This is a genomic window from Lactobacillus melliventris (genome assembly GCF_013346935.1).
GTDB lineage: Bacteria > Bacillota > Bacilli > Lactobacillales > Lactobacillaceae > Lactobacillus.
In genome coordinates, this window is record NZ_JAAEEB010000009.1 from 1 (window position 1) to 57,671 (window position 57,671).

A 57,671-nucleotide genomic window follows, 5' to 3' on the forward strand; every position below is an offset into this window, starting at 1 on the left:
TTACGTTTACTGGTTCAATCATATTAGAAGATCAAACAAACTAAAATACACGACCCCGATCAAATATCGAAATCGTGCATTGAGTCTTGCGTAATATTAAAATGTCTAACTTTTTAGTTGCACTTCAAATCTAGAGGGTTAACTTCACGGTTACCGCTTCTTTTGTGGAAGGCTAACTGTTCTGGTCTTTTTGTTTTTATAAGCCTTAGCTAAAATAACTCTGTCAAACTAGTTATTTTTCTTCAACTTTATTAATTACTACATCAAATTTGCCACCAGGTGTTGAAATAGTTACTGTTTCACCTTTTTTCTTACCCAAAATTGCTTGTGCAATCGGTGAATCATTAGAAATCTTACCATTCATTGGATCTGATTCGTCACTACCAACAATTGTATATGTCTCCGGTTCATCTTCACCAACTTCAGTATAGGTAACAGTTTTACCTACAGCAACTTCATCAGGATCACTGGCATTAGCATCTACAACATGAGCGTACTTAAGCATGTCTTCAACAACGCTAATGCGGTCTTCAAGATGGCTTTGCTCATCTTTGGCTGCATCATATTCCGAGTTTTCGGATAAATCGCCATAAGAACGGGCAACCTTGATTCTTTCAATTACTTCTGGCCGCTTTACAACTTTTAAATTTTTTAATTCTGCTTCAAGTTTTTCTTTACCTTCAGCAGTCATCGGATATGATTTTTCAGGCATAAAACTTTCTACTCCTTAAAGTTAAAATTCTTTTTGCATTGGTCTATGATATTCACTTAAACGTTTAATGTCAATAATTAACGTATTTCTACTTTAAGTTGTTTTTCAAGACTAGCATCAATAGAATTCATTGCTTTATTAACGATTTCATCAGTTAATGTGTCATTTTCATTGAGAAATGTTAAACGATAAGCAAAGCTCTTTTTATCTTCAGCAATGTGAGAACCGCGATAGACATCAATAATACGGAGGTTATAAAGATATTTTCCACCATTTGCTTTAATAACATCCTCAACAGCTTGATTAGTTACATCATTATCTACTAAGATTGACAGATCGCGTTCAACTGCAGGAAACTTAGGAGCGCTTTGAGCTGTAGTCTGCGGATTAAGAATTAACGGAATAATGTCATCAAGATTTAATTCGTAGCCGTAAATTTCGCTATCTTTCATTGCCTTATTAGATTGGGTCACTGGACGATCCAGCATACCAATCATGCCCACATATTTGTTTTTAATGTAAATGCCGGCTGTTCTAGTAGGATGCATGTACATGATTACTTCAGCCCGGTATTCAACATCATTCAAATTAATTCCCAGAGCTAAGAACAGATTAGTCAATTGACCTTTAACATAAAAGAAATCAATTTTTTCATTATCATTCTGCCAGTTTTCAAAATAAACGTTACCGCTATACAGTGCAGCTAAATGTTCATGCTCATTATATTTGTTATTTTCAAAATCATAGACACGTCCTTGTTCAAAAATTGCTAACTGATTTTGCTTACGTGCCATATTGTAGCTCGCGGCATCGACCAAACCCGTCATTAAGTTTTGTCTTAAAGTTGAACGATTGGAATTCAACGGCATTTGGACTGCAACGGGCTTTTTAGGTTCCTTGGAAAAGCCAATTGCTTTTTCAAGCGAGGTTAATGAATAGGAAATAGCTTCAATTAAGCCTTGACCTTGAACTACATTTTTAATACGTCTAATAGTTTCTTCTTTTTTAGAATAGCCGCCATGTGTTTCTGCTAGGACCGGCTGGGTAGACTTAATATTATCATAGCCGTATAAACGTCCTACTTCCTCAACCAGATCAGCAGGAATAGCAATATCCCAGCGCCTTGCGGGTACATCGACAATTAAATTGTCACCGTTAATTTCAATTTTAAAATTCAAGCGGGCAAAAATGGCAGCAATTTCTGAGGAAGAAATGTCAGTACCTAATACTCTATTGATATAAGAGATTGTTGTGGTAATTTTGGTAGGTTTGCGTTTTTCAGAACTGCCTGTAATGACGCCTTCATTAATGGTGCCAGAGGCATCATTGCGTAAAAGAAGCGCAGCCATATCTAACGCCCTGGTAGTAGCATCCCAGTTAACGCCTTTTTCATAACGACTAGAGGCTTCTGTTCTATTGGCATGGCGCAGAGCGGCTTTCCTAATTAAAGTAGGATCAAAAATAGCAGATTCTAACAATACATCTGTAGTGTCTGGTTCAATTTCTGAATTAAGACCTCCCATTACACCTGCCATCATTACCACATCTTCACCATTGGTGATGACAATGTCGTTAGGATCAAGATCAACTTCTTTGTTATTTAACAAAGTTAGTTTTTCATCTTTGTTAGCTTTTCTAACTACTAGTTTGTTGGTCTTAAAAGCGCGCGCATCATAACTATGCATCGGTTGACCGGTTAAAAGCATAATATAGTTGGTCACATCAACCACATTGTTAATAGGTCTTATTCCCGCATTCCAAAGTCGTCTTTGGAGCCATAGAGGGCTGTCAGCAATTTTGACATTACTAATTTTACGCAAGTAAAATTTAGGTGCAAGCTGGGAATCAACATCGACAGTAAAATCGTTGGCCCAATTTGGGCCATCTTCTTTAACAACTACGTCTTCAACTTTAACCGGTACATCAGTGATGGCGCCAACTTCATACGCCGAGCCTTCCATTGACAATGTGTCCGCACGATTAGGAGTAATGTCAAAGTCAAAAATATAGTCATCCATTCCCAGTAGTTCAAAAGCTGAATCTCCGGGTTTTATTTCCGCATCCTGTGGCAAAACATAGATACCATCCGTGTACTTTTCTGGTACCAAATTATCTGGAAAACCTATTTCTTGTAAGCCACAAATCATACCGTTTGATTCATTGCCCCGCAATTTAGTTTTCTTGATTTTAACATTATCGGCAATTCTAGCACCCGGTAAAGCTACCACAACGTCTTCTCCGGCAGCCACATTAGGAGCTCCGCAAACAATTTGGTATGGTTCTGCTTCTCCTACATCAACGTGAGTTAAATTTAAGTGCGTACCAGAAATTGGTTTGCAGTCAATAATATGACCCACTACCAACTTCTTCATACCATCTTCAGGGTGTTTAACTTCTGCTACTTCAACACCTGTCCGAGTTATTTTTTCAGCCAAATCATTAGGATCCTGGTCCAACTTAATAAAATCCTTTAGCCAATTGTATGAAACTAGCATTATCTTTCCTCCCTACTGAACTGTTCCAAGAAGCGGACATCATTTGTGTAAAAATCACGAATGTCATCAATACCATATTTAAGAATAGCGAAACGATCCAATCCTACACCAAAGGCAAAACCTCCATATACATTGGAATCAATTCCAGCATTTTCTATCACGTTAGGGTGAACCATTCCGGCACCTAAAACTTCAATCCAACCTGTATATTTACAAATTGAACAGCCTTTGCCATTGCAATTGAAGCAGGAAACGTCCATTTCTACAGAAGGTTCAGTAAAAGGAAAGTAACTAGGACGAAGGCGGGTTTCGCGATCTTGACCAAAAACATGTTTGGCCATTAGTTCTAGAGTTCCCTTTAAGTCCCCCATCGTAATGTTCTTATCAACTACTAAGCCTTCCATCTGCATAAACTGATGGGAGTGAGTGGCATCATCATCATCGCGACGATACACTTTACCGGGTCCCACCATTTTTAAAGGACCTTTAGCAAAATCATGTTTTTCCAGAACTCGTGCCTGATCACCTGAAGTTTGTGAACGCAATAAGTTATCAGAATCAATGTAGAAAGTTTCCTGCATGTCCCTTGCCGGATGGTCTTTAGGCAAGTTCATCATTTCAAAGCAGTAGTGGTCAGTTTCAATTTCTGGTCCCTGCACAACTTCATAACCCATACCAATAAAGTACTTTTCCAGGTCATCCAAAATAATATTAATTGGGTGCTTAGCACCAAGGTGCATTTCCCGTCCGGGTAAGGTAACGTCTATTTTTTCTTTGTTTAACTGCTCTTCAACTAATGCCTCTACTATCTCTGTTTTGGCGTCATCCAGCTTGCTGTTAAAAAGATCACGTAATTTATTAACACGTTGTCCTACTTCACGTCTATCACTGGGATCAATATCTTTCATTGAATGGAGGATTTCAGTTAATTCACTTTTGCGACCAGTTAATTTAACGCGAACATCATTTAACATTTCCTCGTTCTTAGCCTTATCGATCTCTACCAGACCTTTTTCACGCAGCTCTTTTAACCTGTCAAACAAGTCCATAAAAATTTTCCTTTCAAATCAAACAAAAAAGCTTCATCCCAAAAGGGACGAAGCTTCGCGGTACCACCCTAGTTTGGACAACAAAAATGTCCACACTTTCAATTTCGCTAACGGTGAATACCGGAATGGATTAGATTCTACTAGTAAGATGAAATTCACAGTTCCGTTTAAACTTTTCTTTCAGCTCAATAAAAAAGTTTCTCTGACTAAATGATTGCTGCTACTAGTCTTACTCTTTGTAATTAGTTAATAGAATATAACTTTTTGGAAAAACATGCAAGCGAATATGCAAAATTAAACCCATTTATCAGCCCAACCATGGATCTGATCGAAAACGGGTTTTAACTCTGCCCCTTTTTTGGTTAGACTATAAGAGATAATCTTTGTTTTGCTATCAACGGAGCGATTAACAATATTTTCCTTTTCCAGCTCCTTCAGTCTTTCAACCAAAACACGATCAGAGCAAGGCAATACACATTGAGCCAAGTCTTTAAAGCGCATATAATCACCAGCACATAAAGAACTAATGATTAGTCCATTCCACTTTTTGCCAATAATTTTGAATGCGTTAATAAAATGTTCGCAGTATTCGTAATTAGGAGCACCACAATCCGCACAGCGTTTGTCCTTAATACCTTGAGTCATGATATCGTCCTCCCACAAGAAAGCTTAACTTTGTCTTTTATTATATTAAATATACTTACTAAAAACAAGTGTTAGCAGTTAAGCAAAATAATAGATTATAATACCCGCAGCTACGGCTGCATTTAAAGATTCAGCTTTGCCCTTAATAGGAATATATAACTTTTCATCACTCATTTCTGCTATTTCTGAAGTAACACCATGAGCTTCGTTGCCAATAACCAAACCTAATTGGGGCACCTTATTAAACTGAGACAATTGCTTAGCATTTTTATCCAGCATACTAGAATATACAGGTATCGAATTATCTTGCATTTCTTTAATAACCTCTGTTAGATCCTGCATAATTAATTTAACATGAAACTGACTGCCTTGCATTGCCCTTTGAGTTTTAGGATTATAGATATCAACACTTGCAGGAGAAAAAACAACACCATCAAAGCCAGCAGCATCTGCCGTCCTGATAATGGTACCTACATTACCAGGATCAGCCAAATGGTCTAAAAGAACCCACTTGCCAAAATTAACCTGATAGTCATGAGGTTGGGCAATTTTTAAGACCATAAAAATATCCTGCGAATTTTTGGTACTAGAAAGGTGATAAGCAATAGCCGAATTTATGATAAAAGTTTTCTTACTGGTTATTACTTCAGGAAAATTTTCTTTAATTTTAGTGATTGCCGCAGCACTTCCTAGCAGATAAAGGTATTTTTCTCCTGCTTTGAGTGCTTCTTCAATTAGGTGAAAACCTTCAATTAAGTATAAATTGTTTTTCTGGCGATACTTTTTTTGTTTTAATTTAGATAAATCTTTTATTAAATTATTGTTTACCGAACTTATTTGTTCTAGCATCTTGAAATCTTCTTTCGTTTTTATCAATATATTTTTTAATTTGAAGCTGCTAAAATGTTAAAATCAAGGAAGCAGTATAGGAAGGATTATTATGGGATTTTTTAACAAACATAAAATTAAAAGAGAAAGCAATCCGACCAATGAAACAAGAGAAACCTGGCAATTAACTATCTCAGGTATCGTTCAAGGAGTTGGCTTTCGCTGGAGCGTTTTAAACCTTGCTAAAAAGATGGGATTAGATGGAAACGTGCGCAATAACAGTGATGAAACAGTCACAATTACTTTACAAGCTGAACTGGACAGAGTCAATCAGTTTTGCTCTGAATTACCCAAAAATATTTCGCAATTTGCCCGAATTTCAACTATCAAGAAAGAAAAACTGATAAAAGTAGGCAAAATAACTGGTTTTCATGTATTATATTAGTTATTGGCAAAAAAATAATAATTGGGTGAGTTGAATGAAAAAATTTCGTAAATATATCGGATTAATTGCTATTTGTTTGGCAGTCATGCTAATTGTCACTGCTTGTGCACAGAGTGGCGGAGCTAATAAGCCACCGACGGGCTTTATATATGGGTCAATTTATAAGTTTATCGGCAAGCCTATGCAAAATATCATGCTCTACTTTTCCAATATCATAGGTGGAGCAAATGGAGCTGGCTGGGCTATTATCTTAATGACCCTTGTAGTTAGAATGATTCTTTTGCCTCTAATGCTTAATCAACAAAAGAAATCAACTACACAACAAGAGAAAATGTCTCGTTTACAACCGCAGATGAAATTAATTCAGGATACTATGAAACGTAAGGATCTGAATCAGGATCAACAAATGACCTTGGCAGGTTGGCAGCGAGAACTCTACTCTAAAAACCATTTATCTCTGACCGGTGGGATGGGTTGTTTGCCACTGATTATCCAGTTCCCTATTATGATTGGTATTTATGATGCTGTAATGTATTCCAAGAGCTTGGCTAGTTCATCATTTTTCGGTATCTCCTTAAGTAGCAGATCAATTTCAGTCACGATTTTTGCTACAATTTTTGCTTTTGCACAAGGATATCTTTCATTGGTGGGAATTCCCCAAGAACAAAAGAAGCAGATGCAGTCAATGATGCTCATGAACCCTATTATGACACTCTTTATCTGTCTTTCCGTTTCAGGTTCCGTTGCCCTGTATTGGGCTGCCGGCAACTTTTTCTCTATTATTCAGCAATTGCTGGTAACATATATCATCACGCCAAAAGTTAAGAAAGAAGTAGATGAAGAATTAAAGCGGGAACCTATTACTGAAGTAGTGACTAAAGAGAAAGTTAATGAATTGCTTAATTCACAAGTAAGTTCTCCAGTGCAAACTGAAGAAACCAAAGAATTGCATGAATCCTTACGTAATCGTAACAAAGGTAAGCAACAAAAACGGCCTTAACTGATAAAAGGTATTAAAAAAGACCTGTAGATGTCATAGCATGTTTGTAACTCGCCAAGCATACTAACTGACATACAGGCCTTTTTTATTTATTTTATTTTTTGCTTTTTTCAGCTTCTTCACGCTTGCGCAGCCTTTCAGCCTGAGATTTCGAAAGAGCCGGGAAGTCCATCATAAACTGACTACCTTGTCCCTCAACAGAATCGACGCTAATTTTACCGTGATAACTAGTAACTAATTTTTGAGCAATTGATAAACCTAAACCATTACCGCCTTTTTCTCTGGTTCTAGCTTTATCCACTCTATAAAAGCGGTTAAAGATTTTACTTTGTTCTTTTTTGGAAATTCCTTCACCATAGTCTTGCACTATAATGTGAACTTCATCCTGTGACAAGCCAGCTGACACATTCATTTCTTTACGATCCGTAGAGTATTTAACACCGTTGTCAATTAATATGACAAGGAGTTGTTCCAAGTGCCCTTGGTAAATCTGAATTTCTGTATCTTGAGGCAGATCATCCATATCTAACCTGATAGTAAAATCCTTGTGTACCAATGACATATCACCAACAACTCGTTTTAACACCTCTGAGACCTTGGTAACTGCATTAGGATATTGAACATTAATTTGCTCGGCACGAGTTAAGTCCAACATTTCCTGAATAAGATGCTGCATTCTTTTGGCTTCCTGCAGAGAAGCGTCGATAGATTCTGCTAAAATTTGGGGATCATCTTTACCCCAACGCTTGAGCATATTTAAATGTCCTTCAATAACAGCAACCGGTGTGCGTAATTCGTGAGAAACATCTCCCACAAACTCCTTTTGCTGATCAATATAGCGTTGCATACGATCAAGCATTTGGTTGAATGAAACCGCCAGTTCCTGCAATTCATCATGACGGTGAAAATCCCTGATCCTAGCAGTACTATTAGGATCATCATTTACTTCCAAAGCAACATGGGACATTTCCTTAACAGGTTTGACAATATCGCGCACTATTATGTAGGCAACTAATGTGAACAATACAACGGCTATCAATGAAATCCGTACCATCCACTTTAACAAATCCTTCATTAGGCCGTTATAGTATGACATTTTATTTTCAACAATAATATAGCCTGTGATTTTACCGGATTTAGCTGATCTCACTGTTTGGTAAGTTAGTAGCTCCTGTTTGCGTCTTCTAGTGACACGTGACATTTTATAATCATCCCGAAACTTTTTAAAAGCAGGGATTTTACCGCCATTATCAAAAACATCTTCTCCGTGTAAATTATAAACTACTACATTTAAATCAGGATTAGTTAATGAAGATAATAGGTCATCATTGAAAGCTCTATTGCCCTGTTGGTCAGATCTAATTGGAGGATTACCTCTCATTACTTCTCTAGCTGACGGTGTGAGAGCAAAAGAAACATTAGCTATCTGCAGTTCAGTTGGAATCCGTGTCAAAGTACTATTAAGTTTAGATATCATTTCATTTGAAGTCTGCTTTTGTTGCACCATGGATTGCTGGCCCACAAATGAGTATATTATTACAGAAAACACAACAAAAGAGACCATAATTGTCAAAGCCACGACAGTTACCCATCTCACGACCAGAGATGAGTGTTTGGTCTCCTTTTTCTTTTGGTTTTTATTCCTTTTCATCGTCCTCATCTCTTACCATGTATCCAGTCCCCCGAACTGTTTTGATATATGATTGCTTACCGGGAACGTCAATTTTATTGCGCAGATAACGCACATAAACTTCTACCACATTAGTTTCAATATTTGAACCGGGGCCCCAAATCTTAGCGAGCAATTGGTCACGGCTGACAACATTATTCTTATTCTTAATTAAAGTCATTAATAAGTTATATTCACGCTTAGTTAGGTCCACTGCTTTGCCATCACCACGGCGAACAATTCTATTTGCGGTTTCAATAGTAAGATCTTTAAACTTTACAACCTTTTTCTCTATCGAATCATCCGAAGCATCTTTTTCAATTTTTACTCGGCGTAAAACTGCACGCAGACGAGCTAAAAGCTCTTCAATTGCAAATGGCTTAACAATATAATCATCAGCTCCATGATCAAGACCCGAAACGCGATCAATGACGGAATCACGGGCGGTCATCATTATGATAGGAGTACTCTTTACCTGACGCACTCTGCGAGCTATTTCCAAGCCATTCAGGTCAGGCAGCATCAAGTCTAACAAAATCGCATCAAAGTCTTCTTTTAACGCTAAGTCCAAAGCTTTGCGTCCGTTGCCTTCAACAACTGTGTCATACTTTTCGTGTTTTAGTTCCAGCTCAACGAAACGTGCCAAATTCTTTTCATCTTCAACAATTAAGATTCTTGCCATTTTTATTCATCCTTTTTAAAATTTAATTTTGATTAATTTAATTTATATTGTTATTAACAAGTAAAGCATACTTTAAAAGTGCTTTTAAAACAAGATTAAAAACCAGCATTTTGCTAATACTGATTTTTTAACTAATTTAATTATCATTATTTCCGTTATGAATCTTTTCATTATTTTCATTAAAAAGATCTTTTAATTTAGCAAAAGCAGGATTGATTTGATCATCTTTCTTTTTATTAAAATCTTTTTCCGAAATGACTCTCCAACCTTTTCCTTCAGGATAAATGCCCTGTTCTTGCTCTTTGGTAGTTAAAATTGTTGTTGGGATATTTAGTAAAATGTTATCCTCAATTGCTTTTTGCAGATCAATAACTTCGTGCTCGACTTTGACAATCGGAATATCACTCTCATCAATCTCTTCTTTAGCTATCTCAACATCTGTATAATTTTCACTAAAATGAAAATCTTCTTTAAACTTAACAGGATCTAAGCTGCGACTGGATGGTACCAGAATATCTGCCTGTACCTGAAAATTGCCAGTGACAAATGGTTGATTATAAAATAAATCTCCAGTCAGTAGAACACTATCAACTCGATAGACTAAACCATGACTTCGCTTAATAAAATCATCTGCTACCTGCAAATCGCATTCAATATGAGTTACAGGTTCCTTACTATATTTGATCTGCGAATAATTCAGTTTTAACATTTAGACCTCCAATGGACGACGGCCAAAGTTTTGATCCACTTGCAGCAGTTGCTCAAAGAAGCGATCAACCCGAAGTTGCATCCTCATTGAGCCACTTTGAGTATTTTTCTGATCAACTTTAGAAATGATATCTGCAGGTGTTTCTTTTCTAATCCGTTTAAGATATTTCCTACCTACTTTACTGTATCCCAATAGCAAAAGTGATTCATGATTAAAACTGTCAATCATATCCTCTTGGGTCACATTCATCAAAGTATATAAACTTAGTCGTCGCAAGCGTGAATACGTATACCGTTTCGATTTTACTCTACGTAAAAACTCAGTAAACGTTTGTGCAGTATGTATTTCCTGCTTCATTTTATATTCCAGGCCTTCACTCATCTGATATATATTCTGCAATTCTGAAATTGAAGAGGATTCTAACCTGTATTTTAAAAATGGAAACAGCAGATTCCAATTGGGATAATTTTTTTGTTTAAAAAGTAATTTTACTTCTTTTTTAGGCATCCATTCTTCTAATGTAGAACTAACTTCATTATGCAAAATCATATTGCGAATTGCACTTGCACTTTGAACTACCTTATTACTTTGTAAAACATCGTCATGACCTGCTCCGATGCGGTTAATTGGATGTAAAACTAGAGGAGTACCTAAATTATGGTTGGCTACTGCATAAGCTAAAGCCAAAATCGCATTAGGTTCACTAACTTCATGACCAACTTCACGTGCTACCATCTGATTATATTGAGTTGAATAAGTCTGACTGTAATCATTAAAGTCCATGTGACTTTGAGGAATTTCCGCAATTTTACTACCCAAATAAGCATAATTTTGAGTAGCATCTTCAACTCCAAAAATTAAATCAGTAACGCCCACTTTTACCAATTGGTCGATGCTGCCGAGTGCAAATAAATCTGCAGGCTCAACTGAAGTGGAAAATGGCAGTTCAAATACCAAGTCAGCGCCACTAGCAAGTGCTGTCTGGGCGCGAGTCCACTTATCCATTATTGCCATTTCGCCGCGTTGAACGTAATTTCCAGACATGACGACAATGATCGGGTCTTTGCTTCCAGCTATATAACGAGCCTGATTCATTAAGAATTCATGCCCACTGTGAAAGGGATTATATTCTGCAATGATCCCAACTACACTCATGGTTAGCTAATCTTCCTTTAATTCTAATTTTTTACCATTGACCCATAATTTTTCAACATTATAAAAATCACGAGCATCTTCAGTAAAAACATTTACGACAACATCGCCCAAGTCAAGTAAAAGCCAGTTGGATTCACTCGTACCTTCAACACGGTAATCATAATAATTATGTTTGTGAGCTTCGTCAATAATTGCATTGGCTATTGCGTGCAACTGTCTGTTTGAGCCCGCACTAGTAACTACGTAATAATCTGCTAAAATACTATGTCCTTGCATATCGTAAGCTACTGTATCTTCTCCATGACGGTCGCCAATTGCTTTTAACGTAAAAGCCAATAATTCTTTGCTAGTCATTTTTCTCCTTATTCATTAATACCCCAAACGTTATATGCGTCTAAAGTACGGGGATAGATTTTATTCCTTTTATCAATTAAAAATTTAAGAGTGTGTGCTAACTGGTAGCCAACTCCCTGGTTAATATTAGCATAAGTTATTTTACGCGCTTCTTCAACACCTGGAAATGATCTGCCTGGTTCAATATAATCAGCCATGAACACAATTTTATCTAAAGTTGTCATTTCAACGTCAGCAGTAGTATGTTTGCGGACTGCAGTTAGTATTTCCGGATCATTAATCTTTAAATCTCTTTGGATAAAATAGGTACCAACAATACCGTGCCAAATGCTCCGATTCCAATTTAACAGGTCCTGATCGAAGCCTTGTGTTTTAATCACTTCACGATATTCATCAACTGCAACTTGTTTAGCATAATCATGAATAAACCCGGCTAAAGCTGCCTTATCTACATCATAGTGGTTAAGCTCGGCCAATTTACGTGCAGTTTTACTGACTCCTATACAGTGTTCAAAGCGGTCAGCAGTCATATTGCTCTTTTCCTTAGCAATAATTTCAGAACTTGATAAAGAAGAATATGTTTTCTTAAATACTAAATCAGTCATGATATAAACCCTTTTTATGAATATAATTTCTAACTGTATCAGGTACCAGATATCTGATTGAACCTCCAATTGCAATCGTTTGTCTAATCAAAGTCGAACTAATATCTATAGCTGGAGAATCAACCCAAATCATCGGCAATTTTGCTTTCTGAGGATAACCAGCCCTTTGAACACCCACTAAGGTTGCTAATTGAGCCAACTTTGTCGGTTCCTTCCATTCACCTAAATTATTGACTTGGTCACTACCCATGATCAAGTAATAATGGTTTTCAGGCTGAGTTTCACGTAAATATCTTAATGTGTCTACAGTATAAGATACTCCTCCACGATATAATTCAAACAGTTTTACCTGAAAACGGGGATTGTCTTGAGTACCTAACTCCAACATATTTGCCCTATCTTGAGCAGAAACACTGGGTTCATTTTTTAGCGGGGGCACATTAGTAGGAATAAACCAAATTTCATCTAAGTGTAATTTAGTCAATACCTGTTCAGCCACTATCAAATGACCGATATGAATAGGATTAAAAGTGCCACCAAAAATTCCGATCTGGCGACCCTTTTTAGGTGTCAATTTTTCTTCCGCTACAGCCACAGTAGGTGTTTTTTGATAATTTTTTGCAATAGCAATCATTATATCCTCTAAATTAAAGCTCGTCTAATACCCAGTCCGATTTTACCAGGTGTATAAATTTTAACTAAACAATCTGCAGGAACTGTAATAAAACCAATTCCTCCAAAAAGCAAGTCGCTTTTACTACCAGTATGATATTCCTGACCCTTTAAAAGAGGCAGCTTATCACTTTTTGCAGGTGGACTAAGTAATTCACCAATATGCTTTTCGTAAAAGCTGTCTGCGTTTTCGGTTTTAGTTCTGTGAATATACAATCCGCGTGCTGCATAAACTGTAAAACTTGCTTTTTTTCCTTTTAAATAGTCAACTCTGCCCAGACCAGCCAAAAATAAACTGTTTCCTGGACTAAGCTGAAAAGTAACCGGCTTAAGCTGTTTTTGAGGCGATATTAACTCCAGTTCCTGGGTGTTTAAGTGCGTAGCCAACTGATTCTTAGTCAAAATACCTGGTGTATCAACTAAAAAGTAACCATTCGTTAGCGGAATTTCAATCTTATCAAGCGTGGTCCCGGGAAAACGTGAAGTAGTAATCAAATTTTGAATATCACCCATTTGCTCAATAATAGCATTAAGAAGAGTTGACTTTCCAACATTAGTCGTTCCGACAAAGTAGACATCTTGATCTCGGGAATTATGATCTAGGTAACTTATTAATTCCGGCAAGTTCTTTTTATTTTTAGCACTGACCAAAAAGATTTTTTTAGGGTATAATCCCATCCTATTAGCCTCTTGCCTCATCCAATCTTTAATTTTGCTTTGACGAGAATTCTGGGGAAAGAGATCAAATTTATTGCCCACTAAAATAAAATCATTATTACCTATAAAACGCTTGAGAGCCGAAAGCAAAGAGTTAGTAAAATCAAACAGATCTACCACATTAACGACCAAAGCTTTTTTTTCTGCTAACGAATTCAATAACTTTAAAAAGTCATCATTGTCCGCTTTGACTGGCATAATCTCATTATAATGACGCAAACGAAAGCAACGTTGACAATAAACGTCATTATCCTCATCTTTGCTTTCTCTTGCCTGCTTTAAACGTGCAGCCGGAAGATAACCGGCTTCTTCTACATTATCAGATTGAAGAACAGCACCACAACCAATACATATAATTTGGTCATCCATTTTTGATAGTCTCCTTAAATTTAACGGGATGTGATAAGCCCAAAAGGAAAAAAATAATTTTTTCAAAAAAACGATTAATACGGGTATTCCATTTATCTGTTTCAATAAGAGGTTTTACTAACACCGATTCTACCCCAGCTAGATTTCCTGCCTGAATATCAGTAATTAGCTGATCACCTACCATCATGACTTGTTCTTTTCTTAAACCCATACTTTTCCTTTTGCGGGTGATCGCAAAAGGCAGTGGCTTTTTGGATTTAGCAACAAAGTCTATATGATAAGGATTCAATACTTTACCCACTCTTTCAGCATTGTTATTAGAAATCACAACAAGCTTAATTTTAGCATGCTCTAACTTCTTATTGAAACTATTCATTTTTTCTGCAGTTTCAAACTCGTTCCAAGCCAAAAGAGTATTATCTAAATCTGAAAAAACAGCTTTGATGCCCATTTTATGCAGCTCAGCAGTATTTAAATGATAAATTGTATCAATCGTATAGCGAGGTCTGAATAACATGCAAAATTCCCTTCATCATATCCATTGCACTAGTTTAATATACCAAATTATCAGCTGCAAGTGCTAAATTTTGACATAAAAAAACAGCGCCATAAGCGCTATTTTGGTTAATTTAAAGCCTTCTTAGCAGTTTCTGCTAATTTTGCAAAGGTCTTTGAATCGTTATAAGCAATATCAGCTAACATCTTACGGTTAATATCAACACCAGCTAATTTCAAGCCGTGCATTAACTTAGAATATGAAATATCATTTTGTCTTGCTGCAGCATTGATTCTGGCAATCCATAACTTTCTGAAGTCGCTCTTACGTCTTCTTCTGTCACGAAATGCATATCTGTAAGATACAAATAACTGTGTACTTGCAGCCTTAAATTGCATATGCTTTGCGCCACGGTAACCCTTGGCAAGCTTCATAATCTTTTTACGACGTTTACGTGTAACTGTTCCACCCTTAACTCTTGGCATCTAAAATTCCTCCTAAATATCGTTTGATTGATGTAATTAACGCATTTGAGAGAGCATCTGTTTGATGCGCTTCAAGTCGCTGCGTGAAACCATTGCAGCCTTTCTCAAATGACGACGTTGTTTCTTAGTCTTGCCGTGGAAACGGTGGCCGGTAAAAGCGTGATGACGCTTTAATTGACCAGAAGCAGTTCTCTTAAAACGCTTAGCAGAAGCGCGGTGGGTTTTCATTTTTGGCATTTTCTAATTCCTCCAAATTAACTAATTATTTTTGTCACTCTTCGGAGCGAGCATTAAGAACATTGAACGGCCTTCCATCTTAGGTTTGCTAACTACAGTAGCAATATCGGATGTAGCTTCAGCCATTTTTTCCAATACTTCACGACCTAGTTCCTTATGAGTGATTGCTCGACCTCTGAACCTGATCGAAACGCGTACTTTAGCACCTTCTTTAGTGATAAATTTACGCGCATGTTTTAACTTAGTGTTAAAATCGTTACCCTCAATCGTTGGACTTAAACGGATTTCTTTGACACTGACCGTTTTAGACTTTTTACGGGACTCTTTAACCTTCTTTTGTTGCTGGAAACGGTACTTACCATAGTCCATGATACGAGCAACAGGTGGCTTGGCATTAGGCGAAATTAGAACTAAATCTAAATTTGCAACACTTGCTTGGCGTAAAGCCTCAGTTTTAGTAACAACACCAACTTGTTCACCATCTTCATTAATTAAACGAACTTCGCGAGCGCGAATTTGATCGTTCAATATCAAATTCCTTGGAATAATTCTTCACCTCCGTGTTAATCTGAGGACAAGAAAAAGACGGGTAAACTTTACCCGCCCTTAATCAACAGAAAATATCGATCAGCCTAGAGGTCAACTTAACTTAGGCGAGAAGCGGGAAGCTTCTTCTTGTTCTCAACTAAAATGATTATACTCGTCTTCAGTATACGTGTCAATAAGATAAATCTCAAAATAAAGTTTTTGCTTTATCTATACTAAACGCTTATTAAGTTTATTACCAACTACAGATAATGTAAAGCAGATGATAAAATATAAAAACGTTAAAGCCGCAAACATTGGCACAATATAATTAGCATTTTGACCATAGATGACTTGCGCATGTTGCATAAGTTCAGGGACAACAATAATAGTTGCTAAAGAAGTATCCTTAATTAAAGAAACAAACTGTCCAATAATAGTAGGTATCATGTGCCGATAGGCCTGTGGCAAAACAACATGCCATAATGACTGCACAAATGTCATCCCGGTTGATCTGGCTCCTTCAATTTGGCCAATTGCTACTGATTGAATACCAGAGCGGACAATTTCTGCAATCATGCTGGACTCAAAGATTGTCATAGCAATAATTGCTGATAAAATTGCCCCTGGTCTGAGGCCAATATTTGGTAACCCAAAATAAGTAAAAAAGATAATTAATAATAGAGGTAGATTTCTAACTAAATCAATAATAAAGCCTACAATTGCCGAAACAAATTTAATCTTAGCATAGCGAATTATTCCTAGGACTGAACCTAAAATGAAACTCAATACAATTGCAAAAATCGAAATAAATAATGTAACAGCCAGACCTTTTAACAAAAAGCCAAAGTTTAACCATGATAGGGCATTAATCCATGTTTGCATTATAAGCCGCCTCCCTACGCCATTCTCTTTTCTAAGTGCCGCATGTAATAACTTAGTGGCATAGTAATTACCAGATATAATATGCCAATTACAAAGTAACTGTTAAATGTATCAAAAGTTACAGATGCAATTGCATTGGCTTGATACATCAAATCAAAACCTGCAACAAAAGCCAGTATTGAAGAATCTTTAATTAAATTAACAAACTGATTACCAAGCGGTGGAATAACAATCTTAAGTGCTTGAGGTAAGATTACATAACGCATAGCCTGACTATAAGTCATACCGGTTGACCTGGCACCTTCCATTTGACCTTGAGATACCGACTGAATACCTGAACGAATAATTTCCGCAATAAAAGCTGAGGTATATAGGAACAGACCAATAGTTCCAGCGGTGAAACCGTCAATTTGAACAAAATATTTAGGTACTATTAGATAAAAGAACATTACGATAATCAATAATGGAATATTACGAAAGATTTCAACGTAAATCCTGCCAATCCAATTAGCTATTTTATTCGGAATAACTTCTAATAGAGCTAATAAAACACCAAAAATCAGACTAAATACTAGTGTTAACAAGCTTGATAAAATAGTCCAGCCGAACCCAGCGAATAGTTGACTACTAAAATCATTGAAGATACGAATCATTTAATATACATCTCCTTATAGTTAAAACCAGGAACTTGACCGAACCACTTTTTGATTAAGCGATTGTATTCTCCACTTTTCTGAATCTTGTCAATGGCTCGATTTATTGCTCTATGAAAAGGTTCTTGATTTTTATTTACTGCAATACCATAAGGTTCTTTAGTATAAGTTCCTCCAGTTACTTCAAGGCTATCAGGACTTTGTGCTGCTAGACCATATAAAATACCATTATCACTGGTCAAAGCGTCGCCTTGATGAGATTTCAAAGCTGATACTGCTTGACCATAATCTTGCATAGCGACAACTTTTGCTCTGGGGGCAACTTTCTTTACAGCCTCAACTGAGTTATCGCCAACGATCCCGATTACAGTTTTGCCATTAAGATCACTGGGCTTTTTAATATCTGATCCTTTAGGAACAAGAAAAGATTTACCGGCCTGAAAATATGATTTAGAAAAACTGATTACTTGGGCTCTTTCTGGAGTAATTGTTAGAGTGGCAATTACCGCATCAACATTGCCGTTTTTCAGCAAAGGTATTCTTGATTGTGAAGTGGCAAGAGTAAAGCGAGCTTGACCTTTTGGACCTAAAATTTCTTTGGTAATAGCTTTAGCCATATCAATATCAAAACCTTTTTCTTTATCATCTCTGATATCAATTAAACTAAATAGCTTTTTATCACCCTCAACAGCCCAAGTAATAGTATTGGCTGAACGAACATTTTTTAAAGCTGATTGATCGGCAACTTTATTACCGCAACCAGATAAAAAGAACATTCCTATTAATAGTGAGATTGAGCAAATTATTTTTTTCATGATAATGCCCTCCATCTTAATGCGCTATTATTTTGCTTAAGAATTGTTGAGCACGATCTGTTTTAGGCTCCTTAAAAAAGGATGTACTGTCATCATCTTCCACAATCTGACCCTGATCCATAAAGATAACGCGATTAGCTACTTCTTTAGCAAAACCCATTTCGTGAGTCACAATCAAGGAAGTCATATCGCTGGCTGATGTTACCTTTTTAATTACTTGTAGCACCTCATCAATCATTTCCGGATCAAGTGCTGATGTTGGTTCATCAAATAGTAATAATTTGGGATGCATTGCTAAAGACCGAGCAATAGCGACACGTTGCTTTTGTCCACCGGATATTTGCGCCGGCATATTTTGAGCCTTATCTGCCATGCCAACCATATCAAGCAGATGCATTGCTTGCTTTTTATTTTCGTCTTCCGGTAAATGACTTACAATTCTGGGCGCCAACATGACGTTTTCCAAAACATTTTTATTTTTATAGAGATTAAAATGTTGAAAAACCATTCCCACATCTTGGCGCAACCTGTTTGAATCAGTCTTGGGATTGGATAAATCCTGATTGTTGACTATCAGTTTGCCTCCCTGAATTGATTCTAACCGATTTATTGTTCTAATAAGTGTACTTTTACCAGAACCAGAAGGTCCAATCAAAACAACAGTTTCACCTTTATCGATTTGTAAATTGATATTATGCAACGCGTGAAATTTGCCATAAAATTTCTGCACGTCATGAAATTCTACCATTGACATAATTAATGCTCCTTTTAGCAGTTTTAATTTAACTATCCAACCTATTTCTTATCAATTGATTAATTAATCAAAAGTGCATCCCGTCAACACTACATTTTGTTACTCGACGTGCAAATTTTAGCGGTTTTATATTATGGTTTAAGTTTTCAAATTATTTCTGCCATCTTTATAAATTGTTTTTATTAGCTTTTACTCTTTTATTCATTGCGTGAATAGGATTTAACATCTTGTTCAATTTCACGAATAAATTCGTCAAAACTCTTTGCTACTTCTTCTTCAGTACCATAGCGGCGAACGTTAACACTGTTGTCCTTGAGTTCTTTGTCACCTAAAACAAGAGTATACGGTACTTTTTGTGTTTGTGATTCACGAATCTTGTAGCCTAATTTTTCATTACGTAAGTCGGCTTCAGCTCTAAAGCCTCTCTTATTGAGCTCATCACGGACTTTCTTAGCGTAATCTGAATGAGCATCCAGGTTAACAGGGATTACTTCAACTTGAACTGGAGCTAACCAGGTTGGGAAAGCACCCTTGTATATTTCAATCAAGTAAGCAATGAAACGCTCCATAGTTCCAACAATACCACGGTGAATCATAACTGGACGATGCTCTTCACCATCTTGACCAACATAAGTTAAGTTAAAGCGTTCAGGGAGCATGAAGTCCAGTTGGATAGTGGACATGGTCTCATCAGCACCTAAAGCAGTCTTAGTCTGAATATCAAGTTTTGGACCGTAGAATGCAGCCTCACCTTCAGCTTCGACATAATCAAGGCCCATATCATCCATTGCCTTTTTCAGCATTGACTGACTTCTCTCCCACATTTCATCATTGGCAAAATACTTCTTAGTATTCTTCGGATCACGATAAGAAAGTCTGAAGTAGTAATCGGTAATGTCAAAGTCTTTGTATACATCCAGAATTAAAGTTAAAATCTTAGAGAATTCACTTTGAACCTGGTCTAAGGTTACAAATGTATGACCATCATTTAAAGTCATTTCCCTTACGCGTTGCAAACCTGACAAAGCACCAGATTTTTCATATCTGTGCATCATACCCAGTTCTGCAATGCGAATTGGCAACTCACGGTATGAACGAATATGATGCTTATAGATTTGAATGTGTGACGGACAATTCATTGGACGCAACTCAAGCATTTCCCCGTCACCCATGTCCATCGGTGGGAACATGTCATCACGATAGTGTGCCCAGTGGCCTGATGTTTTATAAGCGTCAACGTTCATAAGCACTGGGGTATAAACGTGTTGGTAACCGTCAGCGACCTCTTTATCAATGATGTAACGTTCAACTACTCGGCGAATCGTGGCACCTTTTGGCATCCAGTAAGGTAAACCAGCTCCAACTTTGGGATCTACAAAGAATAAATCAAGATCTCGACCAATTGTTCTGTGATCGCGTTCTTTAATTTCTTCACGACGCTTAATATCGGCATCTAAGTCAGCTTTTTTAAAGAAGGCTGTACCGAAAATTCTTTGAAGCATTGGGTTAGAAGATTGGCCCTTCCAATAAGCACCAGCAACAGATAATAATTTAAACTGCTTAATCTTTCCTGTATTAGGCAGTAACGCGTCGAAGCCAAAGTCGATGAAGTCTCCCAGCTTGTATACATGAATTTGGTCATCTTTTTCTGCTTTTAGCAATTCACTCTTATATGGATCATCTTTAAAAATTTCAGATAATTCCGCTTTTGACATGGAAGAAGATGCAATTTTATTTCCAGCCTTGATAACCTTTTTAATTGCTTTCTCTAATTCCGGAAGTTCGTTAACTTTAATCTGATTTTCCTTGTCAGTATCAACCAAAAATCCATCTTCATTCGCCGCATGCTCACCAAAATGAATCTCAGGATAAGCTTTTTTAGCAACTGCTTCAAATACAAAAGCTACCGTAGCCCGTAAAATATTTAAGCCTGCTTCATCCCTGTCTGTAATAATTGCAACTTCGGCATCTTTATTTAATTTGTAATCCAAAGAAACAACTTGACCGTTTACTTTTGCTCCAATAGCAGCCTTACCTAAGGATGTACCTATGTCATGTGCTAAAGCAGAAACTGATACTGCATCTTCATATTCCTTTTTAGAACCATCCGGCAAAGTAATTGCAAAACTCATTTTTTCCTCCAAAATCAAATAAATAAAAAAATCCCAGTGCAATTAAGCACTGGGACGTTAATTAACGTGGTTCCACCCAAAATTTAGTCTGGACTCCAGACTATCTCGTTCAAGATTATAACGGATCTAACCCATTTTTTAATTTCAGGTACGAATGAGTGGGTTGTAACACTAATGGAAGCTTCCAGAATAATGCTTCTCTCTCTGAATCGTATTACAACATGTTCATTCATTGCAGTTAATTATAACCCAATAATTTTTTAATGCAAGTATATTTTCATTAAATTTGAAAAGTAAAAATTTATGTTCGCCTATTAGGCCCAGAAATAATTACCTCTTTAGCTAAAGCCCGAATTCGTTCCATCAAGCGAGCAGCCTTTACTGGTTCAATGGCATTTTTGGTCTCTTTAAAATGATCTTCTAAGTCATTCATAGCAAAATTGGACGAAAAGAAGGTTGGCAAAACATTATCCATTCTTGCTTGTAAAATTACCGCTAAAACCTCATCGCGTGACCACTGACTCAAATTTTCAGCACCAATATCATCCAATACTAAAAAATCAGCGTTAGCAATCTTTTGTACTTCAGTTTGTAAACTATTGTCATTAAAATGACTGGATAAACTGGCAATGAATGTAGGAACATGCAAAAAAACAACATATTTGTTCATCGCAGCTACTTGATTCGCCAGTCCCGCCAAAATATATGTCTTACCAACGCCAAAATTTCCAGCTAAATATAAGCCCTTTTGGTGGATATCACGCGAATATTGATATAAAAACTGCTGAATAGCTGTCATTACTTCAACTCTTTCGGATGTCATATCTATTCGACTTAATCGTACATCATGCAATTTTTCAGGTAAATTAATTAAGTGCAAATGTTTCTTGATACTAATTTCTCTATCATGAATCAGCTTACTGTCCTCAGGAACAAACTTGAGACTAATTGCATTTTTATTCATGATTAAATCAGGATAATATCCTTGAGTTACCGGGTCTTTTTTATGTTGGCTAAGATAAAATTCAAACAGGCTGGGCAGACTTTTATCAATTATACTGTCATTAAGTTGTTCTTGATGTTGTTTAATAAATTGATTTACCTTTGGATCAGCTAATACCTTCTTTTTAATTGAGTCAGTACTTTCTTCTTCCGCATTTTTGGTTTTATCAATAATTTTTTTAATGGGTTGCATATCACTACACCTACTTCATGCCATTCCTATCTTCTAACTTTTTAAAAAAATTTTCCAATTCATTCGAAGAAAGATTAGATTCATTTGAAATAGCTTTTGATTTTCTACTATCCCAATCAATATTTTTTTCGATCTTTTTTTTGTTTCTAGATTGCTGCTTAAATTGATTTAACCTGTTCTCTCGTCTTTGTTCTTGTGCCCTTTTTCTCTTGTCCATGTATTCCAAGGCTTGACTTGCAGTCTTTACCCCGTGTTGCAGCCAATCATGAAGTATTTTATTTGCCAGGCGAAAAGAGATATTAGGACCACTTTTTAAACAAGCATAAGTCAAAACGTTAAGCAATTCTGCCGGTATTCCCTTATCGTTATATAAATTATCAAGCACTTGATATTCACTGGCATCAACAAAATCATTCCGCTCAGTTTTTAAATGATACAAAAACTGGGCTGGAGTATCAGATTGAGCTTTCTGCAATAGCTGCTGTTCATCTTCATTTAAGTGACTATTATTGACAAGCTTGTCTGTTAGTTCTTCTTTTTTTGGCAAATGCCGGCGCGTATCAGTTCCATGAATACTGTTAGCGATAGATTGCTTAATTTGACGCATATTCAAATGATAATCACCATGTAAGCAAGGTATTGCTTCATCAACAAATTCTTGCTCGGAAAGTCCGTACATGCGCATAACAGCTCGAATAGCATCTTCATTCTGATCAATTTCGCTGCCCGCGATTTGATAAATTTCAAATTGCTGTTTCATAAAATCCCAGTCAATATGCTCTTGATCATTGACGGTAGCAAAAGCTTTAGAAACAGAACTGTTTTCTTTAGCAGCTTTTTTCACATCAATAGAAGGATCAATTGCTTCTTGGTCAGGTAAATGAAAAACTTCCATAAAGGATGCAGATACGTTAGGTGCTTCCTTAATTCCACTGATACTGCTTTGACTTTGCTTAGTTTCTCTAGCAAACTCATGGCTCAATTTATTAAAGGCTGTAACACCCACTTTTTCTTTTAATAAACTTGCTAAAAGTGCGGTGGTAAAAAACTCACTGCTGGAAGGAACACTTTTAAGTTTAAAACATAAAACCTGACCCATAATTTGGTTAGCAAGCAAATGGCTTTCAATTAAACCGACAGCTTCAAGTTTATGCAACGCGGGAAATAATTTTTTGATATCGCAGTCGGCTTGCTCCTGCAAAAAATAGAGACCTTTGGCATCAGAGAGCATCGCCTGCGGATTATAGTCTTCATTTAAGCTTAAATAAACTGCCAGCGCCAGAGATCCTATGAGCGGCTGGTATAATTTGATTAAAACCCGTAAATCCTTCGGAAAAATATCCACCCTGTTAGCAATGAAAAATGGTTGTTTGGGATCATTTGTCTCAAACATAATTAATTACCTTTCTCCCTTTTTGCAATCATATCTTCCATGGTTTTCATGAAGCTAGACATATCTTTGAATTCACGATAAATAGAGGCAAAACGAATATAAGCGACATCATCAATTTTAGCCAGTTCATCCATTACCAATTGACCAATCTTTTTGGAAGAAATCTCACTAACTCCTTGCTGACGTACTTTGTTTTCTACATGATCAACTAATTCTTCAAATTGCGAACTAGATATAGGACGCTTTTGTCCCGCAGCCATGACGCCGTGTAAAATTTTTTTCCGGTTAAAAGGTTCACGAGTGCCATCATTTTTGATTACTAGTAGTGGTGTCGTCTCGACTCTTTCAAACGTAGTAAAACGAAAGCCACAGTTTTCACACTCACGCCGCCGTCTGATTGCACGATTTTCATCACTGGGGCGAGAATCTATTACTTTTGATGCATTTTTATGACAATTAGGACATTCCATATTAATACTCCTCTTTTATTTTAAGAAGCAACTGCTCAAGTTGATATTTCAGATCTTGCTTTGTACCAACATTATTAATTACAAAGTCAGCTAGTTTTTCTTTCTGAGACAAGGACATCTGACTGCGAATACGTTTCAAAGCAGCATCTTTACTTAAATGATCCCTTAACATCAGCCGCTTTAACTGCAAAGATTCAGGTATGGCAATTAATAAAGTGCAGTCACAATATTTTTGACCATTTGCTTCAAACAAAACTGGTGCATCTACAATAATTAAAGGCTTTTTAGCAACCTTGTTTAGCGCAATTTTAGCTTGTATTTCTTTAAAAATCAACGGATGGGTAATTTTATTAAGAATGTCAAGCTGCTTTGCGTCATTAAAAACTATTTGGCCTAAAACTGATCGGTTGATTGATTGATCTTCATTAATTATTTGGAGACCAAACTGTTTTCTAACCAATTCATAACCTTTATTACCAACATTTAAAATATCATGAGCTATTTGGTCACAGTCTATCACGGGTATGTGCTTTTCTTTAAAAAAGATATCTGCTGTGCTTTTGCCGCTGGCTATTCCACCAGTTAAGCCCAAAATAGTTGTCATTTATAAATCACCTGACATTTAGGGCAAAAAGTAGTGCCCCGGCCGTTTACTTTAATTTTTTCAAGAGGGGTTCCGCAACGTTCACAAGGTTCGCCTTTATGACCATAGACCTGCAACATTTTTTGAAAACCGCCGGTCTTGCCATTAGCATCAAGATATGTATGAACAGTAGTGCCCCTTTCTGCTATGGCCAATTCTATCAACGAATTAATATTATCATGCAGTTCTGCTACTTTTTTTGCTGGGATACTATTAGCCATACTTAATGGGTGAATTTTTGTTTCCCACAAAACTTCATCTACGTAAATGTTACCAAGACCGGCCACAACTGACTGATCAAGCAAGGTATTTTTGATATTTTTCTTTTTACGAGCTAGGCCTTTTTGCAAGTATGAAACTGTAAACGCCTGTGAATTTGGTTCGGCGCCTAATTTGCCAATACCGGTACTTTCTTTCTCTGTGCCCGTTGTAATCAACTGCATGCGCCCGAACTTACGTACATCATTGTAACGCAAAGCAGAATTATCGTTAAAAACAATTTGCACATGATCGTGTTTATCTTTTTTGGTATTTACTTTGACTAAACGATATTTACCTTCCATGCGTAAATGCGATACCACAGTTAAATGACCACTAAGACGAATAAGCAAATACTTAGCATAACGATCAATTGTTTCTATTCTTTTACCAGCTAACTGCTTTTTAAATTCTTTTGCATCACCAGTTATTATTTTAGGATACCAAACAGTTACTTCTTTAATCGTTTTTCCCTTAATCAGGGGAAGTAGTGTCCGCCTGACAGTTTCAACTTCTGGCATTTCGGGCATTAAAATTACTCCTTACTTAGCATCAAACCAATTGTGACCATAACCAGAATCAGCTACAAGAGGAATATCAAGTCTCACAGCAGACTGCATAACTTCTGGCACAATCTTTTTAATAGTTTCTAATTCATCTTTTGGTACATCAAAAATCAATTCATCATGAACTTGAACCACCATCTTAGTTTTAAGATGCATCTCATCCAATTTTTTCTGCATATTAATCATCGCAATCTTGATAATATCTGCAGCTGAACCTTGAATTGGTGAGTTAATCGCAGTTCTTTCCGCAAATGACCGCACATTATAATTCTTGGCATGAATATCAGGTAAATAGCGCCTTCTGTGCATAATTGTTTCGGCATAGCCTTTTTCACGGGCAACTTGAACTGCCTTATCCATATAATCCTTAATTTGCGGATATTGTTCAAAGTAATTATCAATAAATTCCTTAGCTTGTTTGCGGCTGATATTGAGATTTTTAGATAAGCCATAATCAGAAATACCATAGACAATACCGAAGTTTACCGCTTTTGCTCTGCGACGCATTAACGGCGTAACGTCAGAAGTTGATTTCAGATGAAAAATTTTCATAGCCGTATGAGCGTGGATGTCATAACCCGTTCTGAAAGCTTCCTGCATTTGTTCGTCACCGGAAACCTGTGCCAAGACTCGTAATTCAATTTGAGAATAGTCACAAGAGAAAATGTAGCCATCTGGTTCACTTGGCACAAAGGCTTTTCTAATTTGTTTTCCTTCTTCCGTTCTGGTGGGAATATTTTGTAAGTTAGGATCAACTGAGGACAAACGACCAGTAGCAGTCAATGTTTGTAAATACCTGGTATGAATCCGACCGTCTTTTTGGATAACATCCAGTAAGCCATTGACGTAAGTTGACTGGATTTTAGCAATTTGCCGGTAAGTCAAAATTTGATCAATAATCGGGTTTTCATCTTTTAACTGATTCAAAACATCAACTGAAGTCGAATAACCGGTTTTAGTCTTTTTAACAGGCTTTAAGCCCATTTTTTCAAACAAAATATGACCTAATTGTTTAGGTGAATTAATATTAAATTCTTCACCGGCTTCATCATAAATTTGCTTTTCCATTTTCTTAAGGTCAACCGCAAATTCATCTTGGAGCTGCGTTAAGGTATCAGCTTGGACTTTGATACCGTTTATTTCCATGACAGACAAAACCCGCGCAACCGGTATTTCAATGTTGGCAAAAAGGTCGTCCTGCTCATGTTCTTTTAGTTTAGCCAGCAGAGTATCTTTTAAGTTTGCGATTGCTTCAATTTTGCCAGCCAAATGGTTGAACAACACCCGATCGTCCTCTGGAATATGGACGCTTTTACCTTTGCCGTAAACATCATAATCGCTTTTAACCGAATTATCACCATACATGCGACAAATTTCACCCATGTCGTCAGAATTATTTTCGTTATTGATTAAATATGAAGCAAGTAGCATATCATAATCAATAGAGCGAGCATGAATACCCAATCGGTTTAAACCAACTGTAGTTCGTTTTAAGTCAAACACATTTTTAGTAATTTGCTTATTTTCCAGAATATTCTTAAGTTGCGGCTTTTTTAACAGGTCAACATTGCGACTCACATATATTTGCTTATCTATCTTAATGGCAAAGCCAACAAATTGCGCTAAATGATAATTGGCACCCAACATTCCTAAGTAAAAAGTAATAGTTTGGCCAGCTTTAACTGCAAAATTATTAATATCATTTTCTTCAAGCGCTATAAAAGCAACTGCTTTATTATTTTGTGCGGGTTGTTCTTTTGGCTGAGCAGCGTTTTCAGGGTTTAACTGGCTCAAAAACTTACGGAAATTCATTTTTTCATAGAATCTGCGCAATTTTTGATAATCGACTGCACGCCTTTTTACATCAGCAATCCCAATGGTTAACGGGGTATTACGATCAATTGTCGCCAGCTTTTTACCCAGTAGAGCCTTATCTTTATCATTAATCAGGTTTTCCTTCATTTTAGAGGGCTTCATATCATCTATATGATCATATAAATTTTCTACTGAGCCATATTCCTGGATAAGTTGCGAAGCTTTTTTGGGTCCTATTTTAGTAACACCAGGATAATTATCAGAATTATCACCCATTAATGCTTTCATATCAATGAATTCAGTTGGAGTAACACCATTAACTTCTTTCATGTGTTCAGGGGTATAAGCTTCCAAGTTTAAAACCCCTGATTTAGTAACCATCACAGTGGTTTGAGGAGATGCCAGCTGCGTCAAGTCCTTGTCGCCCGTAACAACCGTGACTTTAAAACCCTCTTTTTCTCCAATATTTACAAAAGTACCAATAATGTCATCAGCTTCATAGTTATCAAGCTCATATGTAGACAAGCCCAAATCATGCAAAAGTTCCTGAATGTACGGCAGCTGTTCAGATAATTCTGATGGGGTCTTTTGTCTGCCACCTTTGTAGTCAGCATACATCTTATTTCTAAAAGTAGTTTTACCTGCATCAAAAGCAACCAAAACATGGTCAGGTTCAACGTCATTCAGCACGACATCAAGCATATTTTTAAATGTATAAATGGCATTTGTGTGCAATCCTTCAGGATTTCTAAAATTTTCAAGTTGGCGGTATAGTGCGTAGAAAGCACGAAAGGCAACTGAATTACCATCAATTAAAAGTAATTTTTTATCAGCCATTTGATCTCCTTAAATTTAAACCAAGTTTCTTTATTCAACTACCATTTTAACAGTTTTTCCATTCATCTTGCATAATACCGATTTCCCTGAACCTTATGACATGTAAAAACTGTTATATAAAGCAAAAAGATCAAGTCTTGAAACTCGATCTTAATAACTTAATTTATTTTAGTAATTTTTCTAAAGCATCTTCGTATTTCTGGATATCGCCTGCGCCCATGAAAACAATGACACTGTCTTTGTTCTGCGTTAGGTCAGCAATATTATCAAGATCAATCACTTCAGAGCCAGGAATTTCGGCTACTAAATCACTACTTGAAATATCTCCATTTGCCTCTCTTGCGGAAGCATAAATGGGAGTAATGTATGCTTTATCCACTCCGCGCAAAATTTCTGCAAAATCTTGCGCATATTTCTTCGTTCTGGAAAAAGTATGTGGTTGGAATACGACAACTAGTTTTTTATGAGGAAACTTTTGCCTAGCAGCCTGAATTGTCGCACGCATTTCAGTTGGATGATGGGCGTAATCATCAATGATATTAATATCTTTAAAGTCTTTTTCAGAAAAGCGTCGTTTGGCCCCCTGATAAGTAAGTAAACCTTTTTGAATATCTCTAAGAGGAATATTTTCGGTATAAGCAACTGCTATTACGGCCGTAGCATTCAAAATATTATGATCGCCAAAAAGATGAATTGTAAATTCACCTATCTTCTTTCCCTGTCTCAAAACCGTAAAACTTGAACCTGCAGTAGTACGGTTGACATCAACCACCTGGAAATCATCATCTTTTTCAAAACCATAAGTGTATTTGGGAACGGCGGAATGCAATTGTCTTAGTCTGTCATTACCTCCCCACACAAATAGACCTTTTTGAGTTTGATCAGCGGCAGTTTGAAAGGCTGAAGTATAATCTGCCTGGTCTTTAAAATAATCCGGGTGGTCAAAATCAATGTTGGTCATGATTTGATAATCAGGATGATAAGCCAAGAAATGGCGGCGATATTCATCAGCTTCATAAACAAAAAAGCGTGACCCTTTAACTCCTTTACCCTCACCATCGCCTATCAGATAAGACGTGGGCGCTGCTTCACCTAAAACGTGAGCTAAAAGACCGGTAGTAGATGTTTTGCCATGAGTTCCTGAAACACCAATACCAGTATGCATCTTGATTATTTCTTCTACGGTATCAGGATAACTTTGCCAAGTTATATTTTTATCTTCACAAGCTTTAACTTCAACGTTATCATTTTTAAAAGCATTGCCCTTAATTATGACCTGACCCGAGTCTTTGATATTACTTGCATCAAACTCTGTTACTTTAATTCCTGCTTTTTCAAGTGGTTCTTGTGTGAAAGTATACTTTTTGATATCACTACCGGCAACATGAAAGCCTAAATCGTTTAACACTAAGGCTAAAGAAGCCATTCCCGTTCCTTTAATTCCAATAAACCAAATTTGCTTATTTTTATCTAACATTTCCCAAGCTCCATATTTTTTATCATTGTTTCTTATTTTACCATTTCTAACGAAAAAAGAGCAGAATCATTGAAAAGCCATGAAAAATCATAATCTTACTTTGCATTACTAAAAAAGGACTCTACCAATAACTTGATAAAGTCCTTTAATCTTATAATTTAATCTGCCCGCTTGCCAAAAGTTCATCACATTTTTCAGGATCAAAGGCCTCTCCCACAGCAAAATCGTCTGGAACTACTAAAATTCCTCGTTTTTGTGGTGCGTGGGGCAACCCTAGTTCTCGTGCTGAACAGATCATCCCATAAGAATCCACATGGCGCAGCTGACCCGGCCAAATCATTTGACCATTTGGCATCAAGGTGCCAGGTAAGGCAACTACTACTTTTTGTCCTTGAGCAATGTTAGGTGCACCACAGACGATTTGCTGTTCCTCACCATGGCCAACATCAACAGTGGTCACATGCAAGTGATCAGAGTCAGGATGTTTTTCACAGCTTTTCACATAGCCGTAAACCAGCGTTGGTTTACCATAAGCAAGTTGATCATTAAAACCAACTTCTGCCAACTTTTTATTTAATGCTGCTAAATCGTCATTAGTCAACTTGACTTGGCCGTCTGCTAGTTTGTCATAATCAATTACCTGGTCGACATTGAAGAAATTATATCCGGTCACATTACCTTCTTCATCAGTAATACGTGTGACATCACCTTTTTCTTCATACTCACTTTTGCCCTTATCCTGACCTAAAATCACAATTAAGGTATTGGGGTAGCTGCGTTTATTAATACTAGTAATCATGAATCAATTATCCTCTTTCACTTAGTCCAGTGACCGCAAAAAGCTCTCAACTTCTTCTTTAGTTTTACGGTCCTTATTAACTAGTCTACCAATTTCTTTACCATCTTGGTAGACCACAAATGAAGGAATACCCATGATATTCATTTCTTTAGCTACATCTACAGAACCGTCACGGTCAATTTGATAAAATTTACTGTCAGAAAAATCTTTTTCAATCTCCGGCATAAACGGATCCAAAAAGCGGCAATCTGGACACCAACCAGCAGAAAATTCCAAAACCACACGACCATTTTTGGTAATATCATCTAATTTTTCTTGATCTAATTCTTTTATTTGTTCCATTTTGAAAAAACCTCTCAATCCTTATTATTACTTATTTTACCCCAAAATCAGCATGCAAGGCATAAATTGGGTTACCTTGGCTGGCAAATTTGTGCTCATACTCGGTTTCAATATTTGAAGTTAAAATATCTTCTTTCTCATTATGCAGATCCACTGTAACAAAATCAAAATGCATCCCATAATTATTCATACTTTGAAGAGAATAAGCAAAAAGACCTGCATTATCTGTTTTAAACTGTATCTGACCATTTTCTTGTAAAACGGTTTGGTATTTTTGTAAAAAAGTCTTATAGGTTAACCTTCTCTTTTCGTGCCTGGTTTTAGGCCACGGGTCACTAAAATTTAGGTAAATGGTATTTGCACTATGTTTTTTAAAAAAGCAATCAATATTAGCAGCATCTGCGCATAAAATTTGTAAATTAGGCAAATTTTGAGCTAGTTTTGACCGTAAAATAATTCCAGCTGCGGTCATCTGCAGTTCAAGAGCAACGAAATTTTTTTCAGGGTGCTTTTCAGCCATTGTAGTAATAAATTTTCCTTTACCCGGACCAACTTCAATTTCTAATGGTTTTGAAATGTCAGCAAACCGCTTTGACCAATCAATCTTTTGGGTTGGATCTGGACGATCTATCACACTTTCTGGATGCTCTTGCACAAGTTTTACAGCCCACGGTTTGTTACGTAGTCTCATTTATTTACAACTTCCTTTTCTTTACTTTTGCTGGTAAGTATAACCTTAATACCGCGTAACTGAAAACAACTAAAATCCCCATTGCTTCAAACAAGTGCAAACTAATAGGCAGTGTAATCAGCCATGAAATGCTAATAATCAACCATTGTACCAACATTATCCCAGTAAGTGCAGAAACTAAGTCTAAGCCCCGTTTAGTGCGCGCGATAGGATAAACACGATACATGACATTGCTGTCAAATTCATCAACCATCGGTACTAATTGGTAAATAGTTAAGAATACTACTAAGCAGGACAAGCCTAATGCCCAAAGCCAATTCTGCACTAACCACGAAATTAGAATTGCAAAAGCAGTCATTCTAACTACTAGATTAATGTTTTCCGGATTGCGCAGAACTGAGCGCCTATACAAAAACTTATTAGGATTTTCCCTTGCCAAATTTTGAGGTAATAAAAAGTCCAAATATTTCCGTCTTTTAATATTAGTTTGCCTTTCCTTAACATCGGTGAACATACTAAAAGCGTTATAAACAACGTTTTTACGTTTTTCTTCTTGCTCGATGGCAAATTGCCAGTCAAAAAGTGCTGCATGTTGCGGTTTTAAAATAAAAATGATTACAATAATTAACAGCAAACCAGCAATAAATATCATACTTTTTGGTTTAAACATTCCCAAAATGAATAAAAGCAGTAAGAAAATATTCAAAATTGAGATAGAAATTTTACGGTTAAAAAATAAATTATATTCCATAATTTTCAGCTGCATCACTTTGGCCAGAAAAACAGCAAAAACCGCGAAAACATAATCTAACGGTTCAATCTTTGCCTTGATCGTGGCAAAAGGAAATATAATTCCCGCCATTAAAACTAAGCAAATTGTAGGTACAATCAAGCTGTAATTTAGCATTGGCTGCAAATATGATGCTAAATTTTCATCTTCAGGCAGTAAAAATTGTAAATCAGCTGGTTTTAGCAATGTTACCAGTTTGCCTATTAAAAGTGGCAACCACAGCAAAACACCAACTAGGGGACGGTAATACCACAGATTTTCAGGCATAGTCTTCATTGCCTGTGCATACCAGAACATGAGTGCTCCAAAAAGAAAAATCAGAGCTAGGATAAAGAAATCATTAAAAACCAATACTAGGTATTTCAAAGACTGGCGCAAGTTTTCCTGCAGCCTTCTTTTAGCCAAATCACGCATTTTGTTGCTCCTGACTTAAAATTTGGTAAATTTGGTCAAATGAATCTGTCTCCTTTAGGCCATAATGCATGCGAATTTCAGCCAAAGTACCAGCAGTTTGAATTTTGCCATTATTTAAGACCGCATAACGAGAAACTGCCTGCACACTGTCAGCTAAAATGTGTGTTGACATTAACACCATTTTGCCCTGACCAGCAGCTTCTTTAATCAATTGCACCAAATTGGCCACTGCCAACGGATCAAGTCCAGTGAACGGCTCGTCGATTACCAGCAAGTCAGTATTTGCTAAAAACGCTGAAACAATCATTACTTTTTGCTTCATACCCTTTGAAAAATGAATCGGCAGCCAATCTAACTTGTCATCCAGCCTAAACAGCTGTAACAGCTCGTGAGCCTTTGCCCAAGCCTGTTTTTCCTTTAGCTGGTAACTAAGAATAGTCAGGTCAAGATGCTCTTTTAAAGTCAATTCTGAATATAAAACTGGCGTCTCGGGAATATATGCGACTTGTCTTTTAAATTTAGTAGGTTCAGCCGTTAAATCAATGCCATTTAGAGTGATTTTCCCTTTTTGCGGTCTGAGTAATCCTAAAATATGTTTAATAGTAGTAGATTTACCAGCACCATTTAGGCCAATCACTCCTAAAACTTCCCCGGGTTTTATTTCCAAGTTAATATCTTTTATGACTGGTATACCCGTGTAGCCACCAGTCAAATGCTCAATTTTTAAAGTCATAATTCCTATCTTTCTTTTAATGAATTTACTCATTTAATATGATAGCATGATATTAAAAGAAACTAAATTTTGAAATGTAGAGGTTTTAAAATGGAAGATTTAGATAAAGATTGTTTATTTTGTAAAATTATTAAAGGGGAAGCCAGCAGCTACACTGTTTTTGAAAATGACGATGTTAAAGCATTTTTAGATTTATCCCAGGTTAATCCTGGTCATACTTTGATGGTGCCTAAAAAACACATCACAAACTTTTTTGATTATACCCAGGCAGATGCTCAACGCTATTTACAATATATTCCTACCATTGCTAACGCAATTAAAAAATTTGATTCGAGAATCACCGGTATGAATATTAGCAGCAATAATGGTGCCAGTGCAAGTCAAGTAGTTATGCATTCACATATTCATTTTATTCCGCGATTTGAAGGTGATGGCTTAAAGATTGCCACCCGTAACAATGCGGAAAAATACACTGACGAAGATTATGAAAAGGTTGCTGCTGCCATTAGAGCACAATTTTAAGGTGACAAGATGAAACGTTTTAGTTTAGGATTGGCTGTAGGTGCTGGCTTTGGCGTGATCCTTTCACTGTTCAAAGATCAAAATGGCAACCGCCTGTTTCCACCTGTGCAAAAGCAAGTAAAGTCATTAAAAGAAGATATTAGTGACATTTCTGCTGCAAGTAGTAAATTTAAAACTGCTCAGCAAGAATTAAAAAAATCTTTACCGCGAGCAAAGAAAGCTGTTTCTGAATTACAAAACGAAATAGAATATTATCAGATCAGCATTAATCGTATCGTCGGCAAGCTGAAAGCCAAAACTGCGACAATTAATTCCAATAACGCAACTGAAACTAATAGTTCTAAAAAATAGTAAAGAAACTCTCTTTTTTGTTTTAAAAAAATAAAAATGAAAACCAGTTTTGCCAGTTTATGTTATATTAGTTGTCGGTGACTTAATTTATTAAGGATGTGGAGAATTTATTTTATGAAAAAATATATTAAAAAAGCTGCAGCTGTGATTGCCGTAGCCGGTATGGCATTATCAACAGCTGCTTGTTCTAATGGTGGCAAAACTGTTGCTTCTTATAAAGGCGGCAAGATTACCCAGCAAGAGTATTATGATGATATGAAAAAATCTCAGGCTGGTAAAACCGCTTTGGCAAATATGATTATTAATCGTGTTTTAGAGCAACAATATGGCAATAAGGTTTCAAAAAAGCAAGTTGATAAACAATATAGCAACTATAAGAAACAATATGGTAGTCAGTTTGATGCCGTTTTGCAACAAAATGGTATGACTACTGCAAGTTTCAAGCAAAACCTAAAAACAAACTTGCTGACCGAAGCCGCCTTGAAAGATATTAAAAAGATCTCAAAGAGCCAAGAAGAAAAAGCCTGGAAAGCATATCAGCCTAAAGTTACAGTGCAACACATATTAGTTTCTAAGAAATCTAAAGCCGAAGAAATTACTAAAGAATTAAAGAATGGTAAAAGCTTCAAGAGCCTAGTTAAAAAGTATTCTTTAGATACTGGAACCAAAAGTAATGAAGGTAAACTGCCAGCATTTGATTCCACTGATACTAGTTTAGATCCTGCTTTTAAAAATGCAGCATTTAAGCTAAAGACCGGTGAAACTACGAAGAGCCCCGTTAAATCTCAATCAGGCTACCACGTAATTAGAATGATTAAACACCCTGCCAAAGGTTCTTTTGCTTCACATAAAAAAGAAATTGATGATCAAATTTATCAATCAATGTCTCAAGATCAACAAACCATGCATGACGTCCTTGCCAAGGTTATTAAAAAGGCGGGAGTCAACATAAAGGATAATGATCTTAAAGATGTTTTAGCTGCATATGTTTCTACTTCTACTAATAAGAAGTAATTAAGACTATAGCAGTTAAGATCGGCTCAATAATGAGAATATAATAATCCCGTTAACAGTCATTTTTATAAATGGCGGCTAACGGGATTTTTTTGCATTAATTTTTTTCTTTTAATGATAATTTTTTATTATAAGCTTCAGCTGACATTGAAATAATTTTCATCTAATATTTGTTTTTATAGTAACTTTCTAAAATATTCTGATTGAATAACTAAGTTGACACAATTTACTAACTAATTAGCAGTTAAACTACATAGATTATATAAATCACCTTTTTGCTCAATCAATTCTTCATAAGAACCTTCTTCTGTGATAGTCCCATCTCTCATGAAAATCACAGCATCATATTTTTTAAGATTATAAAAAAGCAGTTTGATCAAAATTATTTTTACACTTATCAAAATGTTGCGTGAACGAGAAATTCTGCTTCAATTAAGGCAAATGAAAAGGCAGCTAAAAGTAATGTCGTACTTTTAGCTGCTTTCTAGCTTTCCGTTTGTAAGTATAAAGCTAATATTTTATATTTTTTGCTAACCCTCAATAAAGTTATTTGTTTCTCAGATGCTCTGAGGAACTATTCTAATTTATGTGATTTAGCTAAAGATTCATCATCTTTAGGTCTATAAAATTTCCGGCCACCCTGACTCATAATATTTTCGGTAAAATTGCCCGGTCGTGTATGTTGTAAAGCATTAGTAATAGCGTAAATTGACGCATCTAAATCATCAATGCGATGTAACAATTCTGCTTCAAGGAGTGCCGGCAATTTAGGTGAGCCATACTCAAATTTACCATGATGAGACAAAACCATATGACGCAATAAAAGCAAGTCTTCAGATTCAAGGTCAATATTTAGTTGTTGCGCCGCTAACATTATTTGCTCGTCAATTAAAACCAAGTGGCCAATCAAGTTACCTTCATTAGTATATTGAGTGGCAGCCGGACCAGTTAATTCCAATACTTTACCCATATCATGTAAAATACAGCCAGCATATAATAATGAACGATTAATTTGCGCATAATTATTTGCCAGGCCTTTAGCATCCCGCAACATTGATAATGTATGGTATGCCAGACCTCCTCGCACGGCATGGTGGTTACTTTTTCCAGCTGGAAACTCAAAGAACCGCTTGTCCCATTTTTTTAATAAAAACCGTACTATCCGGTTCCAGGTTGGATTCAAAATTTCAAAAACGTACTGATTGATTTCTTCTTTCATATCAGCAACTTTTTCTGGGGCTGATTTAATAAACTGCCTGAGATCATAACCTTCTTCAGGGCCAACAACCCGTAGACTATAAATTTTTATTTGTGGCTGCCCCTGATATTCTTCCCGTTTGCCGTTAAGTTCAACAATTGTTCCTGAATTAAATGTAGAGGCATCTTGGTCATTGGCATCCCAAAAATTACCGCGAATTTCACCAGATGAATCACCAAATGACATTGCTAAATAGAGCTTACCCTTTTTGGTATGTCTTAGTTGCGAGTTCTTAATTAACACGACCAGTTCTAACTCTTCGCCATCATTATAATCCAGCAAACGTTTATACATGTTCGGTTCCTTTCTTAAAAGTTAGCGGCTGTAATTGCAGTTTATCAACAAGGCTTTTTTGAGCAGTAAAGATCAATACCTGGTTGCTTTGCGCAATTGTCTGCAGCAACTTTTCAATTTCATTGATCCTTTGGTCATCAAAGTTAACAAAAGAGTCATCAATCAAAATTGGTAAATTAATTTGATCCTTTATTTGTTCAACAAAAGCCAATTTCAAAGCAAAATAAAGTTGCTCAGAGGTACCACGAGAAAGATATTCCACCGCTAATTTTTTACCATCAAAACGAGTAACCGTTATTTTTTTACCTATTTCAATATTATTATACCGATTATTTGTTAATAGTCGCAAATATTCTTTAGCATTAATCAGCATTTTCGGAAAACGTTCATTAGATGCAAGATCAAGTGCGCGGCTAATCCACTTGGCAGTAAATAAATTAGCCAAATATTCCGCGCTTAAATTTCTAAGTCTGGTTCTTAAGTTTGCTAATTTTTGTTTTTCCTCGAATACCGCCGTTGAACTGGCCAGATTTTCCATCTTGACTTTAGTTTCAGCCTTTTTACTTTGTAAAAGGTTAATATTTTCATTTAGTAAGGAAATTTGAGCAGCTAAATCCTGTAATTTCTTGTGTCCACTACTTTTATCTTGTACATATTCTTGCAGCTGGATAAGGTCGCTTTGCAAACTGGATTTGAGAGCACTAATTTGGTTTTTAATATTATCCTGTCTCACCTTTTGTTTTTGAATTTCTCGATATTCATCTAAGCTGCTAACTTGAGCTCTTGCCAAAATCATTTTCAATTTAACATTAACTTCTTGGAGTTCTTCATTATTTTCAGTTAAATTGTTTTTTAAACTATTTTGCTCTTCTCTGCGCTTACGATCCGTGTCTATTTTTTCAGCAAGTTGATCTAATGCAGTCAATACATCAGAAAAATTAGTACCTATTGCTTGTTTCAGTTCTTGACCTAACTGCATTGCAAAGGGCGTGAGCAAATCAGATATTTCTGTTTTACGTAACTGGTTTCTCTTTAAGTTTTGAGATAAAACCTGGTACTGTCGCCATTCGTTGATCAAATTATTAAGATCTAAATTGCTAGGATCAATGCCATATTGTTGCTCAAATAAATATCGTTGCTCTTTAACTTTTCTGCTTTTTTCAGACTGTGCTTCATTTGATTTTTGCACTTGCTTTTGCTGGTAGTAACCAAGCACTGCAAAAGCTGCACCAACACCAACAGCCAAAAAACCAAGGGCACGAGCAATGAACAATAAAATTAGTCCTAAAATGAAAATAGTTCCACCCAGTAAAAGAAATTGCTTAGGCTTATTACTTTTATCCTGGTTGATAACTGTTTCTTTTAGCGGTAATTTGTGAAAATCTTCCTGCAACTTAATTACTTGCTCTTGAGTCAATGCAGCAATTTTGTTCAGGTTGGGATCAAGAGTAATAAGCTGCTGTTGTTCGCTTTTAATTTGCGTCTCTTTTTGTAAGCAGCTATGATATTCCGCTTGCCACTGTAAAATTTCCGGCTTCTTTTGCAGCAGCTTTGTTTCACTAATATCCTCATCTTTAACTTGGGGATATTCAGTTAGCTTTTCCGTGATTTTTTGTTGTTTTTTACGCAAAGTTTCTGCTTGAATTGCTAAATTTTGTGCAGATTGATATTGCTCCGAGTCAAAATGAATTGCTTTGGTCTGACATTGTAAATCCTGCAATTTTTCGTAACTGGGTACAAGCTTTTCAACTTTTTCCAAGTTGTCATATTTTCTTTGCAGATCTAGTCTTTTTGCTTCTTCATGGTGTTGCAGCTCTTCTTGTTTTTTTAAGTCACTATTCAGCTCTTTATACACAGAAAATTCATTTTCAGAATCACTGACTTTACTTTGCTGCTCTTGAATCTGCAGTAAAAGTTGGTTAAGCGGAAGTTTTCTGCCCCTCTTTTTAAATAAACTATCAGCATTTTTGGCAAAATTATCGCGCACAGTTATCAATTTGTCACTGTCGGCTGCGCCCAAGTAATATATACGTTCTAATAAGTCATTTTGCTTGATCTGGTCAACTTTTGTCAACATATCCTGGTTAAAGATAAAACTGTCGGCATAAAAGTCACCGTCAATATTCTTTATTTGGTCAAAAAAAACATTTTCGGGCACTACTTGATTGTCACATTTAACTGTTAGTGTGCCCAATTTAGAACCTTTGCCGTGGGCGTATAGGCGTTCCAGTTCAAAGCGCTGTCCTTTTTCATTTTCAAAAAGCAAATACCCTCCCATTGGGCTAACTTGGGCCAAAGGAGTGTAGTTTTCAAAAAAAGGGGAATTGTGTGAAGCAAGATGAAAGCCAAACAAAATTTGTTTAATAAAAGCAACGATTGTGCTTTTCCCTGCTTCATTTGTACCATAAAAGACGTTAACGTCGGGATTAAGTAAATCAAAAGTGAAATTTGAAAATTGACCAAAATTAATTATTTTAAGTTTAATTAATTTCATCATTGACTCCTTTCAATTTACTGTTCAGCTTGACTTCTGCCAGTTGTTTAACTTCCTGAATAAAACTTGGGTCCTGGGCCAAATTATTGGTAAACTCAGTTTTTAAGGACCAGTCTTTACTAATTTGGGCAAATTGATCCGGGGTAAAAATCTCTTCTTCAGCCTGTGTAAAATATTTTTGATCATTAACAGCAACAGCTAATTTGCTCCCATTAATGAAACGCACATCTACTAGTTGAGAACCATGAGCAAGTTTTTCTGAAATCATTTGCCAAAAATCACTGTCTTGAATTAATTCGGCTTCTTTTTCATTTAAAAAATCTGCACCGATTATTTGCAGGCAAAAATAGCTAGTGGTAGTCGCTGACAAACAATTAATTATCATCTTTTCCAGTTCGGTTTTTGCTATTGGCTTAGTTAATTCAAGCTGCCTTTTATCCCAAGTAATAAGATTAGTCTGAACAAAATGAATTTTGGTTTTCTTTGTTTGTTCATCAATAGTGCCTAAATAACAGCCTTTGGGACCAGTTTCGTTAATGTGACGGCCCTGAATATTACCAGGATAAACTATTAGTGGCGTTTCTGACAATATTTGCCTTAAATGGATATGACCCAGAGCAAAATAGTCATAATTAAGATTTTGTAATTCACTTAAGGTAAATGGAGCATATACATTTTGAGAGCTCAAACCTGCCCTTTCCTGAGCATGCATAATACCAAAAGTGTAACGATTATTTTTAGGAGGAAATTGGGCAGCAAGATCATCTGTAATGTGATTGGCCAAATATGAAAAACCAGTCACATCATAGTCAAAACCACTTCTGGTAGTGTAAGAGGCAGTTTCAACTTTTTCGTCCTCACCTAATAATTTAAAATACGGGCTTTCAGGCACCAATAGGTCTTCTTTTGCCATATGATCATGATTACCTAAAACCATAACTACTTGTATTTCAGCTGTGATTAGCCGCTCAATTTCGCGCGCAAAAAAAATCTGGGCGCTGGGATTAGGCTTGAAACTATCAAAAGTGTCGCCGGCAATTAAGACTAGATCAACATTTTCCCTAATAGCTAAGTCGACAATGTTAGTTAAAGATTGCATTGGAGCTTTTTGAATTTGATTAAAGCTCTTAGATGGTAAAAAAGATAGTCCCAAAAATGGACTATCTAAATGTGCGTCAGCAAAATGGATAAATTTCATCGTTATTTTTTAATTTCTAAGGCCGTCATAAAGGTCATTAATGGGTTTGGTAATTGCCTTTTGAACATCTTCAATTGTTTTAGAGACAGCCTGTTCAGCTTGCAAAAGTTGCAATATTTGATCATTCTTTTGCACTTTTTCATTCAACTTTTTATAATCTTCCTCTAAATCCTTAGGAAAGTCTCTTCCTTCAGTTTGAGAATTAATGATTTTAGTTTGCATCTCATCCATTTGCTTGAATATAGCTGCACTTTCCTCATTATTTTTCACGGCATTGACAGCATTTTCTAAAGCCTTAAATTCATCAAGCTTTTGGAAATCTGTCGCCACCTGATTTGCTGAATCGTAAATATTTATCATATTTTTTCCTCCTAATTAGTGACCTAAAAGTCCTTTTATGTCATTATACCATTCATTAATCTTTTCACTGGCAGATCCGAGCCCTTTTTCAATTTTTTTACCAAAACCTTGCGTCCAATCAGTACCAGCACCGTTATTTTGAATAATTTGCCTTGGCGCTTGTTCTCTAAATTGATTTTGTGCTGTATACGGCAAAATACCTTCCATTTCAGCTTTATAAAGCCTTGTGATACCAGTTTCGGATACACCGTGCATGAAATGCTGCTGATTAGTGCGATCAAAGCCGACCCAAGTTGCTACAACAACATCTGGAGTATAACCAACGATCCATTGGTCCTTAGTGCCAAAACCGTATGAATTAGGAACTTCGGTAGAACCGGTTTTGCCGGCAACTCGATATCCGGCAGGTTGAGCTGAAGTTCCTGTACCGCCTGCAAATACTCCTAACAGCATTGTGGTCATCTCTTTAGCAGTATTTTCAGAGATAATTCGATGAGTACCTGTATCGTGATTTTCCGCAATCACATTGCCACTTGCATCAGTAATTTTGGTAATAAAGTAAGAATTATTCGGTAAGTTACCTTTATTAGCAAAAGCCGAATAGGCACGAGCCATTTGAATAGGTGAAACACCAGTCGATAATCCGCCTAAAGCCAAAGCTAAATTTTGATCCTCTTTTGCTACCTTCAAGCCGAAATTATTAGCAGACTGGACACCTTTAGCTACTCCAATGCGGTCTAATAGCCAAACAGCAGGCACGTTTTTACTCTGCGCCAAAGCCACATACATAGGAATTTTATCCGAATAACCGTTGTCAACATTGTGGGGCTGATAGCCATTCTTCCCGAAGCGCTGCAGTTTGTTAGAAAGCTGGGAATCATAATGATATCCTTGCTGCAAGGCAGGCGCATAAGAAACAATAGGTTTAATAGAAGAACCAGGTTGCCTCTTCATTTGTGTCGCGCGATTATAACCGCGAAAGACATGCTTGCCCCGTCCTCCTACCACAGCGCGGACTGCACCAGTAGTAGGATCCATCACTACAGTAGCACCCTGAGTTTTAGTTCCATCAGCGGCATTTTGAGGGAATAAGTAATCCTGGTTAAACCTTTCTTGCAGCTGACTCTGATAATTTTGATTAAGAGTAGTGTATATTTTCAGGCCCTTATTCATGACATCTTCTTCTTTTAAGCCATAGCGATTAATTGCTTCATCCACGACAGCGTCAAAGAAGTAGGGATAACGATAACCATCTTTATTATGATATGTATCACGTAAAGTTAAACCAATTTTTTGTTCGCTTTCAGCCTGTGATTTTGATAATTTTTTATTATCAACCATCAAATTCAAAATTAAATTGCGTCGCGATAAAGCATAAGACATATGATCAATGGGATTATACTTGCTAGGATTACGCAAAATACCTGCTAACGTGGCACCTTCACCAACTGTCAGCTGACTGGCATTCTTGCCAAAATATTTTTGGCTGGCATCTTCTACGCCCCAGACGCCATTACCAAAATAAGAATTGTTAAGATACATCGTTAGTATATCTTTTTTGGAATAAACATGATTAAGTTCGATAGCAAAGAAAAGTTCCTCAACTTTACGCGAAAATGTTTGTTTTTGAGTTAATAAGGCATTTTTAGCTAATTGTTGGGTGATAGTTGAACCGCCTCCGGCAATTTGCCCGTGATTAAGCACTATACCTAGAGCGGCACGCCCCATTCCCTTAATACTAAAGCCGGGATTTTTCCAAAAAGTCCTGTCCTCGGTCGAAATTACAGCATTTTTCACGTTAGGTGAAATTTTGTTGTATTCAACATAAGTTCCCTTTTGTGAGTATAATGAGCCTGCTCGTTGGTTTTTTTGGTCATAAATTCCCGTCGTAACAGGTAATGACGCTTTTAAATTTGATATATTGGATGTTTTAACTTTAACGGTATAATAAGTACAAACCAAGAGAATGACGGTAAGCAAAATCAAAATGATCCAGCGACCGATAAAAAAACGATGATCAAAACGGTACCATAAGCCACGTTTCTCGTTTTTCTTTGGTTCATTGTTTTCCATTTTATCTGCTCCTTTAGAAACAATTAAAATTGTATCATATTAGAGGATATTACTTTTATTTTCAAAAAGATTTAACAAATATTTATGAGCTATTATTTTACATTTAATTTTCCCCAAAATCTCAAACCATGCTCAGTAAACGACTTATTGCGTCTTTTGCTGATCCCACGCAAATGGCGTCATTACTTACGAACTGAACACCAGATTTTGATTAACGGCACTTATCATTATTTTAATCAAATGGTCTTTCCAGACGATAAAATTGAGCTGTGGCTAAAACACATTGAGAGTAGTCAAAATACTTACCCAGCAAGCGGACAAATGCCAGAAGTGATTTACGAAGATCAAAATCTGTTAATTATTAATAAACCAGCAGGACAAAAAACACATCCTAACTTAAATGAAACCAACACTGCCTTGAATGATTGTGCTACTTATTTAGGGTACTCTCCTTTTATTGTACATCGTTTGGATATGCTAACCAGTGGTTTACTTTTGGTTGCTAAGAATCCGGCAGTTGTTCCTATTTTAAATCGTGAATTAAGCAGTAAAATTTTTCACCGTGAATACTTGGCAGTAGTCAATATGACTAAGCCAATAGCAGATACTGGCATAATTAACCTGCCCCTTGGACGAGATCCACTTGATAAGCGCAAGCGCAAGATTGTTGCTGACGGACTTAATGCAATCACACATTACCAAATTCTAAAGTGCTTTAGCAATAATACTGCTTTAATTAAGCTCGACTTAGAAACAGGAAGAACACACCAAATCCGTGTTCATTTAGCGGCAATAGGTTGTCCGATTGTGGGTGATCCTTTGTATAATCCCACTTTTATAAACAAAGAATATTTACATTTAACCGCTTATCAAATTTCTTTGCTGCTGCCATTTTCATTTGAAGAATTAAAGGTCAATCTGCCTAAAACTAAAATACCTTTGCTCAAGTAAAAAATCCCTTAAGGGCTTTTACTTAGGTATTAAGTAGTAAAAAATCCTGTTGCTTTTTCCAATAATAAAACAATGGTCATCTAACCAATATCACATTTAGCACAATTATTATCTTAATTACGCGACTTCATTAGTGTAAATTACCAGATGCTCTTGTATAATTCTATTATTGAAATTTTATATAAAGAAATTGAGAGTGAACATGAATAATCAAAAAATTGCTGATTTAGCAAAAAATGTTATTGACACGTTTAATTTACCTAGTTTAGGTGTAGGCGTTTATCATAAAGGTGAAAGTTACAGTCACGTCTTTGGTGATGCAGAGCAAAATAGTTTGTATCCTTTAGCATCAATTTCAAAAACCTTTTTTGCCACTGCAGTTTGCCAATTAGCTGATTCAGGTAAAATTACTTTGGATGACCCGTTAAAAAAATATTGGCCTGATTTCAAACTAAGAGATAAATATGCAGCAGACCATTTAACTTGGAGGGATGCTCTAAGTCACCAAAGTGGATTGCCAGCTCATGACTTAATGCGTTTTACTAATATGAACAAGCATGATCTTACTTTAAAAGAAAAGGCAGAACATGTTGGTTTTTTAGAGCCCAATCATGAACTGCGTTACAAAATGCAGTATAGTAACCTGGTTTTTGCTGTTGCTACATATGCTTTTGAACAAGCTATTAATCAAGATTATGGTATTTATGAACACGAGCATTTACTGAAGCCTTTGCATTTGAATAATACCTATGTTAATCATCACGAGGCACCACGTGAAAGAATAGTCAAGCCGTATATTAGAGATAATGACATTACCGAAGAAGTGCCATTTATTGCGCCTGGAAAAGTTGGTGGTGCCAGCAGCATGCTTTCAACTATATCTGATTTGCTAACTTGGGCCAAATACCAATTAAAATTGCAAAAAGAAAGCAAAAATAACGCAATGGCTGAGCATTTTCTGCCTCAATCTATTATGTCTCCTAGCCGTGCGTATGGCGGCGCAAATTTTGGCGCTTATGGTCTGGGCATGATGATGGAAGATTACCGGGGACATAAATATTTCTACCATAGCGGTTCATATATTGGCTATTGTTCTTTCATGGGCTTTGTTCCTGACCTTGACTTAGCTTTTGTCTCAACAACAAATATGGATTCAACTGATGCCATTTTTGCTTTAGCTTATCAAACTATTGATAATGTTCTGGATATTCACGAAACAGACTGGACCAGTAAAATTAAAAAGATAGTTGATAAAAAAGTAGCAATTCGTGAGGAAAAAATCAGAGAAGAAATAGGGAAAATTCCCCAAAATGTTAATGCAGAAGATAATCTTTTAGGTGATTATGAAAACCCAGGCTATGGTTTAATTACACTAAAAGAAAAAAATGGTGATTTATTGGTTACCATCGGTAAATGGGACTACCCGGTATTTGTAAATGAAGAAGGCAAAATGTTTGTAGAAGAAAGGCTGTACCAGCACGAACTTTTGCCAATTGAACTTCAGGAAAAACAAGTTTTATTATGGACTGACCGCGCACTTAACAAACCAACGGTATTTAAAAAGATAAACTAAAAAGCCTAACTTTTTCAAAATTAAAGCTAGGCTCAGAATATTTTCTAGGCAACCAGCTTGATTAAAAGCTGGTTTTTTTATTTAATATGTGAACTAATCCATGGCACAACTTTACCTATTAGCTCATTAAGCTTGGTAAAATCGCCAGTTGCAACATTATAAGTATGATTTGCATTTTCTACAGTAAAAGAATCTACATTAGTCATATGACAATTTTTAATAAAGTTTAAGCTAATATTGGGGTCTAAAGTTGGATCACTGGTGCATACTTCAACTAAAATCGGATTTTTAAAGTTTTTAATGTTATCATTCAAAGTTGTTTTCAATTCGTCAAAGAATCTGCGGTATACGAGTTCAACACCACCGCTACTAGTATGAACAATGCAGTAGCCTAAATTATCCATTTCAAATTTATCATATGCCATTTCCAATGGTTCTGAAGTATTAATCGCACCATTTAAAGAAACTATGATTTTAGCTGGTAAATCTGAGCAGGTAAATACTAAACGGCCACCAAGACTATGACCCAACAAGCCAACATTATTTTCTGCAACATACGGTAAATTTTGTAAATAGCTAAAGCTGGCCTTGACTTCTTCTGTCATTACTTTCATACCATAATTTTCTCTAGAATATAGGTTCTCACCCATACTGCATAAATCAATTCTAGCTGCTACTATTCCTGCCTCAACTATTTTTTTACTGATTCTTGCCAGCATATGATTATCATTGTTTCTAGAGGACATGAAGCCATGAACCAACAACATAGCCGGAAATTTATCTCCATTATCTGGAATATCAATCTGTATCGGCACTTCATGATCAATGCACTTTAAAAACCTTAATTCTTCACGCACGTCAATTATCTCCTTGTGTAAGTTTTTTAGTTGTAAAATACAATATATAGTATACTATTATTTAAATAGTATAAATGTATATAACTACTTTTTGACACACTAAACAAATTTTTTATACAAAACATGAAAAATTGGAGTTTTTAATAATCTAACTATTCATATTAATAAGATTCAGAATTTTAGTAATGACCTTATTGGCTGTTATTGGGTAACGGATCTAATTGCAATCAATCTTTTTCATATAAAAAGTGATAGATTATCATTAAATTTCCTCACCATTGGATGCAATAACTTTTTTATACCAATTAAAAGAGTCTTTTTTTATTCTTTTATTGGTACCATTTCCATTATCATCTCGATCAACGTATATAAATCCATATCTTTTTGACATTTCACCTGTCGAATTGGCTATGATATCTATGGGACCCCACATAGTGTAACCTCTAAGATCAACTCCATCATTTAGAGCTAACGCCATTTGCTTAATATGATCTTTCATATAAGAAATACGATATTTGTCATGTATATGATTATCTTTATTTAAAACATCATATTCACCAATTCCATTTTCAACTATCATAATTGGTTTTTGATACCTATCATAAATATCATTTAACAAGTATCTTAAGCCTATAGGGTCAATTGCCCATCCCCAAGAGCTCGTTTTCAAATAAGGATTAATAACCGTATTATCTGCATCCCAAGTGACAGTACCCCCATCATTTTTTGATGATGTTATTGAAAAGTTACCTGCATTTTTCTTAGTTTTTATTTTAGGATCAGTTGAAACATCACTAGAACTATAATAACTAAATGAAACAAAATCAACTTTCCCATTAAGCAATTTTGCTTTGTCTCCCTTTTCAAAATTAATTTTTAAATTCTTTTTATCAAAAAATTTTTGAGCATAGCGTGGGTAATATCCTCTAGCTTGTACATCAGGGAAAAAGTATGACTTTTTAGTAGTTTGTTGAGCAGATAAAGCATCTTCCGGATTCGGGGTGTTAGGATAATTGACTACTCCCGCGATCATACTACCAATTTGAAAATTGGGATTTATCTTATGACCCATAGTTACTGCCTCAGCTGAGGCTACTAGTTGATTATGAGCTGCTTGGTATCTTGCCTCTAATGGATTATCGCATTTAGAAATATCAATCCCACCTGCAAAAAAAGGATAATTTAAAAGGGCATTAATTTCATTAAAGGTAATCCAATATTTAACTTCTTTTTTATAGCGATAAAAAAGGGTTCTAGCTAGTTTGAGATACTCTTTTATCATTTTTCGATTAATCCAACCGTTGTATTTTTCTGTTGCCCAAAAAGGTGTATCGAAATGATCAATAGTTAAAATTATGTCCATTCCTAATTTTCTAGCAGTTCGTATAACATTATCGTAATATTTTAGACCTAATTCGTTTGGTTTATCCATATTAGCTTTAGGAAAAATTCTAGGCCATGAGACCGACATACGATACACAGTAAATCCCATTTCTGCAAACAATTCTAAATCTTCTTTCCAGTGTGTGTATCCATCAATACTAGTGCGAGAAGGATAAAATTCATAATCTTTCTTTGCTGCTGCAAGGGGATGACTTAATGCCCATTTTCTTCCATTTCCAGCTAAAGGTAATATATCAGCTGAAGATAAAGTCTTCCCATCTTTATTGTATGCCCCTTCATACTGATCTGCTGCTGTAGCTCCACCCCATAAAAAGTTTTTAGGAAATTTACTCATTAGAAATACCTCTTTCATTTATTTAAACTTGAAAAATCTATTGAAAATGCATTAGTATCTGAATCATCTAAATTTTTATTTATCAAATGATCCTTGTCATTTAAAACTGTCATAATCACAGTACAATCATATCCAGCTTCTTCGATTAGTTTATAATCGAAAATGATTAATTTTTGTCCTTTTCTTACCTTATCTCCTTTTTTTACAAGACATTTAAAATATTTTCCTTTAAGTTCAACAGTATTTATTCCAATATGTATTAATATTTGAGTGCCAAAATCATCAGTAATTCCGATAGCATGATTTGTTTTAAACGTTGCTGTGATTTTTCCTGAAATTGGTGCTACTAATTCATTAGACATAGGTACAATACCTATTCCATCGCCCAATTTTCCAGATGAAAATACTGGATCAGAAACATCTTTTAAAGAAACTTTTTTACCCTCAACTGGTATCCTAAAATCTTCTTTATTATTTAGCTCATTAGGTAACCCACAAAAATAAGTCAGTATAGCAGCGCCAACAAAGCTGATTAGTAAACCGATAATTTCACCGACAAAGCCATGCCCTAAATAAGTTGGAATTGAAAGTATACTTGGAAAGGCAAAAGCATGAGCTTCTACATTTGAAAGTCCAATCACAATTCCACCTAATGCGCTACAAGATATAGCAATATAAAACGGCTTTTTATACTTGAGCGTCACACCATAGAGGGTTGGCTCAGTAATTCCAAAAATAGCAGCTATGCATGCAGAACCTGATATTTGTTTTGTTTTATTATCTTTTGCTTTTAGAAATACCCCTAAAGCTGCACCCGCTTGCGACATAACTGCAGCACAGGCAATAGGAAAAATTGGATCTTGCCCCAGTTTTGCAATATTACTCATAATTAAAGGTAAAATCATCCAATGAAATCCAAACATTACTATTACTTGCCACAACCCACCTATTAACAATCCTGCAAATAATGAAGCGTGGTTATATATCGTCATGATGGAGTTAGCCAAAGCGCTTGAAATCGTTGAGCCAATTGGACCAACCACAATTAATGTTAGTGGAACCATTATTACTAATTCAATCAGAGCAACAAAAACATACTTTAAACTATCTGGAATTAACCTTTTTAACATGGGTTCTAAATAACTTAGAAGCCAAATTGACAGTATAATTGGTATTACAGAAGAAGAATAAGACATTGGAATAACGGGAATACCTAGAAATTTAATGGTGATATTCTTTGTTGCCAAAGTAGTAATTTGTGGATATAACAATGCTCCTGCAATCGTAACACTTACAAACCGATCTACTTTTAATTGTTTAGCGGCATTAAAAGCAATAAATATTGGTAAGAAATAAAAAAGTGAATCGGCAGCTGCATTTAATAATACATACGTTCCCGAAGTTTCTTTAAGCCATTTCATTGTTGTACATAGAGCTAACACCCCTTTTAAAACTCCTGCACCACAAATAGCGTTAAGAAAGGGCATAAAAAGACTAGAAATGAAGGAAATAAATTTATTAAGTAAACCTAAGAAGCCTGTCCTTTCCTTGTTTTTAGCCTCTTTTTCTTTAATTAAATTTTTACTGTCTTTAATTTCCTTCATATTTATTAATTGATCATACACATCTGCCACCTGAGTACCAATTACAAGCTGCCATTGTTCATGACCATAAACAACTTGAATTATACCTTTTAATTTTTCAAGCTCCTTTTGATTTACTTTGTTATTATCTTTAACGTTAAATCTCAACCGCGTTGCACAATGCCACACTTTTTTAATATTGCTTGCTCCACCCATATAATTCAATATATCGGTAGCTAAATCTAAATACTTCAACTGTAAATCCTCCCTTAATTAATGATTTATCAATTGAAGCCGGCTTTCATATTGACAAAATAATATTAATTTATGGGAACGTTCCCATGTCAAGAAAAAAATAAAGTTATTCAATAAAATTGAATAACTTTATTTAGCAGGTTTTTCTAATTATCATTTTAGGCTGAATTGTTATTTTCTTAAATTCTGTGTTTTCCAATCTACATATAATTTTATTCATGTCATTTTTAATTTGAAGTGAAAGAAACGAGTCAATAGTTGATATTTCCATGTATTTACCGTAATCACTATTATCAAAACCAAAAACCTTAACATCAGTAGGTATCCTTTTTTTATACTTACGTAAAGTTGAAATGAAACCAGCTGCTACATAATCAGAATAAGCTATAACGGCTTCAGGTGGGTCTTCAAGTTTTAAATACTCCATGGCCGCACTTTCACCTGCACCTGTTTGTTCTGAATAAAAAACCTCCCAAGAATCAAATTTTGAATTTTCCAATTTAAATTCCTTTATTGCTTTTATTCTCGCCTTTGTATTATTTTTTCTTGGGTCATTAAGAATATGACCTACCGAAATATCTCCATAACGATTTTTTAAATATTTGAGTATGTCTTTGTATAAAGGATAATGGTCAATGTATGATGAATAAATATTTTTACTATCTATTCTCCTCCAAGTCACAATTGGTCCATATTGAGAAAATTCAGCAATTTTTTTCCAACTATTGCGATTGGCCACAAAAAATAGCGCATCCAAACCATGAAGTTTAAACTCTTTCAAGATTAAAAGTTCTTCTTGCTTATTACGAGTAAAATATACTGCAATTTTAAAACCTTTTTTTTGTACATAATGTGTTACCAAATCAAGTAGTTGCCCAACTTCAGGATAATATGTTTTAGCAACAAATCCTATTGTTTTCGTACTTTGTTCTACCAGTTGTCTAGCTAATATAGAAGGAACATAACCCAACTTTTTAGCCGATTGTAACACCTTTTTTCTACTTGCTTTTGAAACATAACCATTACCTGTGAACACCCTTGAGACGGTTGATTTTGAAACTCCAGCAAGTCGTGCAACATCAAAAATATTTGACATAATCTATAATTAAATCCATTTCATGAATATTTGTAATGTTTTATCTTTTTCCGCCAAAAACTGGAAAATGACTGGCAGAGCCATAATCAAAACTATTAATATTTTCCAAAGTAGCCATATCATCTTCACTTATTTCAAAATTCAATTCTGAATTTTGTTTCATATGTTCTGGATTGACAGACTTAGGTAAAACTACGGTATTAAGTTGCCAATCATAACGAATACAAAGTTGTGCAACTGAAACATGATATTTTTCTGCCATTTTTTGAATTACTGTATTATTTAAAGCTTCACCATGCGCAACAGGTGAAAAAGACTCAACTATAATATTTTGCTGCTGACAAAAATCAATTAGCTTTTTAGGTGTTGCACCAATATGACAAAGAATTTGATTAACCATAGGCTTAACATCACTATTGTCAATTAAGTTCTGCAAGTCTTCTGGTTGAAAACTAGAAACTCCAATAGCACGCAATTTTCCTTCTTTCAAAGCGTCTTCTAAAGCGCGCCAAGTTTCTAAGTTACCTGCAAAATGCCGATCATCAGATTGGTTTACCTCTTTCCATGGCTGCGGATTATGGATAATCATCATATCTAAATAATCAAGATCCATTCGCAAAAGAGTTTCATCAATAGATTTTTTAGCTTTTTGATAGTCTTTAATTTCAGCCTCTACTTTTGAGTTAACAAAAATTTGGTCACGAGCAATACCTGAATTTTTAATCCCCTGACCTACTCCACTCTCGTTATGATAAGCTTGAGCAGTATCAAGATGCCTATAGCCCATTTTTAAAGCAGATTCGACTGGTAAAGCCACTTCACTATCGGGAATTTTCCAAGTTCCCAATGCCAGTTTAGGGATCTTTACCCCATTATTAAGTGTAAATGTTTCTTCAAAAATCATAATTTTTCCCTCCTTATGCCTTTTCTTGAGTATAACGCTTAACTTCATGTTTAAGTCAATCATTTTTCATTTAGATTTTTAAAACTTTTTTAGTTACAATTTAGTTTAAATAGATAAAAGAAGGCAAATTTATGAAATATGTTTACTTAATGCGTCACGGACAAACTTTGTTTAATGTCCAACACAAGATTCAGGGCTTTTGTGATTCACCACTGACCTCTCTGGGAATTAAACAAGCACAAACTACAAAAAAAGAATATTTTGAAAATGAACAGATTACTTTAGAAGAAGCACATTGCTCCACTTCTGAAAGGGCGATAGATACTTTAAAGTTAGTCACCAATTTGCCCTTTAAAACTCATAAAGATTTACGAGAATGGAATTTTGGTGCGTATGAAGGTGAAGGAGAGCACCTTAATCCGCCTTTACCATACAAAGATTTTTTTGTTCAGTTTGGTGGAGAATCTCAAGAACAAGTAGTTGCCAGAATTAATAAAGCAATTACAGAAATCACAGAATTTTCTTGCCATAAACAGATTTTAATTGTCTCCCATGGAGGTGCTATAGCTAATTTCTATAGGAAATGGGAAGAATACAATACATTTAAGCGAAAAGATCACATTCGGAATTGTGCCGTTTTAAAATATGAATATGAAGATGGTATTTTTCGTTTGCAGTCAATATTTAATCCTAGCTGCTAAAATAAGCAAAAAAGGGAGATCAACCTAAACAGTTGATCTCCCTTTACTTAATTATCAATTTATTCCAAATTCAATGAACTCTTATCAAAACCAGCTGACTTAATCTTGTCATCAATTGATGGAGTACCAAGCCAAGTGATCATTTCCTTCATTGAAGCTGTAATTGCTTCAGTACCAGGAAGAAGGAGCTTACGAGGGTCATAACCCTTGTTGTCTTTGTCTTCATCTTTGTGGGCTTCAAAGTACTTACGAGTAGCAGCTTGGAAAGCCAATTGGAATTCAGTGTTAATGTTAACTTTAGAAATTCCAAGGGAAATAGCCTTCTTAACTTGGTCTTCAGGAATACCTGAACCACCGTGTAAAACTAGTGGTACAGAAACTGCATCAGCAATTTCCTTTAAGCGATCAAAGTTTAGACCTTTCCAGCCTTCTGGGTAAACGCCGTGAATGTTACCAATACCACAAGCAAGTTTGTCAACTCCTGCGGCTACGAAAGTTTTTGCGTCTTCAACAGATGCTAATTCACCACCATCGGCTCCTTGGTTTTCACCAATTTTACCAATTTCAGCTTCAACTGAAATACCGCGTTCATGAGCCAACTTAACGATTTCCTTGGTTTTAGCTAAGTTCTCTTCAGTTGGTAAAGCATGACCATCAAACATAACGGATGAGTAACCAAGAGCAATACATTCTTTAGCAGCTTCAAAGCTACCATGGTCTAAGTTCAATACAACTGGAACAGAAATGTCCATTGCATCCATTTCATCTTCAACTAAGTCTTTAGCAACTTTATAGCCACCCATGTACTTAGCTGCACCCATAGAAACCTGAATTAAAACCGGAGTTCTAGTTTCTTCAGCTGCTTGCAAAATTGCACGTGTCCATTCCAAGTTGTTAGTGTTATAAGCACCTACTGCATAATGGTTTTTACGAGCATCCTTAAAGATTTGATTACCATTATCTAAATATGCCATTAAATATACCTCCTAATAAACTTACAGTCATATTGTATCGTATTAATTAAGCATTGAACAATCTTTTATTTGATGAAAACGTTATTTTTGAAAATTTTTACATTTCTTTAGGAGCATTGACACCTAATAGTCGCAAAGCCTCGGTTAAGACAATTGAGGTTGCTTGAACTAATGCCAATCGAGCACTTATTTGATCATTATCAACCAACACTTTGACATTAGCATAATATTTATTAAACTTCTTGGCTAAATCAAGTGCATATTTAGCAATAATTGACGGTTCAAACTTAGCACTGCTGCGAGCAATGATACGAGGGAAGTCGGCCAAAGATTTAGCAACTCCAAAAGACCAGTTATCATCTATCTTTATATTAGAAAGACCAGGTTTATGTCCTTGTTCAGCAGCCTTACGCAAAACGCTTTGAGCACGCGCGTTTGTGTATTGCACGTAGGGACCAGTATCTCCTTCAAAACGGACAACTTCGTCAAGATCAAAATCAAAGTTTTCAGTCCGCTCGTTTTTCAAATCGTGGAAAATTACTGCTCCAACTCCCACATCATGAGCGACCTGGTCTTTATTAGCTAAATCAGGGTTCTTTTGCTCAATTTGCTTTTGCGCCAAGTTAACAGCATCCTGTAAAACCTGATCAAGGAAAACTACATTCCCTTTTCTAGTAGAAAGCTTTTTACCATTTTGAGTAATTAAGCCGAAAGGAACATGATAAATTTCGTCAGCCCAATCATAGCCCATTTTCTTCAGAACGGTTTTTAACTCCACAAAATGCTGGGACTGCTCATTACCGACAACATAAAGCATTTTGACAAAATGATACGTATTTTGACGATAAATGGCTGCTGCCAAATCACGTGTTAAGTAAATACTAGTGCCGTCAGACTTCACAATCAAAGCTGGATTTTCATCTTTACCCATGTCAACAACTTGTGCACCGCGAGATTCATGCAAAAGTCCTTTTTCTTTTAATTCATCAATAACCGGCTGCATCTTATCATTAAAGAAAGCTTCGCCTTTATAAGAATCAAAAGTTACACCGAGTTCTTTATAAATACGATTAAAATCAGTTAGAGATACGTCCCGGAACCATTGCCATAATTTAACTGCTTCGGGATCGCCATCTTCTAATTTTTTAAACCAAGCACGTCCTTCATCATCCAGTTCTGGATGTTTTTCAGCCTCTTTGTGAAATTTTACGTAGTACTTAAACAAATTCATGATGGGGTCTTTTTTCACATCTTCTTCAACGCCCCAATGCTTATAAGCAGCAATTAATTTTCCAAATTGAGTGCCGTAGTCACCTAAATAATTAATTTTGATAGGCGTATAGCCAACTTTTGTCAAAGTTTTAGCAATTGAATTACCAATCACAGTCGACCTTAAATGGCCCATAGACATTGGCTTGGCAATATTAGGGCTAGACATATCGATCGGGACATTGCCCTTTCCTAAGTTTTGATCCCCAAAGTGCTCTTTTTGCTGCAAAATTTCTGCAAGAGTTTGCGAGATCAATCTGCTATGATCTATTGAAAAGTTAACGTATGGACCTACAGCTGTGATAGATGCAAAATCAGTGCTCTTTAGCTCACTGGCAATATTTTGTGCAATAACTGCAGGATTTTTGTGTTCCACTTTTGCCAAAGCAAAGGCTGGAAATGCATAGTCACCCATCTTTTCATTTTTGGGCCTTTCAATTAACGAACTGATTTGCTCTTTGGAAAGGTCAACCTGTCCAGCAACCAACTCGACAACCTTGTCTTTAAAATCCATTTTTCCCTCCTAAATGCCAAAAAAAGTCTCTCCTTCACTAACTTGAAGAAGAGACGAGAATAACCCGCGGTACCACTCTTTTTGATACAAAGTATCCGCTTATTAAATTTTCTAATTGGTCGGTTAGACACGCCTTCAGTCATTTTTCCAGCCTGACTCTCATCAATCTCAAGCTCGCTATATTGGAAAAAATGCCTACTACTTCTAACTACTTTCATCAAATGATTATAACAGCAAATAATGTCTGCGCCAAATTTTTTAGTTATTTTTGATAATTACCTTTGTGCCGGCAGGAATGTTTTCAACCAACCAACGTGAGTCGGGAACGCTTAACCTGATGCAACCGTGAGAAGCAGGCTTAACTCCCAACTTTTCAGCCTCTTTAATGTTGTATTTGCCATTACTTTTTGTCGGAACCGAATGAAAAAGATAAACATTTTCCTTGTCCCAGCTGGTCCAGTTATTAGCGCCCTCGTTTAATTCAGGATTATAAAAAGAATCTCCACGATCATACTTTATTTTGTATGTTCCGGTTGGTGTTAACGATTTATTCTTTTTAAAAAGTCCTGCACTCGCTAACATGGTATATATTCTTTGATTGCCACGTAAAACATAAACACGATTACCTTTAAGCGATACTCTAATTTTCAAATTGTTTTCAGAATGCTTTATTTTGGGATAAGGCTTAGTTTCACTCGCTTTTTTCCAATTGAAAGGAGAACGCAAGTCTTTAGGGTCTTGATAAGGACGGTAAGATGCAGCAGTTTTTATAACCACTGTTTTCTTGGCATCCTTAGTTTTATTATCCATTTTGGGCTGAGTAGGCATGAAAACCCGCGCAAGACTGATAGCGCATATTAGAATAATACAAAAAGCAGTAAGAACTTTTAATAGACTTTTTTTCATATAATAACTTTTCTCCAAATCATATTTGTGTTTCAACGGAAAATCTATCCTTTGTCAGCATATTGATTCATCAACTGAGGCAATATTGCACTTATTTTAGTTGGGCGCACCACATAATCCGTTTCAGCAATTCTATCGCCAGCTAAGGAATGAAGATAAATTGCAGCCAGGACTGGATCTAGCGTGCCACCAAACTGTGCTATAAAGCCACCAATTATCCCTGCTAATGTATCTCCCATTCCACCGGTAGCCATACCAGGATTACCGCTAGTATTTACAAAAATTTCGTTAGTACTAGTATAAACATGAGTGCGATTTGATTTTAAAACCAAAATAACATTTTGGGTAGGAAAAATCTTTTTTAAAGCACTCAAATTAGCACTATCAGTTTGATAAGGAATTCTAATTTGACTTAAACGCTGCCATTCCATTTGATGAGGTGTTAAAACGATCAAGCCAGCACTGGTCGGGATTAGCTTAGAGTCTTGTCCAATTAAATCCAAAGCGTTTGCGTCCAAAACTAATGTTTGATTTGAGGAAACATTCTGACAAAGAGTAAGCATCATTTGATGAGCAAAAGAGTTAGTTCCTAACCCTGGTCCGCAAACAATAACATCCATTTTAGTGATTAAATTTAGTAAGTTCCGATCACGCCAATCAATGAACATTACCTCAGGATTACGAGCATGTAGTGCATTCAAGTTAACTGGATGGGTAGCTACTGAAATTAGACCTGCACCGCTATTAAGCGCAGCTTCAGCTGCCATAATGATCGCGCCACCATAATTTTCATTGCCCCCAATTAACAGGATCCTGCCATAATTACCCTTATGTGAATTACTGGGTCGTTTTTTAATTACTTTTGTCAAAATCTTTGCAGTTATTTCAGACATGATTAGCCTCCAAATAGCCAACGCCAAAATCGAATTAAAAAGTTAACTTTATTAGTTGATTGTAATGCCTGAGCAGGTAAAAGTAAGCCATTAGGCTGTTGCAGAGAAATAATTTTATTTTTACCGGCTTTAAAGAAATAGTAATTAATTCTTTGCCCTACTTTAATGGGAGCTTCAACAACTTTTGCCATTAAACCCACTTTAAATTTTGGACCATTTTGAGGCACCCAAATCAGACTCTTATTCTTCATGCCAATATTTATTTGTCTGGCTTCTCCGTTGTGAACTTCTACATTAGTATGACCAATAATTACTTCATTACGCTGAAAGACTAGAGGCTGATAGTTCTGATAAACATAATCAAGTAACTTGCTAGTCTGAA

The 57,671-nt window shown here is 35.9% G+C and carries 58 protein-coding genes and 2 other annotated features (1 of these 60 running past the window's edge); of the genes, 9 read left to right on the plus strand and 49 right to left on the minus strand.

Annotation, left to right across the window (positions count from 1 at the left end; all coding sequences use genetic code 11):
- Positions 1-94: IS3 family transposase (locus GYV61_RS07725; RefSeq protein WP_147444110.1), on the plus strand; the 94-nt coding region annotated here is incomplete at its 5' end.
- Positions 95-232: 138 nt separating this feature from the next.
- Here GYV61_RS07725 and greA read toward each other — a convergent pair.
- The 5 genes from greA to GYV61_RS07750 form a co-directional block, all read right to left on the minus strand.
- Positions 233-712, minus strand: a complete 480-nt coding sequence (gene greA / locus GYV61_RS07730; protein ID WP_046325100.1) for a transcription elongation factor GreA — start codon at positions 710-712, stop codon at positions 233-235.
- 77 nt (positions 713-789) lie between these two features.
- Positions 790-3,207: a phenylalanine--tRNA ligase subunit beta gene (pheT, locus tag GYV61_RS07735; protein WP_174795388.1), complete on the minus strand. Its 2,418-nt coding sequence runs from the start codon at positions 3,205-3,207 to the stop codon at positions 790-792.
- Entirely contained in the window at positions 3,207-4,256 is a 1,050-nt protein-coding gene (gene pheS, locus GYV61_RS07740) for a phenylalanine--tRNA ligase subunit alpha (protein ID WP_046325102.1), read from the minus strand. The genes pheT and pheS overlap by 1 nt, the downstream gene beginning before the upstream one ends.
- Before the next feature lie 40 nt (positions 4,257-4,296).
- Positions 4,297-4,502: a binding site (T-box leader), on the minus strand.
- A 48-nt stretch (positions 4,503-4,550) separates the two neighbouring features.
- A complete protein-coding gene (locus GYV61_RS07745; RefSeq protein WP_046325103.1) occupies positions 4,551-4,901 on the minus strand; it encodes a winged helix-turn-helix transcriptional regulator in 351 nt (116 codons plus the stop codon).
- Between the two features lie 78 nt (positions 4,902-4,979).
- Complete coding sequence (locus tag GYV61_RS07750; protein WP_174795389.1) at positions 4,980-5,750, minus strand: TrmH family RNA methyltransferase; 771 nt, start codon at positions 5,748-5,750, stop codon at positions 4,980-4,982.
- 91 nt (positions 5,751-5,841) lie between these two features.
- Between GYV61_RS07750 and GYV61_RS07755 the strand changes: the two genes are divergently transcribed.
- Both GYV61_RS07755 and yidC read left to right on the plus strand, forming a co-directional pair.
- Positions 5,842-6,174, plus strand: coding sequence for an acylphosphatase (locus tag GYV61_RS07755; protein WP_046325105.1), 333 nt, complete (start codon positions 5,842-5,844; stop codon positions 6,172-6,174).
- A gap of 34 nt (positions 6,175-6,208) precedes the next feature.
- Positions 6,209-7,174, plus strand: coding sequence for a membrane protein insertase YidC (yidC, locus tag GYV61_RS07760; RefSeq protein WP_122037759.1), 966 nt, complete (start codon positions 6,209-6,211; stop codon positions 7,172-7,174).
- A 94-nt stretch (positions 7,175-7,268) separates the two neighbouring features.
- Here the strand turns inward: yidC and GYV61_RS07765 are convergent, their stop codons facing one another.
- The 29 genes from GYV61_RS07765 to GYV61_RS07905 all read right to left on the minus strand — a co-directional run bounded on the left by GYV61_RS07765 (position 7,269) and on the right by GYV61_RS07905 (position 33,511).
- Positions 7,269-8,825, minus strand: a complete 1,557-nt coding sequence (locus tag GYV61_RS07765) for a HAMP domain-containing sensor histidine kinase (RefSeq protein ID WP_174795390.1) — start codon at positions 8,823-8,825, stop codon at positions 7,269-7,271.
- Positions 8,812-9,525 (minus strand): response regulator transcription factor, encoded by a 714-nt coding sequence (locus GYV61_RS07770; protein WP_046325108.1) that lies wholly within the window; start codon positions 9,523-9,525, stop codon positions 8,812-8,814. The genes GYV61_RS07765 and GYV61_RS07770 overlap by 14 nt, the downstream gene beginning before the upstream one ends.
- Before the next feature lie 136 nt (positions 9,526-9,661).
- On the minus strand, positions 9,662-10,234 hold the full coding sequence (locus tag GYV61_RS07775; protein WP_174795391.1) for a DUF177 domain-containing protein: 573 nt from the start codon (positions 10,232-10,234) through the stop codon (positions 9,662-9,664).
- Entirely contained in the window at positions 10,235-11,389 is a 1,155-nt protein-coding gene (locus GYV61_RS07780; RefSeq protein ID WP_174795392.1) for a nucleotidyltransferase, read from the minus strand.
- A gap of 6 nt (positions 11,390-11,395) precedes the next feature.
- Positions 11,396-11,743, minus strand: a complete 348-nt coding sequence (rsfS, locus tag GYV61_RS07785) for a ribosome silencing factor (protein WP_174795393.1) — start codon at positions 11,741-11,743, stop codon at positions 11,396-11,398.
- Positions 11,744-11,751: 8 nt separating this feature from the next.
- Positions 11,752-12,348, minus strand: coding sequence for a bis(5'-nucleosyl)-tetraphosphatase (symmetrical) YqeK (yqeK, locus tag GYV61_RS07790; protein WP_046325112.1), 597 nt, complete (start codon positions 12,346-12,348; stop codon positions 11,752-11,754).
- Entirely contained in the window at positions 12,341-12,982 is a 642-nt protein-coding gene (locus tag GYV61_RS07795) for a nicotinate-nucleotide adenylyltransferase (protein WP_046325113.1), read from the minus strand. Before GYV61_RS07795 ends, yqeK begins: the two co-directional genes overlap by 8 nt.
- Positions 12,983-12,990: 8 nt before the next feature.
- Positions 12,991-14,106, minus strand: coding sequence for a ribosome biogenesis GTPase YqeH (gene yqeH, locus GYV61_RS07800; RefSeq protein WP_174795394.1), 1,116 nt, complete (start codon positions 14,104-14,106; stop codon positions 12,991-12,993).
- A complete protein-coding gene (locus GYV61_RS07805) occupies positions 14,099-14,623 on the minus strand; it encodes a YqeG family HAD IIIA-type phosphatase (RefSeq protein WP_046325115.1) in 525 nt (174 codons plus the stop codon). The genes yqeH and GYV61_RS07805 overlap by 8 nt, the downstream gene beginning before the upstream one ends.
- 107 nt (positions 14,624-14,730) lie before the next feature.
- Positions 14,731-15,087 carry a 50S ribosomal protein L20 gene (gene rplT, locus GYV61_RS07810; RefSeq protein ID WP_034980161.1) on the minus strand — a complete coding sequence of 119 codons (357 nt, stop codon included), beginning with the start codon at positions 15,085-15,087 and terminating at the stop codon, positions 14,731-14,733.
- 36 nt (positions 15,088-15,123) lie between these two features.
- Positions 15,124-15,324 carry a 50S ribosomal protein L35 gene (gene rpmI, locus GYV61_RS07815; protein ID WP_034980158.1) on the minus strand — a complete coding sequence of 67 codons (201 nt, stop codon included), beginning with the start codon at positions 15,322-15,324 and terminating at the stop codon, positions 15,124-15,126.
- A gap of 21 nt (positions 15,325-15,345) precedes the next feature.
- Positions 15,346-15,858, minus strand: a complete 513-nt coding sequence (gene infC / locus GYV61_RS07820; RefSeq protein WP_046325116.1) for a translation initiation factor IF-3 — start codon at positions 15,856-15,858, stop codon at positions 15,346-15,348.
- Positions 15,859-15,895: 37 nt separating this feature from the next.
- Positions 15,896-16,007 (minus strand) — a sequence feature (ribosomal protein L20 leader region).
- A 73-nt stretch (positions 16,008-16,080) separates the two neighbouring features.
- Positions 16,081-16,734: an amino acid ABC transporter permease gene (locus GYV61_RS07825; RefSeq protein WP_174795395.1), complete on the minus strand. Its 654-nt coding sequence runs from the start codon at positions 16,732-16,734 to the stop codon at positions 16,081-16,083.
- A gap of 14 nt (positions 16,735-16,748) precedes the next feature.
- Positions 16,749-17,387 (minus strand): amino acid ABC transporter permease, encoded by a 639-nt coding sequence (locus tag GYV61_RS07830; protein ID WP_174795396.1) that lies wholly within the window; start codon positions 17,385-17,387, stop codon positions 16,749-16,751.
- Complete coding sequence (locus GYV61_RS07835) at positions 17,384-18,202, minus strand: transporter substrate-binding domain-containing protein (RefSeq protein ID WP_174795397.1); 819 nt, start codon at positions 18,200-18,202, stop codon at positions 17,384-17,386. The genes GYV61_RS07830 and GYV61_RS07835 overlap by 4 nt, the downstream gene beginning before the upstream one ends.
- 16 nt (positions 18,203-18,218) lie before the next feature.
- Positions 18,219-18,956: an amino acid ABC transporter ATP-binding protein gene (locus GYV61_RS07840; protein ID WP_274600324.1), complete on the minus strand. Its 738-nt coding sequence runs from the start codon at positions 18,954-18,956 to the stop codon at positions 18,219-18,221.
- A 197-nt stretch (positions 18,957-19,153) separates the two neighbouring features.
- On the minus strand, positions 19,154-21,088 hold the full coding sequence (gene thrS / locus GYV61_RS07845) for a threonine--tRNA ligase (protein ID WP_174795398.1): 1,935 nt from the start codon (positions 21,086-21,088) through the stop codon (positions 19,154-19,156).
- Between the two features lie 301 nt (positions 21,089-21,389).
- Entirely contained in the window at positions 21,390-22,283 is an 894-nt protein-coding gene (gene dnaI, locus GYV61_RS07850; protein ID WP_174795399.1) for a primosomal protein DnaI, read from the minus strand.
- 10 nt (positions 22,284-22,293) lie between these two features.
- On the minus strand, positions 22,294-23,676 hold the full coding sequence (locus tag GYV61_RS07855) for a DnaD domain protein (RefSeq protein WP_174795400.1): 1,383 nt from the start codon (positions 23,674-23,676) through the stop codon (positions 22,294-22,296).
- 2 nt (positions 23,677-23,678) lie between these two features.
- Complete coding sequence (gene nrdR / locus GYV61_RS07860; protein ID WP_046325124.1) at positions 23,679-24,146, minus strand: transcriptional regulator NrdR; 468 nt, start codon at positions 24,144-24,146, stop codon at positions 23,679-23,681.
- Position 24,147: 1 nt separating this feature from the next.
- Positions 24,148-24,750 (minus strand): dephospho-CoA kinase, encoded by a 603-nt coding sequence (gene coaE, locus GYV61_RS07865; RefSeq protein WP_174795401.1) that lies wholly within the window; start codon positions 24,748-24,750, stop codon positions 24,148-24,150.
- Entirely contained in the window at positions 24,747-25,577 is an 831-nt protein-coding gene (gene mutM, locus GYV61_RS07870) for a DNA-formamidopyrimidine glycosylase (RefSeq protein WP_046325126.1), read from the minus strand. Before mutM ends, coaE begins: the two co-directional genes overlap by 4 nt.
- Before the next feature lie 12 nt (positions 25,578-25,589).
- A complete protein-coding gene (gene polA, locus GYV61_RS07875) occupies positions 25,590-28,265 on the minus strand; it encodes a DNA polymerase I (RefSeq protein ID WP_174795402.1) in 2,676 nt (891 codons plus the stop codon).
- 163 nt (positions 28,266-28,428) lie between these two features.
- Positions 28,429-29,742, minus strand: a complete 1,314-nt coding sequence (gene murC / locus GYV61_RS07880) for a UDP-N-acetylmuramate--L-alanine ligase (RefSeq protein ID WP_174795403.1) — start codon at positions 29,740-29,742, stop codon at positions 28,429-28,431.
- Between the two features lie 151 nt (positions 29,743-29,893).
- The gene (gene ytpR, locus GYV61_RS07885) at positions 29,894-30,541 is read right to left on the minus strand and encodes a YtpR family tRNA-binding protein (protein ID WP_174795404.1); all 648 of its coding nucleotides are present in this window, start codon (positions 30,539-30,541) and stop codon (positions 29,894-29,896) included.
- A gap of 21 nt (positions 30,542-30,562) precedes the next feature.
- A complete protein-coding gene (locus tag GYV61_RS07890; RefSeq protein WP_174795405.1) occupies positions 30,563-30,883 on the minus strand; it encodes a thioredoxin family protein in 321 nt (106 codons plus the stop codon).
- 31 nt (positions 30,884-30,914) lie between these two features.
- Positions 30,915-31,574 carry a tRNA (guanosine(46)-N7)-methyltransferase TrmB gene (gene trmB, locus GYV61_RS07895; protein ID WP_046325133.1) on the minus strand — a complete coding sequence of 220 codons (660 nt, stop codon included), beginning with the start codon at positions 31,572-31,574 and terminating at the stop codon, positions 30,915-30,917.
- A gap of 4 nt (positions 31,575-31,578) precedes the next feature.
- On the minus strand, positions 31,579-32,778 hold the full coding sequence (locus tag GYV61_RS07900; protein WP_174795406.1) for an ABC transporter permease: 1,200 nt from the start codon (positions 32,776-32,778) through the stop codon (positions 31,579-31,581).
- Positions 32,771-33,511 (minus strand): ABC transporter ATP-binding protein, encoded by a 741-nt coding sequence (locus tag GYV61_RS07905; protein WP_110446291.1) that lies wholly within the window; start codon positions 33,509-33,511, stop codon positions 32,771-32,773. The genes GYV61_RS07900 and GYV61_RS07905 overlap by 8 nt, the downstream gene beginning before the upstream one ends.
- A 90-nt stretch (positions 33,512-33,601) precedes the next feature.
- On the opposite strand from GYV61_RS07905, the gene GYV61_RS07910 reads away from it, so the two are divergent.
- The 3 genes from GYV61_RS07910 (at position 33,602) to GYV61_RS07920 (ending at position 35,398) form a co-directional block, all read left to right on the plus strand.
- Positions 33,602-34,033, plus strand: coding sequence for an HIT family protein (locus GYV61_RS07910; RefSeq protein ID WP_174795407.1), 432 nt, complete (start codon positions 33,602-33,604; stop codon positions 34,031-34,033).
- Between the two features lie 9 nt (positions 34,034-34,042).
- Positions 34,043-34,384: a hypothetical protein gene (locus GYV61_RS07915; RefSeq protein WP_122037777.1), complete on the plus strand. Its 342-nt coding sequence runs from the start codon at positions 34,043-34,045 to the stop codon at positions 34,382-34,384.
- Between the two features lie 114 nt (positions 34,385-34,498).
- Complete coding sequence (locus GYV61_RS07920; RefSeq protein ID WP_122026245.1) at positions 34,499-35,398, plus strand: peptidylprolyl isomerase PrsA; 900 nt, start codon at positions 34,499-34,501, stop codon at positions 35,396-35,398.
- Positions 35,399-35,972: 574 nt separating this feature from the next.
- On the opposite strand, the gene GYV61_RS07925 is transcribed toward GYV61_RS07920, so the two are convergent.
- The 5 genes from GYV61_RS07925 to GYV61_RS07945 are packed head-to-tail and all read right to left on the minus strand — an operon-like array spanning position 35,973 to position 43,075.
- Entirely contained in the window at positions 35,973-36,950 is a 978-nt protein-coding gene (locus GYV61_RS07925; RefSeq protein ID WP_122026246.1) for a 3'-5' exoribonuclease YhaM family protein, read from the minus strand.
- Positions 36,943-39,444, minus strand: a complete 2,502-nt coding sequence (locus GYV61_RS07930) for an ATP-binding protein (RefSeq protein ID WP_174795408.1) — start codon at positions 39,442-39,444, stop codon at positions 36,943-36,945. The genes GYV61_RS07925 and GYV61_RS07930 overlap by 8 nt, the downstream gene beginning before the upstream one ends.
- On the minus strand, positions 39,431-40,642 hold the full coding sequence (locus GYV61_RS07935) for a metallophosphoesterase family protein (protein WP_174795409.1): 1,212 nt from the start codon (positions 40,640-40,642) through the stop codon (positions 39,431-39,433). Before GYV61_RS07935 ends, GYV61_RS07930 begins: the two co-directional genes overlap by 14 nt.
- Positions 40,643-40,651: 9 nt before the next feature.
- Positions 40,652-41,002, minus strand: a complete 351-nt coding sequence (locus tag GYV61_RS07940; RefSeq protein ID WP_174795410.1) for a YlbF family regulator — start codon at positions 41,000-41,002, stop codon at positions 40,652-40,654.
- Positions 41,003-41,017: 15 nt separating this feature from the next.
- Positions 41,018-43,075 carry a PBP1A family penicillin-binding protein gene (locus GYV61_RS07945; protein WP_046325143.1) on the minus strand — a complete coding sequence of 686 codons (2,058 nt, stop codon included), beginning with the start codon at positions 43,073-43,075 and terminating at the stop codon, positions 41,018-41,020.
- Positions 43,076-43,159: 84 nt separating this feature from the next.
- Between GYV61_RS07945 and GYV61_RS07950 the strand changes: the two genes are divergently transcribed.
- Both GYV61_RS07950 and GYV61_RS07955 read left to right on the plus strand, forming a co-directional pair.
- Positions 43,160-44,026 carry an RluA family pseudouridine synthase gene (locus GYV61_RS07950; protein WP_174795411.1) on the plus strand — a complete coding sequence of 289 codons (867 nt, stop codon included), beginning with the start codon at positions 43,160-43,162 and terminating at the stop codon, positions 44,024-44,026.
- A 202-nt stretch (positions 44,027-44,228) separates the two neighbouring features.
- The gene (locus GYV61_RS07955) at positions 44,229-45,599 is read left to right on the plus strand and encodes a serine hydrolase domain-containing protein (protein WP_174795412.1); all 1,371 of its coding nucleotides are present in this window, start codon (positions 44,229-44,231) and stop codon (positions 45,597-45,599) included.
- 77 nt (positions 45,600-45,676) lie between these two features.
- Here GYV61_RS07955 and GYV61_RS07960 read toward each other — a convergent pair whose 3' ends face one another.
- The 5 genes from GYV61_RS07960 to GYV61_RS07980 form a co-directional block, all read right to left on the minus strand.
- Positions 45,677-46,456, minus strand: a complete 780-nt coding sequence (locus tag GYV61_RS07960; protein WP_174795413.1) for an alpha/beta hydrolase family protein — start codon at positions 46,454-46,456, stop codon at positions 45,677-45,679.
- Positions 46,457-46,718: 262 nt separating this feature from the next.
- Positions 46,719-48,194: a family 1 glycosylhydrolase gene (locus GYV61_RS07965; RefSeq protein ID WP_174795414.1), complete on the minus strand. Its 1,476-nt coding sequence runs from the start codon at positions 48,192-48,194 to the stop codon at positions 46,719-46,721.
- A gap of 14 nt (positions 48,195-48,208) precedes the next feature.
- On the minus strand, positions 48,209-50,032 hold the full coding sequence (locus tag GYV61_RS07970; protein ID WP_174795415.1) for a beta-glucoside-specific PTS transporter subunit IIABC: 1,824 nt from the start codon (positions 50,030-50,032) through the stop codon (positions 48,209-48,211).
- A gap of 133 nt (positions 50,033-50,165) precedes the next feature.
- Positions 50,166-51,128 carry a LacI family DNA-binding transcriptional regulator gene (locus GYV61_RS07975; protein WP_174795416.1) on the minus strand — a complete coding sequence of 321 codons (963 nt, stop codon included), beginning with the start codon at positions 51,126-51,128 and terminating at the stop codon, positions 50,166-50,168.
- Positions 51,129-51,168: 40 nt separating this feature from the next.
- Positions 51,169-52,035, minus strand: coding sequence for an aldo/keto reductase (locus GYV61_RS07980; RefSeq protein WP_174795440.1), 867 nt, complete (start codon positions 52,033-52,035; stop codon positions 51,169-51,171).
- Positions 52,036-52,163: 128 nt separating this feature from the next.
- On the opposite strand from GYV61_RS07980, the gene GYV61_RS07985 reads away from it, so the two are divergent.
- Positions 52,164-52,733 (plus strand): histidine phosphatase family protein, encoded by a 570-nt coding sequence (locus GYV61_RS07985; protein WP_174795417.1) that lies wholly within the window; start codon positions 52,164-52,166, stop codon positions 52,731-52,733.
- Between the two features lie 59 nt (positions 52,734-52,792).
- Here GYV61_RS07985 and fba read toward each other — a convergent pair whose 3' ends face one another.
- The 5 genes from fba to GYV61_RS08010 all read right to left on the minus strand — a co-directional run.
- On the minus strand, positions 52,793-53,707 hold the full coding sequence (gene fba, locus GYV61_RS07990) for a class II fructose-1,6-bisphosphate aldolase (RefSeq protein ID WP_174795418.1): 915 nt from the start codon (positions 53,705-53,707) through the stop codon (positions 52,793-52,795).
- A gap of 97 nt (positions 53,708-53,804) precedes the next feature.
- Entirely contained in the window at positions 53,805-55,490 is a 1,686-nt protein-coding gene (gene argS, locus GYV61_RS07995) for an arginine--tRNA ligase (RefSeq protein WP_174795419.1), read from the minus strand.
- A gap of 258 nt (positions 55,491-55,748) precedes the next feature.
- Complete coding sequence (locus GYV61_RS08000; protein ID WP_174795420.1) at positions 55,749-56,396, minus strand: L,D-transpeptidase; 648 nt, start codon at positions 56,394-56,396, stop codon at positions 55,749-55,751.
- 44 nt (positions 56,397-56,440) lie between these two features.
- Positions 56,441-57,289 carry an NAD(P)H-hydrate dehydratase gene (locus tag GYV61_RS08005; RefSeq protein ID WP_174795421.1) on the minus strand — a complete coding sequence of 283 codons (849 nt, stop codon included), beginning with the start codon at positions 57,287-57,289 and terminating at the stop codon, positions 56,441-56,443.
- A 2-nt stretch (positions 57,290-57,291) separates the two neighbouring features.
- A protein-coding gene (locus GYV61_RS08010; RefSeq protein WP_174795422.1) for a serine hydrolase crosses the window boundary here: on the minus strand, positions 57,292-57,671 show its final stretch. Its footprint extends 907 nt past the window's final position; only the last 380 of its 1,287 coding nucleotides appear in the window; its start codon lies off the right edge, out of view; the stop codon is at positions 57,292-57,294.

Bases quoted from the DNA above. Each gene is read 5' to 3' on its own strand.
- GYV61_RS07805 (WP_046325115.1), bottom strand. From the start codon at position 14,623: ATGTTATTCAGACCTCGCTATACGATTGATACAATTTATCATTTAAAT.
- GYV61_RS07965 (WP_174795414.1), bottom strand. From the start codon at position 48,194: ATGAGTAAATTTCCTAAAAACTTTTTATGGGGTGGAGCTACAGCAGCA.
- GYV61_RS07775 (WP_174795391.1), bottom strand. From the start codon at position 10,234: ATGTTAAAACTGAATTATTCGCAGATCAAATATAGTAAGGAACCTGTA.
- GYV61_RS07920 (WP_122026245.1), top strand. From the start codon at position 34,499: ATGAAAAAATATATTAAAAAAGCTGCAGCTGTGATTGCCGTAGCCGGT.
- dnaI (WP_174795399.1), bottom strand. From the start codon at position 22,283: ATGCAACCCATTAAAAAAATTATTGATAAAACCAAAAATGCGGAAGAA.
- pheT (WP_174795388.1), bottom strand. From the start codon at position 3,207: ATGCTAGTTTCATACAATTGGCTAAAGGATTTTATTAAGTTGGACCAG.
- fba (WP_174795418.1), bottom strand. From the start codon at position 53,707: ATGGCATATTTAGATAATGGTAATCAAATCTTTAAGGATGCTCGTAAA.
- murC (WP_174795403.1), bottom strand. From the start codon at position 29,742: ATGTTAGATAAAAATAAGCAAATTTGGTTTATTGGAATTAAAGGAACG.
- greA (WP_046325100.1), bottom strand. From the start codon at position 712: ATGCCTGAAAAATCATATCCGATGACTGCTGAAGGTAAAGAAAAACTT.
- yqeK (WP_046325112.1), bottom strand. From the start codon at position 12,348: ATGACTGATTTAGTATTTAAGAAAACATATTCTTCTTTATCAAGTTCT.
- GYV61_RS07830 (WP_174795396.1), bottom strand. From the start codon at position 17,387: ATGATTCGTATCTTCAATGATTTTAGTAGTCAACTATTCGCTGGGTTC.
- GYV61_RS07770 (WP_046325108.1), bottom strand. From the start codon at position 9,525: ATGGCAAGAATCTTAATTGTTGAAGATGAAAAGAATTTGGCACGTTTC.
- GYV61_RS07765 (WP_174795390.1), bottom strand. From the start codon at position 8,825: ATGAAAAGGAATAAAAACCAAAAGAAAAAGGAGACCAAACACTCATCT.
- GYV61_RS07905 (WP_110446291.1), bottom strand. From the start codon at position 33,511: ATGACTTTAAAAATTGAGCATTTGACTGGTGGCTACACGGGTATACCA.
- GYV61_RS07925 (WP_122026246.1), bottom strand. From the start codon at position 36,950: ATGTATAAACGTTTGCTGGATTATAATGATGGCGAAGAGTTAGAACTG.
- GYV61_RS07780 (WP_174795392.1), bottom strand. From the start codon at position 11,389: ATGAGTGTAGTTGGGATCATTGCAGAATATAATCCCTTTCACAGTGGG.
- GYV61_RS07915 (WP_122037777.1), top strand. From the start codon at position 34,043: ATGAAACGTTTTAGTTTAGGATTGGCTGTAGGTGCTGGCTTTGGCGTG.
- GYV61_RS08000 (WP_174795420.1), bottom strand. From the start codon at position 56,396: ATGAAAAAAAGTCTATTAAAAGTTCTTACTGCTTTTTGTATTATTCTA.
- rpmI (WP_034980158.1), bottom strand. From the start codon at position 15,324: ATGCCAAAAATGAAAACCCACCGCGCTTCTGCTAAGCGTTTTAAGAGA.
- GYV61_RS07955 (WP_174795412.1), top strand. From the start codon at position 44,229: ATGAATAATCAAAAAATTGCTGATTTAGCAAAAAATGTTATTGACACG.
- rplT (WP_034980161.1), bottom strand. From the start codon at position 15,087: ATGCCAAGAGTTAAGGGTGGAACAGTTACACGTAAACGTCGTAAAAAG.
- GYV61_RS07840 (WP_274600324.1), bottom strand. From the start codon at position 18,956: ATGTCAATGGTAGAATTTCATGACGTGCAGAAATTTTATGGCAAATTT.
- GYV61_RS07900 (WP_174795406.1), bottom strand. From the start codon at position 32,778: ATGCGTGATTTGGCTAAAAGAAGGCTGCAGGAAAACTTGCGCCAGTCT.
- GYV61_RS07935 (WP_174795409.1), bottom strand. From the start codon at position 40,642: ATGAAATTTATCCATTTTGCTGACGCACATTTAGATAGTCCATTTTTG.
- GYV61_RS07975 (WP_174795416.1), bottom strand. From the start codon at position 51,128: ATGTCAAATATTTTTGATGTTGCACGACTTGCTGGAGTTTCAAAATCA.
- GYV61_RS08005 (WP_174795421.1), bottom strand. From the start codon at position 57,289: ATGTCTGAAATAACTGCAAAGATTTTGACAAAAGTAATTAAAAAACGA.
- polA (WP_174795402.1), bottom strand. From the start codon at position 28,265: ATGGCTGATAAAAAATTACTTTTAATTGATGGTAATTCAGTTGCCTTT.
- argS (WP_174795419.1), bottom strand. From the start codon at position 55,490: ATGGATTTTAAAGACAAGGTTGTCGAGTTGGTTGCTGGACAGGTTGAC.
- GYV61_RS07755 (WP_046325105.1), top strand. From the start codon at position 5,842: ATGGGATTTTTTAACAAACATAAAATTAAAAGAGAAAGCAATCCGACC.
- GYV61_RS07950 (WP_174795411.1), top strand. From the start codon at position 43,160: ATGAGCTATTATTTTACATTTAATTTTCCCCAAAATCTCAAACCATGC.
- pheS (WP_046325102.1), bottom strand. From the start codon at position 4,256: ATGGACTTGTTTGACAGGTTAAAAGAGCTGCGTGAAAAAGGTCTGGTA.
- trmB (WP_046325133.1), bottom strand. From the start codon at position 31,574: ATGAGACTACGTAACAAACCGTGGGCTGTAAAACTTGTGCAAGAGCAT.
- GYV61_RS07825 (WP_174795395.1), bottom strand. From the start codon at position 16,734: ATGCAAACATGGATTAATGCCCTATCATGGTTAAACTTTGGCTTTTTG.
- nrdR (WP_046325124.1), bottom strand. From the start codon at position 24,146: ATGGAATGTCCTAATTGTCATAAAAATGCATCAAAAGTAATAGATTCT.
- GYV61_RS07745 (WP_046325103.1), bottom strand. From the start codon at position 4,901: ATGACTCAAGGTATTAAGGACAAACGCTGTGCGGATTGTGGTGCTCCT.
- thrS (WP_174795398.1), bottom strand. From the start codon at position 21,088: ATGAGTTTTGCAATTACTTTGCCGGATGGTTCTAAAAAGGAATATGAA.
- GYV61_RS07910 (WP_174795407.1), top strand. From the start codon at position 33,602: ATGGAAGATTTAGATAAAGATTGTTTATTTTGTAAAATTATTAAAGGG.
- yidC (WP_122037759.1), top strand. From the start codon at position 6,209: ATGAAAAAATTTCGTAAATATATCGGATTAATTGCTATTTGTTTGGCA.
- rsfS (WP_174795393.1), bottom strand. From the start codon at position 11,743: ATGACTAGCAAAGAATTATTGGCTTTTACGTTAAAAGCAATTGGCGAC.
- GYV61_RS07835 (WP_174795397.1), bottom strand. From the start codon at position 18,202: ATGAAAAAAATAATTTGCTCAATCTCACTATTAATAGGAATGTTCTTT.
- yqeH (WP_174795394.1), bottom strand. From the start codon at position 14,106: ATGGATGACCAAATTATATGTATTGGTTGTGGTGCTGTTCTTCAATCT.
- GYV61_RS07945 (WP_046325143.1), bottom strand. From the start codon at position 43,075: ATGGAAAACAATGAACCAAAGAAAAACGAGAAACGTGGCTTATGGTAC.
- GYV61_RS07930 (WP_174795408.1), bottom strand. From the start codon at position 39,444: ATGAAATTAATTAAACTTAAAATAATTAATTTTGGTCAATTTTCAAAT.
- GYV61_RS07855 (WP_174795400.1), bottom strand. From the start codon at position 23,676: ATGTTTGAGACAAATGATCCCAAACAACCATTTTTCATTGCTAACAGG.
- GYV61_RS07750 (WP_174795389.1), bottom strand. From the start codon at position 5,750: ATGCTAGAACAAATAAGTTCGGTAAACAATAATTTAATAAAAGATTTA.
- coaE (WP_174795401.1), bottom strand. From the start codon at position 24,750: ATGACAACTATTTTGGGCTTAACTGGTGGAATAGCCAGCGGCAAAAGC.
- GYV61_RS07890 (WP_174795405.1), bottom strand. From the start codon at position 30,883: ATGGAACAAATAAAAGAATTAGATCAAGAAAAATTAGATGATATTACC.
- ytpR (WP_174795404.1), bottom strand. From the start codon at position 30,541: ATGATTACTAGTATTAATAAACGCAGCTACCCCAATACCTTAATTGTG.
- mutM (WP_046325126.1), bottom strand. From the start codon at position 25,577: ATGCCCGAAATGCCAGAAGTTGAAACTGTCAGGCGGACACTACTTCCC.
- GYV61_RS07940 (WP_174795410.1), bottom strand. From the start codon at position 41,002: ATGATAAATATTTACGATTCAGCAAATCAGGTGGCGACAGATTTCCAA.
- GYV61_RS07985 (WP_174795417.1), top strand. From the start codon at position 52,164: ATGAAATATGTTTACTTAATGCGTCACGGACAAACTTTGTTTAATGTC.
- GYV61_RS07795 (WP_046325113.1), bottom strand. From the start codon at position 12,982: ATGATTGCTATTGCAAAAAATTATCAAAAAACACCTACTGTGGCTGTA.